Annotated in this window: 45 protein-coding genes (1 of these 45 running past the window's edge); 23 read left to right on the forward strand and 22 right to left on the reverse strand. The window is 39.6% G+C overall.

Annotated elements, in window-relative coordinates; translation table 11 throughout:
• Positions 1 to 72: 72 nt before the first annotated feature.
• The gene (locus CXF76_RS09610) at positions 73 to 1,293 is read right to left on the reverse strand and encodes an alkaline phosphatase family protein (protein ID WP_024591549.1); all 1,221 of its coding nucleotides are present in this window, start codon (positions 1,291 to 1,293) and stop codon (positions 73 to 75) included.
• Between the two features lie 163 nt (positions 1,294 to 1,456).
• Between CXF76_RS09610 and dgt the strand changes: the two genes are divergently transcribed.
• Both dgt and CXF76_RS09620 read left to right on the forward strand, forming a co-directional pair.
• Positions 1,457 to 2,923 (forward strand): dGTPase, encoded by a 1,467-nt coding sequence (dgt, locus tag CXF76_RS09615; RefSeq protein ID WP_101163538.1) that lies wholly within the window; start codon positions 1,457 to 1,459, stop codon positions 2,921 to 2,923.
• A gap of 70 nt (positions 2,924 to 2,993) precedes the next feature.
• Positions 2,994 to 4,661, forward strand: a complete 1,668-nt coding sequence (locus CXF76_RS09620) for a hypothetical protein (RefSeq protein ID WP_024591550.1) — start codon at positions 2,994 to 2,996, stop codon at positions 4,659 to 4,661.
• 317 nt (positions 4,662 to 4,978) lie between these two features.
• On the opposite strand, the gene CXF76_RS09625 is transcribed toward CXF76_RS09620, so the two are convergent.
• The 3 genes from CXF76_RS09625 to CXF76_RS09635 form a co-directional block, all read right to left on the reverse strand.
• Complete coding sequence (locus CXF76_RS09625; RefSeq protein ID WP_024591551.1) at positions 4,979 to 5,857, reverse strand: bile acid:sodium symporter family protein; 879 nt, start codon at positions 5,855 to 5,857, stop codon at positions 4,979 to 4,981.
• Between the two features lie 257 nt (positions 5,858 to 6,114).
• Positions 6,115 to 6,696 carry a uracil-DNA glycosylase family protein gene (locus tag CXF76_RS09630; RefSeq protein WP_101163539.1) on the reverse strand — a complete coding sequence of 194 codons (582 nt, stop codon included), beginning with the start codon at positions 6,694 to 6,696 and terminating at the stop codon, positions 6,115 to 6,117.
• Between the two features lie 150 nt (positions 6,697 to 6,846).
• A complete protein-coding gene (locus tag CXF76_RS09635) occupies positions 6,847 to 7,203 on the reverse strand; it encodes a VOC family protein (RefSeq protein WP_024591553.1) in 357 nt (118 codons plus the stop codon).
• A 232-nt stretch (positions 7,204 to 7,435) separates the two neighbouring features.
• On the opposite strand from CXF76_RS09635, the gene CXF76_RS09640 reads away from it, so the two are divergent.
• From CXF76_RS09640 to CXF76_RS09650, 3 genes are read left to right on the forward strand one after another with little or no spacing between them, the layout of a single operon-like run.
• Positions 7,436 to 7,777, forward strand: a complete 342-nt coding sequence (locus CXF76_RS09640) for a hypothetical protein (RefSeq protein ID WP_024591554.1) — start codon at positions 7,436 to 7,438, stop codon at positions 7,775 to 7,777.
• Entirely contained in the window at positions 7,774 to 9,375 is a 1,602-nt protein-coding gene (locus tag CXF76_RS09645) for a PepSY-associated TM helix domain-containing protein (RefSeq protein WP_024591555.1), read from the forward strand. The genes CXF76_RS09640 and CXF76_RS09645 overlap by 4 nt, the downstream gene beginning before the upstream one ends.
• Positions 9,372 to 9,707: a DUF3325 domain-containing protein gene (locus CXF76_RS09650; protein ID WP_007583595.1), complete on the forward strand. Its 336-nt coding sequence runs from the start codon at positions 9,372 to 9,374 to the stop codon at positions 9,705 to 9,707. Before CXF76_RS09645 ends, CXF76_RS09650 begins: the two co-directional genes overlap by 4 nt.
• 212 nt (positions 9,708 to 9,919) lie before the next feature.
• Here the strand turns inward: CXF76_RS09650 and CXF76_RS09655 are convergent, their stop codons facing one another.
• On the reverse strand, positions 9,920 to 10,438 hold the full coding sequence (locus CXF76_RS09655) for a lipocalin family protein (RefSeq protein WP_101163540.1): 519 nt from the start codon (positions 10,436 to 10,438) through the stop codon (positions 9,920 to 9,922).
• A gap of 141 nt (positions 10,439 to 10,579) precedes the next feature.
• Here CXF76_RS09655 and CXF76_RS09660 point away from each other — a divergent pair, with 141 nt between their 5' ends.
• Genes CXF76_RS09660 through CXF76_RS09670 form a run of 3 tightly spaced genes read left to right on the forward strand, consistent with a single transcriptional unit; the run spans position 10,580 to position 12,012 of the window.
• Positions 10,580 to 11,035: a YaiI/YqxD family protein gene (locus tag CXF76_RS09660; RefSeq protein ID WP_007376692.1), complete on the forward strand. Its 456-nt coding sequence runs from the start codon at positions 10,580 to 10,582 to the stop codon at positions 11,033 to 11,035.
• Position 11,036: 1 nt separating this feature from the next.
• The gene (locus CXF76_RS09665) at positions 11,037 to 11,600 is read left to right on the forward strand and encodes a DUF6942 family protein (protein WP_101163541.1); all 564 of its coding nucleotides are present in this window, start codon (positions 11,037 to 11,039) and stop codon (positions 11,598 to 11,600) included.
• A 19-nt stretch (positions 11,601 to 11,619) separates the two neighbouring features.
• On the forward strand, positions 11,620 to 12,012 hold the full coding sequence (locus CXF76_RS09670) for an ACT domain-containing protein (protein ID WP_024592701.1): 393 nt from the start codon (positions 11,620 to 11,622) through the stop codon (positions 12,010 to 12,012).
• A 182-nt stretch (positions 12,013 to 12,194) separates the two neighbouring features.
• On the opposite strand, the gene CXF76_RS09675 is transcribed toward CXF76_RS09670, so the two are convergent.
• From CXF76_RS09675 to CXF76_RS09690, 4 genes are all read right to left on the reverse strand, one after another.
• Entirely contained in the window at positions 12,195 to 12,851 is a 657-nt protein-coding gene (locus CXF76_RS09675) for a class I SAM-dependent methyltransferase (RefSeq protein ID WP_010552879.1), read from the reverse strand.
• A gap of 28 nt (positions 12,852 to 12,879) precedes the next feature.
• Positions 12,880 to 16,530 carry an AAA family ATPase gene (locus CXF76_RS09680; protein ID WP_101163542.1) on the reverse strand — a complete coding sequence of 1,217 codons (3,651 nt, stop codon included), beginning with the start codon at positions 16,528 to 16,530 and terminating at the stop codon, positions 12,880 to 12,882.
• The gene (locus tag CXF76_RS09685) at positions 16,527 to 17,774 is read right to left on the reverse strand and encodes an exonuclease SbcCD subunit D C-terminal domain-containing protein (RefSeq protein ID WP_024591559.1); all 1,248 of its coding nucleotides are present in this window, start codon (positions 17,772 to 17,774) and stop codon (positions 16,527 to 16,529) included. Before CXF76_RS09685 ends, CXF76_RS09680 begins: the two co-directional genes overlap by 4 nt.
• A 78-nt stretch (positions 17,775 to 17,852) precedes the next feature.
• Positions 17,853 to 18,089, reverse strand: a complete 237-nt coding sequence (locus CXF76_RS09690) for a hypothetical protein (protein ID WP_002959190.1) — start codon at positions 18,087 to 18,089, stop codon at positions 17,853 to 17,855.
• 580 nt (positions 18,090 to 18,669) lie between these two features.
• On the opposite strand from CXF76_RS09690, the gene CXF76_RS09695 reads away from it, so the two are divergent.
• The 4 genes from CXF76_RS09695 (at position 18,670) to CXF76_RS09710 (ending at position 23,407) form a co-directional block, all read left to right on the forward strand.
• Positions 18,670 to 21,117, forward strand: coding sequence for a M1 family metallopeptidase (locus CXF76_RS09695; RefSeq protein ID WP_024592705.1), 2,448 nt, complete (start codon positions 18,670 to 18,672; stop codon positions 21,115 to 21,117).
• Positions 21,117 to 21,611, forward strand: a complete 495-nt coding sequence (locus CXF76_RS09700; protein ID WP_101163543.1) for a DUF6702 family protein — start codon at positions 21,117 to 21,119, stop codon at positions 21,609 to 21,611. Before CXF76_RS09695 ends, CXF76_RS09700 begins: the two co-directional genes overlap by 1 nt.
• A gap of 319 nt (positions 21,612 to 21,930) precedes the next feature.
• A complete protein-coding gene (locus tag CXF76_RS09705; protein ID WP_007583617.1) occupies positions 21,931 to 22,548 on the forward strand; it encodes an HAD family hydrolase in 618 nt (205 codons plus the stop codon).
• 133 nt (positions 22,549 to 22,681) lie between these two features.
• Positions 22,682 to 23,407, forward strand: a complete 726-nt coding sequence (locus CXF76_RS09710) for a YebC/PmpR family DNA-binding transcriptional regulator (protein WP_024591562.1) — start codon at positions 22,682 to 22,684, stop codon at positions 23,405 to 23,407.
• A 199-nt stretch (positions 23,408 to 23,606) separates the two neighbouring features.
• On the opposite strand, the gene CXF76_RS09715 is transcribed toward CXF76_RS09710, so the two are convergent.
• Positions 23,607 to 25,796: a malate synthase G gene (locus tag CXF76_RS09715; RefSeq protein ID WP_101163544.1), complete on the reverse strand. Its 2,190-nt coding sequence runs from the start codon at positions 25,794 to 25,796 to the stop codon at positions 23,607 to 23,609.
• Between the two features lie 402 nt (positions 25,797 to 26,198).
• Here CXF76_RS09715 and CXF76_RS09720 point away from each other — a divergent pair, with 402 nt between their 5' ends.
• The gene (locus tag CXF76_RS09720; RefSeq protein ID WP_024591564.1) at positions 26,199 to 27,800 is read left to right on the forward strand and encodes an isocitrate lyase; all 1,602 of its coding nucleotides are present in this window, start codon (positions 26,199 to 26,201) and stop codon (positions 27,798 to 27,800) included.
• An 816-nt stretch (positions 27,801 to 28,616) separates the two neighbouring features.
• On the opposite strand, the gene CXF76_RS09725 is transcribed toward CXF76_RS09720, so the two are convergent.
• The 4 genes from CXF76_RS09725 to CXF76_RS09745 all read right to left on the reverse strand — a co-directional run bounded on the left by CXF76_RS09725 (position 28,617) and on the right by CXF76_RS09745 (position 34,669).
• Entirely contained in the window at positions 28,617 to 30,635 is a 2,019-nt protein-coding gene (locus tag CXF76_RS09725; protein WP_101163545.1) for a S9 family peptidase, read from the reverse strand.
• Between the two features lie 152 nt (positions 30,636 to 30,787).
• Entirely contained in the window at positions 30,788 to 31,522 is a 735-nt protein-coding gene (locus tag CXF76_RS09730; RefSeq protein ID WP_101163546.1) for a 5-oxoprolinase subunit PxpA, read from the reverse strand.
• A 1-nt stretch (position 31,523) separates the two neighbouring features.
• Complete coding sequence (locus CXF76_RS09735; RefSeq protein ID WP_101163547.1) at positions 31,524 to 33,335, reverse strand: glycoside hydrolase family 3 protein; 1,812 nt, start codon at positions 33,333 to 33,335, stop codon at positions 31,524 to 31,526.
• Positions 33,336 to 34,144: 809 nt separating this feature from the next.
• The gene (locus tag CXF76_RS09745; RefSeq protein ID WP_024591569.1) at positions 34,145 to 34,669 is read right to left on the reverse strand and encodes a hypothetical protein; all 525 of its coding nucleotides are present in this window, start codon (positions 34,667 to 34,669) and stop codon (positions 34,145 to 34,147) included.
• A gap of 149 nt (positions 34,670 to 34,818) precedes the next feature.
• On the opposite strand from CXF76_RS09745, the gene CXF76_RS09750 reads away from it, so the two are divergent.
• The gene (locus tag CXF76_RS09750; protein ID WP_101163549.1) at positions 34,819 to 38,841 is read left to right on the forward strand and encodes a rhombosortase-dependent M36 family metallopeptidase; all 4,023 of its coding nucleotides are present in this window, start codon (positions 34,819 to 34,821) and stop codon (positions 38,839 to 38,841) included.
• 459 nt (positions 38,842 to 39,300) lie between these two features.
• Complete coding sequence (locus tag CXF76_RS09755; protein WP_024591571.1) at positions 39,301 to 40,824, forward strand: sensor domain-containing diguanylate cyclase; 1,524 nt, start codon at positions 39,301 to 39,303, stop codon at positions 40,822 to 40,824.
• Positions 40,825 to 41,500: 676 nt separating this feature from the next.
• On the opposite strand, the gene CXF76_RS09765 is transcribed toward CXF76_RS09755, so the two are convergent.
• Positions 41,501 to 43,582 carry a TonB-dependent hemoglobin/transferrin/lactoferrin family receptor gene (locus tag CXF76_RS09765; RefSeq protein ID WP_024591572.1) on the reverse strand — a complete coding sequence of 694 codons (2,082 nt, stop codon included), beginning with the start codon at positions 43,580 to 43,582 and terminating at the stop codon, positions 41,501 to 41,503.
• Positions 43,583 to 43,722: 140 nt separating this feature from the next.
• Between CXF76_RS09765 and CXF76_RS09770 the strand changes: the two genes are divergently transcribed.
• From CXF76_RS09770 to CXF76_RS09785, 4 genes are read left to right on the forward strand one after another with little or no spacing between them, the layout of a single operon-like run.
• Positions 43,723 to 44,532, forward strand: a complete 810-nt coding sequence (locus CXF76_RS09770; RefSeq protein ID WP_024591573.1) for a heme/hemin ABC transporter substrate-binding protein — start codon at positions 43,723 to 43,725, stop codon at positions 44,530 to 44,532.
• A complete protein-coding gene (locus CXF76_RS09775; protein WP_101163550.1) occupies positions 44,529 to 45,581 on the forward strand; it encodes a FecCD family ABC transporter permease in 1,053 nt (350 codons plus the stop codon). The genes CXF76_RS09770 and CXF76_RS09775 overlap by 4 nt, the downstream gene beginning before the upstream one ends.
• On the forward strand, positions 45,578 to 46,366 hold the full coding sequence (locus CXF76_RS09780; RefSeq protein WP_029769942.1) for a heme ABC transporter ATP-binding protein: 789 nt from the start codon (positions 45,578 to 45,580) through the stop codon (positions 46,364 to 46,366). The genes CXF76_RS09775 and CXF76_RS09780 overlap by 4 nt, the downstream gene beginning before the upstream one ends.
• Positions 46,363 to 47,082: a HugZ family pyridoxamine 5'-phosphate oxidase gene (locus CXF76_RS09785; protein WP_101163551.1), complete on the forward strand. Its 720-nt coding sequence runs from the start codon at positions 46,363 to 46,365 to the stop codon at positions 47,080 to 47,082. The genes CXF76_RS09780 and CXF76_RS09785 overlap by 4 nt, the downstream gene beginning before the upstream one ends.
• Positions 47,083 to 47,148: 66 nt before the next feature.
• Here CXF76_RS09785 and CXF76_RS09790 read toward each other — a convergent pair whose 3' ends face one another.
• Positions 47,149 to 48,081 (reverse strand): ChaN family lipoprotein, encoded by a 933-nt coding sequence (locus tag CXF76_RS09790; RefSeq protein WP_024591577.1) that lies wholly within the window; start codon positions 48,079 to 48,081, stop codon positions 47,149 to 47,151.
• 725 nt (positions 48,082 to 48,806) lie between these two features.
• Between CXF76_RS09790 and CXF76_RS09800 the strand changes: the two genes are divergently transcribed.
• Positions 48,807 to 49,187 carry a hypothetical protein gene (locus tag CXF76_RS09800; protein ID WP_101163553.1) on the forward strand — a complete coding sequence of 127 codons (381 nt, stop codon included), beginning with the start codon at positions 48,807 to 48,809 and terminating at the stop codon, positions 49,185 to 49,187.
• 226 nt (positions 49,188 to 49,413) lie between these two features.
• Here the strand turns inward: CXF76_RS09800 and CXF76_RS09805 are convergent, their stop codons facing one another.
• Positions 49,414 to 49,914, reverse strand: coding sequence for a lactoylglutathione lyase family protein (locus CXF76_RS09805; protein WP_007583656.1), 501 nt, complete (start codon positions 49,912 to 49,914; stop codon positions 49,414 to 49,416).
• Between the two features lie 114 nt (positions 49,915 to 50,028).
• Between CXF76_RS09805 and CXF76_RS09810 the strand changes: the two genes are divergently transcribed.
• The gene (locus CXF76_RS09810) at positions 50,029 to 50,904 is read left to right on the forward strand and encodes a LysR family transcriptional regulator (RefSeq protein ID WP_101163554.1); all 876 of its coding nucleotides are present in this window, start codon (positions 50,029 to 50,031) and stop codon (positions 50,902 to 50,904) included.
• Between the two features lie 61 nt (positions 50,905 to 50,965).
• Here CXF76_RS09810 and CXF76_RS09815 read toward each other — a convergent pair whose 3' ends face one another.
• Both CXF76_RS09815 and CXF76_RS09820 read right to left on the reverse strand, forming a co-directional pair.
• Entirely contained in the window at positions 50,966 to 51,643 is a 678-nt protein-coding gene (locus CXF76_RS09815; RefSeq protein ID WP_002959247.1) for a haloacid dehalogenase type II, read from the reverse strand.
• Positions 51,644 to 51,723: 80 nt separating this feature from the next.
• Positions 51,724 to 52,500: a DODA-type extradiol aromatic ring-opening family dioxygenase gene (locus tag CXF76_RS09820; protein WP_101163555.1), complete on the reverse strand. Its 777-nt coding sequence runs from the start codon at positions 52,498 to 52,500 to the stop codon at positions 51,724 to 51,726.
• A gap of 106 nt (positions 52,501 to 52,606) precedes the next feature.
• On the opposite strand from CXF76_RS09820, the gene CXF76_RS09825 reads away from it, so the two are divergent.
• Positions 52,607 to 53,509, forward strand: coding sequence for a LysR family transcriptional regulator (locus CXF76_RS09825; protein ID WP_024592724.1), 903 nt, complete (start codon positions 52,607 to 52,609; stop codon positions 53,507 to 53,509).
• Between the two features lie 36 nt (positions 53,510 to 53,545).
• On the opposite strand, the gene CXF76_RS09830 is transcribed toward CXF76_RS09825, so the two are convergent.
• The gene (locus CXF76_RS09830) at positions 53,546 to 54,427 is read right to left on the reverse strand and encodes a LysR family transcriptional regulator (RefSeq protein ID WP_007583664.1); all 882 of its coding nucleotides are present in this window, start codon (positions 54,425 to 54,427) and stop codon (positions 53,546 to 53,548) included.
• A 90-nt stretch (positions 54,428 to 54,517) separates the two neighbouring features.
• On the opposite strand from CXF76_RS09830, the gene CXF76_RS09835 reads away from it, so the two are divergent.
• A complete protein-coding gene (locus CXF76_RS09835; protein WP_101163556.1) occupies positions 54,518 to 54,946 on the forward strand; it encodes a PACE efflux transporter in 429 nt (142 codons plus the stop codon).
• 469 nt (positions 54,947 to 55,415) lie between these two features.
• On the opposite strand, the gene CXF76_RS09845 is transcribed toward CXF76_RS09835, so the two are convergent.
• Positions 55,416 to 56,582: an aldo/keto reductase gene (locus tag CXF76_RS09845; protein WP_101163557.1), complete on the reverse strand. Its 1,167-nt coding sequence runs from the start codon at positions 56,580 to 56,582 to the stop codon at positions 55,416 to 55,418.
• A 351-nt stretch (positions 56,583 to 56,933) separates the two neighbouring features.
• Positions 56,934 to 57,671: the 3' portion of an NADH:flavin oxidoreductase/NADH oxidase family protein gene (locus CXF76_RS09850; RefSeq protein WP_101163558.1), read on the reverse strand. It continues 501 nt past the right edge of the window; only the last 738 of its 1,239 coding nucleotides appear in the window; the start codon falls outside the window, past its right edge — the gene reads right to left on this strand; its stop codon occupies positions 56,934 to 56,936.

The following is a 57,671-nucleotide window of genomic DNA, read 5'->3' on the forward strand; positions in this document are numbered from 1 at the left end:
GGCTAAATAGCCCACTTTAAAGTTTTAACATGTTCTTCCCTGCAGAGCGCTTACGCGCTCTTTTAGATTAAGCTAATGCACAACGATTTTTTGCTTAATTGCTGGCATTAATGTTTTACCATTGCCATCTACTTTGTTTAACAATTTAAGTCCCATCACTTTTGCCAGTACTGGGTAAATATCAAGATTATTTACTTCTTTAAGGCTTACACCTTGTTTAAATGCAGGGCCTACAGCAATAAATGATGCTGCCATATCCTCGGTATATGCATAACCGTGAGTCCCTAAATAGGTTGGTTTTTTACCATTGGTAAATACCGCTGGCGCTGTAGTTTGCACCACAATATCGCCTACGCGAGTGCCTTTATTGTAATGATACGCTGCTAATTGCTCGTCAGTTAATACTGTATAACGACCGTTTGACGCATCTCGTAAACGTGCTTTGTAACCTTCAATATCAGCGTTTTTAGCATCAGGCTGAGTATAAATAAGTAAACGTGGACCAGTATTTTTAACTAAAAAGTTTTCATCTTGAGGCAGTGTGGTTACATCAATGCTTTTATCTGGATCTATACTCGTCATACCATGATCCGACACAATAACTAAGTTTACCTCTTGCTCTAATTTACTTAAGCGAGTTTGTAATTGCCCCATTAATTCATCAAGCTGTTTAACTGCATCACGCGTTTGTGGTGCGTCTGGCCCAAATTCATGGCCCATGCTATCAACTAGCGAAAAGTAACTCGCAATAAAACGTGGGCGCTGTGCTTTTGGTAAACTTAACCACTGAATAATTTGATCAACACGGCTTTGGTAATCGCTGTATTTAGAATAGTGATAAAAGTAATCTGGTGTCATGCCGTTAAATAATGCATCTGACTCAGGCCAAAAATAAGTAGCCGATTTAAGCCCCTGCATTTTTGCTAAATTCCAAAGCGGAATACCCTTTACCCATGTGCTATCGCCTAATGCTTTGCCCATGCTGTAACAGTCGTTCTTACGCGCTTTATCACAAAAGCTATTATCAACAATGCCATGGTTTACCGGCAGTAAGCCCGTAATAATAGAAATATGATTAGGAAACGTTTTAGTTGGATAAACAGGTATTAGCTTTTGTGCGCGAACACCGCGCTCGGCCATTGCTTTTAAATTTGGCGCGCCGTGTTTTTCAATATAATCCCAACGCAGGCCATCAATTGATACAAGCACCACAGTTTGCTCTTTTGCAGCAAATGCGCTGTTCATTCCTAACATTAGGCAAATTGATACTGCCTTTAAAATCCACTGTTTCATTATAAACACCTATAAATGCACAACAATTACTCAAAAAATTATTTTAAAGCAAGTTGTTACTTTATGATACAAACTGATAGATTAAACCCTGTATATTAAAGACAAATGACTATGTGCTAAAAACTATGCCAGTCATCAATTGTAAAAAAGGACAAGTATAAAGATGACCATAGATTTTAGTAAAAAAATAACGCCAGCACGAATGTACCGCACAACCTCTAACTTACAGATGGCGCTAGAAAGCGACCGTGGACGTATTATTAACAGTGCCGCTATTCGCAGGCTGCAGCAAAAAACACAAGTGTTTCCGCTTGAGCGCAACGCAGCTGTGCGCTCTCGCCTTACCCATTCGCTTGAAGTACAACAGGTTGGTCGTTTTATAGTGCAACGTATTTTTGCTAATTTAAGCTATGAGCAACAAAAAGATTACGGCTTAACCGACCTAGAGCGCCCACTAGAAAGCTTAGTAGAAATGGCCTGCCTAATGCACGACATAGGCAACCCACCGTTTGGACATTTTGGCGAAGCGGCTATTAACCACTGGTTTAATAACAACCTAGCAAGCGTAACACCCGAACGCTGTAAAGAACCAAACACCGGTATAGGTGTTGTTTTTAAACACCTTGCGCTCGATATTTGTAACTTTGAGGGCAACGCTCAAGGCATACGTATAATTCATTCTTTGCAAACGCTTAATTTAACCTACAGCCAGAGTGCTGGTATTTTAAAATACACTCGCCCTGCTGGGCTTGATGTAAAAGACACTCCGCAAAATAAAAACTATTTAATGAAAAAAGTAGGTTACTACTACAGCGAAAAAAACTTTGTTGAAGCGCTACAAAAAGAGCTCACTATTGAGCCTTACTGCCGCCATCCTGCAAGTTACATAATGGAAGCCGCCGACGACATTTCGTATTGCCTAGCCGACATAGAAGACGCCGTAGAAAAAGACATAATAAGCACTGAGTTGCTGTGCGAAAAACTTAAAAGTAGTTACAAAAAAGTATTAATAAATCTATTAATCGACGACGCTCAACATCAAAATTTTGTAGACAAAGCCGTAGACTACGCACTAGAGCGTGCACAAGCACAACCCTATAATTTTAATAGTGAATTTTTTATATACCTGCGGGTTGCATTGCTACATCCGCTAGTAAATCACGCCGCAAAACGCTTTATCGAAAATATAGAACCTATTTACCATGGCGATTTTAACCAAGCGCTTTTAGAAGATAGAAGCCATCTACATGCAGTAACTAAAACACTAAAGCAGGTAGCGCTTGAGCATGTATTTTCAAACAAAGAAGTCGAAAAATTAGAGCTACAAGGGTATCGCATAATTAATGGTTTGCTCGATTGCTATAAACCATTACTGCTACTAAACAAGGATGACTTTAAGCGTGCACTAAATGGCGATTCACGTTTATTAATAGAGTCGCGACTTATTAAAAAGCTCTCTAAAAAGCACTTAAATAGTTACCAACACGCAATAGATGCGATGCAAGAAGAGCCCGATCACTTTGCGGCATACGAGTTTTATTATCGTTGTAGATTAATCCAAGATTATATAAGCGGTATGACCGACCAATTTGCTTACGATGAATATCGCAGCCTTATGGTTATTGATTAGTTGTATTACTCTGGATAATTTTTAATTTTGCGCTTAAAATCAAACTATTAATATTTAAGCGCATAACTTCATGATATCAAAACTAATTAGATTTACCCTTTGCTTTGCCTTATTTTATAGTGCGCAAAGTGCTGCATACAACGAAGCTATGTGCATTTTAATTAAACAAGAAATGCAGCAAAATAGTAATAATAAAGCGAGTCAAAAATATCGTAAAGCTGCGCGTGATTACAAAAACAACTGTAATAAGCCAAAAGAAATTCAAGCACAACCTAAGCCTCAAATAATAGAGCCTGAGCCGACTATTATTACTCAGCCACAACCTAAAATTGTTGAACCTGCCCCTGTAATTAAACCTACTGAAGAAGCTGTTAAAGAAAGCATCAACGAGCAAACCCTTAATTTAACTAATGATCAAAAACAACAAATAAACGATCAGCTAAATACCAACAGTAACGAAATAGTAATTGATGCAGAGCCAACAAAAGCAGCACCCGAGCAAGTAGTTACAGAGCAAAAAAACGAAGCTGTGATAGAGCAAGTAAAACCGGCGACGCCAGAGCAAAGCGTTCAACCTGCGTCTGAAAAGCCTGTACTTGTAAAACCAGCACCGGTGTTAACTAAACCAGCGCCTGTAATTGCGCCGCAACCTGTAGCACAAAGCCCAAGCTCGTTACTTTTACCCACTTTAATACTTGTTATAGTGGTACTTATTGGCGCTATGGTAGTCGTGCGCCTGCGCCGTGCAAAACAAAGTAAAACGATGGCAGAACCGACTATAGCGGCTCCACCTGAAGTTAAATCAGAAAAAATTGCTACGCCAGCTAAACCTGAAATTAAAGCAACAAAGCCAGTACAAACAACAAAAGAGCCAAAGATTGAGCCTGTCGTCATTAACGAAGCAACTCAAAATAATAAAGCAGTTGAGAGCAGCGTAGCGACAAATGAAGAGTCAGTGGAACCTACTAACACAGCGCAAAATACTGATATTGAACATACAACAACGCAGATCTCAGATGAGCAAAACAACGTAGTTACTCCATCGCAAACAAGTGAAATTGAGTCTGCACAAATGGAGCCAGCAGATACTTTAGAGCAAACAAGTACCGCTACGTTTAACGAAGTAAAACAAAAACCAGAGCCTAATACCGCCGAGTTTGAAGCCGCCGCTAAAACAACCTTAGAGCGCATTAAAAATGCCAGCAGCTTTAATGAGCCAGAGGTACGCGACTTTGACCCAGATGCAAAGCCAGTAAAAAAACAACGTAAGCACTATACAGCGCAAGTAACGGAATCTTCGCCAATAGAAGCCGAACATAACACTGTAGAGCCGGTTATTACTACTCCTGAGTCAGTAACAGCGAGTGAGCCGGTTATAGATTTACACGCTCCAGAGCAAATATCTGACGCTCAATCGACTACGTATACAACCGAGCAAGACTTTAAAGAACCAGAGGTGCGTACATTTAACCCAGATGCCCCGTTACCTGGTGAAAAGCCGATGCCTAAAAAAGAAGACGCGATACCTGAGCAAGCACAAACAACACCGCTAGTTAATGAGCCAGTAATTGAGCCTAAAAAAGCGGACAGTAACAATCCATTTGCTAACTTATCGTTGGACTCAAGCTGGGATCCTGACTCGGCTGAAAAGCCCAAAATAGAAGAGAAAAAACGCGCCCCTAAATCACAAGCATTAATAGATGCAGAAGAACGCGCTAAAAACATGCAAACCAAATAGTAAGTTTTAAAGTAGCGCATCATATTTGAGGCGCTGTTTTAGTAACCAAATAATTAACTGTTTTTCACCGTATTACTTACACTCTTATCCCATCCTAAAATGCGCCTTAGTAATTAGAAGCTTCACTCCTCGCGCAAACAAGCTCAGCCCCTAGTGCAATATTCAAGCTTGAGAGTCTTTTGTGAGCCTACAATTTGTTGACGCGATGGGTGCTGAGCATACATTTAACAGGTGGTATTTTTAGACTGGAGTTTACGGCTACGTTATCCGCAGCCATAAATTAAAGTAACTTGGTCAACATGCCCTAATTAAAAGTCCTAGTTAACAGCCCTAGCGGTACGTTTATTTTTAAGCTTTAACCCGCCAATTAATAGCAGTGGCCCTATAAACATAGCAAGGCCATACACGCCACCGGTAACCGCGTATTCTGGTTTATTCAAAAAGCTAATAGCAATTAAAATAGCTAACGATGCATTTTGAATTCCAACCTCAATTGAAAGCGTCAGCGAATCAGTTAAATTTAATTTTGAACACTTAGCAATTAACCAACCAACAACCATTGAACCAATATTAAGTGCTATGCACGCCCAAAATACATCGTTAAATGAGCTAACTAATAAATCGCGCTCTTTTATTACTAGTGCGGCAATCATCATAAGCATAAAAAACAACGAGAAGCGTCTAAAAAACGGCTCTGCTTTAATGGCAAAATCACTTTTAAAGTGACGTAACCAAATGCCTATAGCAACTGGCACTAAGGTAATAAAAAATAGCCCTAATGAAGTAGTTAAAATAGAAAAAGTAGCATCGTCTGCTGGGGCAAACTGACTCATAGCAAAGCCAATAATAAACGGTGTGGTTATTATACTAATTGCGGTAGAGGCAGCGGTTAAACTTACCGAAAGCGCTAAATTAGCTTTAGCAAGCTGGCTTACTACATTTGACATAGTACCGCCTGGGCAGGCAGCTAATATCATTAAACCAATAGCGATAGGCGTTGGTAGGTTAAGTAAATAACACAGCCCTAATGCTAATAAAGGCATTGCTACAAGTTGGCCTATTAAACCCATAACAATGGCAAGCGGGCTTTTAAATAGACGAGTAAAATCGTTTGTTGTGAGCCCAAGACCCATACCAAACATAATAAGTGCAAGAGCGAGCGGAAGTATTACTTCAGTTAATATAGATGCATTCAAATTAAACAGCCTCGTTTGTTATTGTTTTTAATTGGAGTGTTAATTTTTAAGTTAACTGTATACCAATTCGCTTAATTAAGTGATCTATTTTGAGGATGGAAAAACGTGTTGATAGCTAGGCAAAAAATTCGCTATTTAGTTGTTCTAAATGAGAATTTTTTAACACAGGTAGCGACACGTTTAGCCCCGCAAAATGATTAAGTATTATTGCGGATTGGTATAACGCCCCTTTACAATAAATCCTAATGCTAGAAGCATTACTTATTTAAAATAGTAGCAATGCGTTTACCCAGTTCTGGAAGTACATCTTGCTCAAACCATGGATTCTTTTTAAGCCATATATTATTACGCGGACTGTGGTGTGGAAGCACTAAATAATTTGGCCAATACTCACGCCACGATTTTACTAACTCCGTAAGTGGCATTTTTTTAGTCTCCGGTAAGTGATACGCCTGCGCGTATTTACCTAATACTATTGTCAGCTCAATATTTGGTAGTGCAGCCAATAATTGCTCGCGCCATGCTGGGGCACATTCTTTTCTCGGTGGTAAATCACCCGACTTCCCCCTACCCGGGTAGCAAAAGCCCATAGGTAAAATTGCTATATTATTAGCGTCGTAAAATTCATCACGTGTTAGCCCAAGCCATTCTCGTAGGCGGTTTCCGCTTGCATCGTTAAACGGCACGCCTGTTTCGTGAACTTTTATACCCGGTGCTTGGCCTGCGATTAAAATACGTGCGTTTGGGTTAAATTGTATTACAGGTCGAGCCCCTAAAGGTAAATGAGGATCACAGATCACGCATTTACTAACTTGGTCTATTAATTGGTGACTATTCATGTTTATTTGGCCTTAAATGCTTAATTTTTATCCTAAATGGCCATTTAGGATAAATGAGTTGGTAAAAAATCGGTTTATTTTATCTAAAATGGCGATTAGTTAGTAAAATCCTGATCTTTAAGCCTAAATGCCCTACAGCCCTTATAGTACCTAGTGTTCTTTCGCCCATACCGCAAATTCGTTACCACTTGGTTCTGTAAAGTGAAACCGACAACCGCCAGGAAACTCAAAAATAGGTTTTAATATTACTCCGCCAAATGTCTCTACTTTTTTAAAGGTTGCGTGTATGTCGTCGCTATAAAAAATAAGTAATGCTGCCCCATGCTGAGTTAGTGATTTTAATGGAGCCTGAAAAATCCCACCATCTAACCCCTGCTCACTAAACGCCGTGTATTCTGGGCCGTAGTCAGTAAACTGCCAATTAAATACATGACTAAAAAAGGCCTTAGTTGCGGGTAAGTCGCATGCAGGAAACTCTACGTAATTTAGTTTTTCGTGATCGCTCATCGTTATTTCACTCTTTATTTTTACTCAGTTTATTAACCTTAAGCTTTACATACAGCCTGTGCAATATCATTAAACAATAACAGATCAGTATTTTACTAAGTAATTAAGTAAGTAAGCATAATTTACTTAAAAGTCAATGACTACAAATGAGAATAGCTATCTTTTGTATTTGTAACATATATAATAGCGCCTTTGTTTTATCCTCAGCTTTAAATAAAGGGATTAATTAACTATGCAGGCACCTTTGCACAGTGCGCCATTCGATAAGGTTAACGTAATTGCGCTTATAGTAAAAAGCGTAAGCAGTTATCGAGTTTTGGTATTTTTACGTTTTTTTATTGCCATAATTGGTGGCTATGCCTTTACCTCTGCAAGTATTGCGTTATTAAGTTTTGTATTGCCAATAGCTAAGCAAGACGCTGTACTGTTTAGTGTTTCAATCAGCATTTTAATTTATGCCGTAGTATTTATTTATGCCTTTAGCGTTAAATCATTAAGAAAAGTGTGGATCAGTATTTTACTAAGTACAGGTGCGTTTATCGGATTGCTTGTATTACTAAAGGGTTGGGTATGAAAGACAGCTTTTTTAGATCGATGACTTGGTTACACACTTGGGTAGGGTTACTCGTTTGTTGGTTATTATATTTAATATTTTTTGCGGGAACACTTAGCTTTTTTAGAGATGAAATAACGCTGTGGAATCAACCTGCCATACATAATGTACAAGCCCAAACACAGCGTATAGAAGCGCAAAAGCAGCAAATAATTACAGGGTTCGATTACCTAGCTAGCCATGGTGCTAGCTCACCAAACTGGCGTATTACTCTGCCTGAGCCGCGTATTCCTTATTTAATTTATGGTTATGCAAAGCCAAAAGAGCCAGGCCAGCGCCGCAGCCAGTTTAAAAACACACAGTTAAACCCTAATACCATGAAAGAGCTTGAGCCCTTTGTAGATACTAAAGGTGGTAACTTTTTTTATCGGCTGCACTATGATTTACATTACATGGATGCAATAACCGCACGCTGGATTGTGTGCTTTGCTAGCTTTTTTATGCTAATTGCCATTATATCGGGTGTGGTTATTCATAAGCGTATTTTTAAAGATATGTTTAGTTTTAGACGTAATAAAGGTAGCCGTACATGGTTAGATGCCCACAATTTAAGCTCTGTGCTTGCCCTGCCTTTTCATTTAATGATTACTTACACGGGCATGATTACGCTCATATTTATGTTGTTTCCCTACCCTGCGCAAACGTCTTACGATAACGGCATGCGTGGCTTTTTTAACGATGTAACCCCTCGCAACACCATGACCGATAAAGCCGAAGGCGAATCATCAATGGTGCCGATTCAAAGCATTTTGGATCAGGTTTATACTAAGTGGCCTCATGCAGATATTACTCGCGTACAAGTTAACCAACCAAATATGGCAGCTTCAACAATTACCGTATTGGTAAGCGCAGGTAAAACACTGCGTGACCAAGCACCACGCTTAATATTTAGTGGTGCTACAGGGCAAATGGTTGCTAAAACTGATGACGAGCTAACTAGCAGCAAAGCGCTTTACGAGTCGCTTAATTCAATGCATACGGGGCGTTTAGCTACGTGGTTGTTGCGCTGGTTATACGTATTAGGCGGTATTGCAGGCTGTGTAATGATTGGCTCTGGCTGTATTATGTGGGCTAAGCGAATTCGCGAGCGAACTAAAAATAACGTTAAACCTTCGTTTGGTTTAAAACTAGTTGAAGGGTTAAACCTAGCCACTATTATGGGACTTCCACTGGCAACGTGTGCATTTTTTATTGCTAACAGACTACTTAGTCCAACTACCGCAGAGCGCGCCGATAAAGAAATACTCGCGTTCTTTTTAACATGGCTAGCGGTTGCTCTTTTAGCACTTATAAAGCGCGACACACTGCAATGGCGAGTTATGGCAGCTATAAATGCTGTTGCATGTTTAAGCGTACCGGTTATTAATGCACTTACAACTAACGGTAATATAGTTAGCTATTTGATGCACAAACAGTGGGCTTTATTTACTTTTGATGCACTGTTTTTGTTATTTAGTATATTGTTTTTTATACAAACCGAAAAATTACGTACTGCTAAAAACAACTCAAAAATAATCAGCCCTAGTCAATCTAATAACCTTAAAAGGCAAAAACCATGATTGATTTACTTGGGTTTAGCCTATGCCTGCTCAGTTTTAACTGTTTTGCGCTGGCTAAGTATAATCATTTTAAAGATGTATTTAAAAAACGCCCTACAGAATCCCAACGTAAAAAGCTGCTATTAGCTGCTTGGATCAGTATTTTACTAAGCTTGGTGCTTTGTATAGTTACTCAAGGTGGTTATGGAACATTACTATTTTGCGGGTTTATGAGCCTAAGTGTCTTAATTATAATGGTTTTTTATAATTTTTTAGTAGGCTACGTAAAGTGGTTTAGTGTTTTAAATAGCGTGTTAGTTGTACTAAGTGGGTTGTTTTTAGCATTAAACTAGCCTTAGTTAGTAAAAACGTGATCCGTTACTTTCCCATAGATTAGGCAAAAAAAATGGCAAGCTATATAGCTTGCCAACAATAGGGGATATTCAGTGTTTCCAATACTTACTGTCTCACGGCAAGTACACACAATATAACCATAATATATTTAAGTTACTTTACAGTTAGGTGACTCTTTTATTACTACTGTAAAGGGGCTTTACATTGTTTATTACTCAACCCAAATTATTTCATCGGTAGCAAAGCCCAACTCTTTAGCTTTAGTTAAAAAGTGTTCTTTAAGCTCTTTGCTAACCGTTGGTGTACGCGATAAAAACCACAAGTAATCTTTGTTGTAACTGGTTATAAATGCATATTGATAATCGGGTTGGTCAAGTTCAAAAATCACGTAAGCGCCATAAAATGGACCAAAAAACGAGACTTTAAAATGCCCTGTGTCGGTGCCCTCAACAAACTTGGCCAAGCCTTCGGCGTCATCCCATTTTTTATCATCCGTTAAATACCCTTTGTTAAGGACCTTTACTGTGCCGTCGTCGTTAATTGAATAAGTAGCGGTAACTTGCTCCATACCTTCTTCGAATGAGTGATTGAGCCGCGCTATTTCAAACCATTTGCCTTTATATTTTTGTATATCAAAGTTTTTAACGGGTGTTATTCCCTCAGGAGGGCTGGTGCAAGCACTAAGAAAAAATAGCCCTGTAATAAGTAAACCGTATTTAATAGCCTTCATGTAAGCTCCTTTTTAAATTACATAAATAGTACGTAAATAGTACGTATTATCTAAATATAGATGAGTATAAAGTTTGCTAGCCGATTAAAAAAAATTGCTATAGGATCATATTAATTCTAAAGCAATAAAAATGACCATAGCATGAAAATTTGGGTAGATGCAGACGCGTGTCCTGTTGTTATAAAAGAAATACTTTTTAGAGCTGCTGAGCGTATGAAAATCGAGACTATTTTAGTGGCTAATCACGCAATGCGTATCCCGCCGTCAAAATACATAAGCCGCGTACAAGTATCGTCAGGGTTTGATGTAGCCGACGACGAAATAGTAAAACGTATTGAAAAAGGCGATTTAGTTATTACGGGCGATATTCCGCTAGCAAGTGAAGTAATTGATAACGGCGGGCAAGCACTCAACCCGCGTGGCGAGCTTTATACCACCGAGAATATCCGCTCAATACTTAACGTGCGAGACTTTATGGATACCATGCGCTCAAGTGGCGTAGAAATGAGTGGTGGGCCGCCGCCACTTAGCCAAACCGATCGCCAAAACTTTGCAAATAACCTCGACCGTATTTTAGCGCAAAACAAGGCTAACTAACTTGAATACCCAATTAGTTGGCTTAGGTGATACGCAATTTAGCGTGGCGGTATACGTAGCAAAAGCGCCGCCAATGCCGTTTTTTGAAACACTCGAATGCCTTGAGCCGGTTATAAATGAGCAAATAAATACCATAAACCAGCACTGTGGTAATGGTTGGCGCAAAGTGTTTAACGTGTACGCAAAAGTGCTATTTGCCCTGCCAAGTGAGCATTATTCATTTGCTAAACAAGCCTCTACTTGGCAACAATATCGCGATGAGTATTTACTGCAAGAAAACAGTAAAACTGCCCTGCTATTTAGCGCGCCTAACACTACTATTACGTGTGCAAATAAAGCTACTAGCAATAAAAACCAGTTGCACATAATTGCCGGTCGTACGCACGCTAAAAACTTATTACAACAAGGTAAGTTACATGCACAATTTGATTGGCTCGACGACGAGTTTGCAATAGACACCAGTAACAACATTATTGTGTGCCCATATTTTGATTATAGACAGTTAAGTAATATAAAAATTGCGAGATTAAGCGAACTAGTCGCGCAGCTAAAAATGACTAAATAACAAATTGTAGGGAACGACCATGGCCGGAATTTTAGAGTTAAACGAATTATTAAAATCAATGCAGCCAGCGCTTAAGCAAGGCGAGTATATTTTTTGTTGCTTAGCAGGCTCACTTGCCGATTATGTTCATTTAGAGCCACTTGCCACTTATGTTGAAGAGGAAGGGCTAACCCTTATTTTAAAAGCTGAAACCGCCGATAAAGCAGGTATTACTTACGAGGGTAAATATAATTTAATTACTCTTAATGTACATTCAAGCTTAGAGGCCGTTGGGCTAACTGCTGCGGTATCTGCAAAGCTGACTGAGCATGGCATTAGCGCTAATGTAGTAGCTGCGTTTTATCACGACCATATTTTTGTACAAACAGATAAAGCACAAGCTGCAATGAAAGCGCTTGGAGAGATTGGTTAGGATTGCTGGCACAGCAATGATCTGAGTGATGTGGATATTAGAGCGTCGGGTGGCGCTTCGCTTAACCGACCTACGTATAAAATAAAAGCGTGGTGTAGAGAGGTTTACATAAAAACACCGAGTTTGTTCACTCGGTGTTTTTATTGGTGCTGAATCGCGGGTGCTTGTTCAGCTTGTAAAACTTAAACTACATACCCACTAAAACCTAGCGCTTTAAAATACAGCTTCGGAATGCCAAATTTGCACTCATTTAGCAGTTCGCTAAAGCGCATTCTATCTAGCGGGTAAAACTCATTTTCTAAGTCGTGCCCTGTTTGTGTTTTACCTGTTTCGGTTAAACCCAATTGCGCGCACGTTGTAAGCTGAGCTTCGCGCTCAAATGAAGTTTCAGGGCGCATTAAATCTGCAATATAAAGGTTGGCGTCTTTTTTAAGGCTTCCTTTAATCGCTTTTAATAACTCTTTTTTATCGCCATTATCTTGTACAAAATGCATTACCAATAAACATAAAACGGCATCGGCTTTAACCGATAATTTATTAACAGGTCCGTTGTGAATATTGACGCGGCTTGCTATGCCTTGCTCATCAAATTGCTGCTTCGCGATAGCAAGCATATCGGCTGATGTATCTTGCGCGGTAAATTGCCATGTAGGGTTTAATGCAGCCAGTGCAAGTACTTCTTTGCCTGTGCCTGCCCCTACTACTAAAATATGCGCATTATCGCTTAGCGTTGCTTTTAGCTGTGCGTTAGTGAGCTGATGTAATAATTCATAACCAGGAACTAAACGGGTTATACGGCTATCGTATTGTGTTGCTTGCTCGCCTGTAAACGTTGGCATTGTATCTCCTTGTTTTCAGTAATGTTGCTTATAAAACTTCAACTGTGGAATATCCACCTGGCTTTTTGGCTACATGCACTTGAGTGGCTACACGCTCGCTCATTTGTGTTACGTGCGATATAACGCCTACTTTTCTGCCTTGTGCTTGCAAAGAATCCAAAGCGTCCATTGCAATGCTTAGGGTTTCGCTGTCTAACGTACCAAACCCTTCGTCAATAAACAAAGAATTGATTTGTACTTTGTTTGACGAAAGCGATGCTAAACCAAGTGCAAGTGCGAGCGATACTAAAAATGACTCCCCGCCTGAGAGTGTATTAACAGAGCGTTGCTCGTCGGCCATGTCGCGGTCAATAATTGCAATGTCGAGTGTTTGCGCTATGGCGGTTAATTCGTAGCGTTTATTGAGCGTTTTTAAATGGCTGTTGGCATAATGCAGTAATATTTTTAACGTTTGTGTTTGCGCTAAGTTACGCATGGTTTTACCCGTTGCATCACCCAAGACTTTATTAAGCAAATGCCACTGTTCAACCAGCGTTTTAAGTTTAGTTAACTCAGCCTGCTTACCTTCAAGCGCTTTTGCGTTTTGGTTGTGTTGCTCAATAGCGGTATTAGTTGCTAGTAATGAATTTTGCAGCTGCGTTTGTTGCTCGTTTAAGCTACTTAGTTGAGTATTTGAAACCTCTGCACTTTGCGTTGGTTTATCGCTACTGTTGTGTTTTTCAAGAGTAAGTTGCTGCTGTTTTAATGCGGCGTTTGCATCTGTTAGCGCTTGAGTTAACTGCTCGTGCTGAGTTAAATGCGCTTTAATAGTCTCGCTACTAAGCGTTAGTAAAATTTTGACCTGTTCGTGCGTTGTATTGCTGTATTGCGCTTTAAAGTCAGTAAACCACTGGTTATAACGTGCTTCAAGTGTTGCTAATTCTTGGCTGCTTTCAAGTAAGCGTTGCTCTACATTTTTAAGCGTTATAGCGTGCCCATCTCGTTGTTTTATCGCGTCGTCGTAGGCTTTTTGACTCGCTTGAACCTGCGATTGTTTTTGCTCTTGCTCACTTGTGAGTTTTGCTTGGTAGTCGTCTGCACTTATTTGCTCATTATTAAATAAAGCTGAGCGCTCAATTTGTACAGCGTCTAATAGCTCTTTAGCTTTTACAAACTCTTCATTAAGTACTTTTAACGATTGCTCGTTGTTACTTATAAGCGGTGTGAGCTGCTTTATTTGCTCATTAGCTGTGTCTTGACGCTTTTGGCTTTGCTCAAGTTGCGTTTGAGTTTGCTGATACTGCGTAACCTGCTCGTGCAGCTGGTTAAGTTCAAGCGCATTGGTTTGTAGTTGCTGCCAAAAATCACTGTTTTCAAATTGGCTATTGAGCGTTGTACCGAGCTCGTTAATTTGCGCACTTAGTTCGCTATGTTTACTCGTTATTTGGTTTTGCTGATGTGTAAGCTCAAGGTGTTTATTACTAAGCTGCTGCTGTGCTTGCTGCTCAGCTTTAAGTGCTGCTAGTAGCTCATTTACTTTAGTTTGCAGTGTACGTTGGCGTTTTTGCTGCTCAAAGTATTGCGCTTTCTGATCGTTTAATTGCTTATAAGTTACTTCAAGCTGATCAGGCGTTAAGTCGTTAAGCTCGGTGCGTGCGCCTTGCATGGTATTTTTAATGTCGAGCTGTTTAGCTTTTGCTGTTTGTATTATTTGCTCAAGTTGTCCGTGTTCAGCAGTTAATACGGCATGTTGAGTTTGATGCTTATGCAGCTCGCTTTGTGCATGGTCAAATTGCTTTTTAGCGGCATTAAAAGCATTTTCAAAATCAATAATTAAGTTATTTAATTGCTGATTTTGATTTACCGCATACGGGTGCTCAGTTGCACCGCACACTAAACAAGGCTCATTAGGGCGAAGCTCTGTGCGTAAATGTTCTACGTTTTCGCTGGCTCTTAAGCGCGCTTGGTTAAGTGCGTACTCGCTACCTTTAAGCGCTTGCTCGCTGGTTATTAAATGCTGATTAAGTAAAGCATGGGCTTGCTGGCTTTCATTTAACTGCTGATTAAGTACTTGTTGGCGTTGAGTGCTTTGTTTTAGTTCTGCGTTAAATTGCCCGTAGCGCTCTCGCTGCTCTTTTAAGTAATCAATACTTTTTAGCTGCGCGTCGCAGTGCTCTGCATTAAATTCATTAAGCTGAGTATTTAATGCCTGTAAAGTTGATTGCTCACCACTAAGTGCCTCCTCGCACTGCTGCACTTTATTATTTTGCGTATTTAAAAGATCGCTCTGATTTGCAAGCTCGCTATTAAGAGTTTGGCTTTGCGTAAGGTTTGCGGTTAATTGCTGCTGTGCATTTAAGTAGGTATTAAAACTTTGCTGATAGTAGCTCCAGTCTTTTGCTAAAACATGCAGCTGTGCATGCTCATTAAGCCATTGCTGGCTTTTAGCTGAGTCGGTATTAGCGAGATCAAGCTCATTATTGCTTTGTTTAAGCTGTTGTTTGAGCTCATCAAACTGAGATTGCTCTTTGGTTATTTGCGACTCAGTACCTTTTACAGCTTGAGTTTGCAAGGCAATGTTGCTGTCGAGCTCTCGCGCTTTAGCTATAACGGGCGCTGCATTTTGTTTTTGCTCATTGGCGTTATTAAGCAGCTCGGTATGCTTAGTAAGCGCGGTATTACGCTCGTTAATTACCGCTAAATGATCAACACTTTTAAGCGATATTATTTGCTGATCCAACGCCGTATTTTGATCGGTTAACAAATTAAAACGGCTGCGGTTATCTTTTATTTCAAGCGCTTGTTTAGCTTGTTTTGCCTGCTCGCTTTGCTCAACGATACTTTCAAGCGCTGAGCTTGCTTGTTGCTGGGTTTGCTGTGCTTGCAGTAAGTTTTGCTCAAGTACTGTAGCTTGCTGATACCAGTTAAGTGCTTTTTCGGTTTTGGATAGCTCTTTTTTAGTGTGTTCGGTTTGCGCTTTTAAATCGGTTAACTTGGTTTGTTGTAGCTCAAGTTCTTCTGGGGTTAACAAAGTATAGCTTTCAAGACCAGCTTTAAGCGCTTCAAGCTTTGCTACTTGCTCTTTATGACGTTCAAAAATACGCACGCCAATACGGCTAAATTTATCGGTACCTGTTAAGCACTCTAAAAGTTGCGCTCGCTCATCGCCAGTGGCTTTTAAAAATGCAGCAAACTCATGTTGCGCTAAAAGTACGGCACGGGAGAACTGCTCAAAGTTAAGCCCTATTTTGCTCTCGACTTCTTTTATTGTGTGGCTTTTGTCAGCTATAAGGGTTTCGTCTGGCAGGGTTACTAAAGTGTGCTCTGCTACTTTAAGTTTGCCTGTTACTTTTTTATGGGTTCGTGCAATTGTATAGCGCGCACGATAAAGCTGTTTATCTTGTCCTAAAAAGTCGACCTCGGCGTAGCCTTCCCATGTACCTCTGCGTAGCAAGTTTCGCGCATCATTAAGCTTAATGCTGTCGCCGTTAAACTCAATTAAGTTACCTTTATCACCGCGCAGCCTCGCTGTTTTTGTATAAAGGGCTAAACAAATGGCATCTAAAAAGGTACTTTTACCAGCGCCAGTATCGCCTGTTATCGCAAATAATCCTGCATCTTTTAATGGGGCTTTAGTAAAGTCTATTTCAGCGTCAACTATTGAGGCTAAATTATGAATACGAACTGCGGTTATTTTCATAGTTGTTCTTGCTCCGTAAGCTCGTTTATCACGTCACTTAAAAGTGCTTTTAGCTCATCGGGTACGCTTTGCCCTGCCATGTCTTTATCGTTTGCGAACGCTTGTTCTAATAGGTTTAGTGGATTGAGCATTTCAACTTCGCTTAAATCTTCAAATACGGTGTTGTCGTCATTTTGCGCTGATTGCTCACGTACACGTTCAATACCACAAAATTTAATATGCTTACCTTCAAGTGCTTGTTCTATTTGTTCTCTGAATGTTGTGTCGGTATCGCTTGATTTAAGCTTTACACGTAAATAAGGCGCTATTGTATTTTGTGCAGTGTCGAGCGCTTTAATTTGCTCGCATAGTTCGCTTAATGGTACACACTCCCCTTTTGGTAAAATAATTACATCGGCAGAGCGCGGAATGTAAAGGGGGTTTACAGTTGTACTAATATGTTGTTTTTCATCAATAATAAACTCAACAACATTTACTTGGTGCGTGTAGTTACGTTCTGAAAACGACATAGGGATAGGTGTGCCGCTGTAGCGAATAACATCACTTTTAGCGACTTGTTGCGCTTTGTGTAAGTGCCCAAGGGCAACGTAGTTGGCTTGTTTACCAAATACATTGGCTGAAATAGACTCTTCACCACCTATTACTAAGTTACGCTCAGAATCACTTGAGATGTCCCCGCCCTTTGCGTGTAAATGCCCCATAACTATTAATGGTGAGTTTTGCTCGTTTATATTAGTAGCTTGCTCTAGTGCAAGTTCGTAAGCTTTTGAAACGCCTTGAGCATAACTAGGACCGTTTTCGGTTTGGCTAAGTAAACTTACATCACTTGCGCGTAAAAATGGCATAGCGACGATTACAGCGCGTTTACCATTGGTATTTATGGTAATAACAGTTTCATCGGGTGTTGCGACATCAAAGCGCCCTACTACGTGAGTATCAAACTGTGCAAGTAATGGCTGAGCTGCCAAAATACGATTTGCAGAGTCGTGGTTACCCGCAATAATCACTACGTGTAATAGTGGGCATGCTTTTTTGGCGTCTTTAATAAATTGATAAAGCTGATTTTCAGCGCTAGCACTTGGAGTCGCTGTATGATAAATGTCGCCAGCAACTAAAAGTAAGTCTATTTGTTGTTCAACAAGAGTGGCTAATAACCATGTAAAAAAAGCTTGATGTTCAACACGGCGATCGTGTTCGTAAAATTGTTGGCCAAGGTGCCAATCTGAGGTGTGGAGGACTTTCATGTCGCGCTCTTAATAAAACCGTAAGAGCGCCAATATACCCAAGGCTGTTAAAGATGCAAGCCTAAGGCATGCATTACGTTAGGTTAAACTGTACCAAGCTGAAAAAACAACCGGTAATGCTAAAAGTGCCATTAATAATGGAATTTTTAACGTTTTAGTTTGTTTTGCGTGTAGCGCCTTTAGTGCATTAGTTTCGTTGCACGCTGCTACTTTATCGATATAAAAATAACCCGAATCGAGATACTGCTTACAGTTATTCTCACTTGCTGGAATCGCAATTAGTTCTTGTTGTTTTTTTAGGATGTAAAAATCCATAAGCCCACCGCATTTCTTGCTAGTAATCGATATTAATTTGAGGATAAATGTGACGAATTTATTTGCCTCAAATAAAAAGGTTGGCGATTTTAAATATAAACAGCACTAAAGATCAACCTAAAATTACACTATTTGTCATTTATCGTACAAATAGCGAATATTAATGGAGTTCGGCAATATTTGAGCCAATTATTTACTCGTTTTCACTGTGTTTTTGTTCAGTAGAGTGGGCTTTTAGGCCATTTTACTTGTTTCGAATTAGTAATACTTATACGTAGGATTAATGGTTTACCTGGTAATACCAAAGCAATACTTTTTTAGCAATATATATAAAGTGAATGATATTTTTTTAAGTTCTGGGACTTTGTATTTAACTGATCAAAACCATTATTAAAACCCAATTTTGTAAACCCCCTTTACAGTTTTTATCTGTTCGTATTTTGTTACAAAATAATTGTATTTTTCAATCTAAAAAACTAAGTGAACATCACCCTAAAAATACGGTACTTGGTCGCTAATTTATTGAAGCTAACTGGTATATTTGTCAAAGTACGCTCACAAAATTATATTAGGACTAACAATGAAAAAAATAGGTCTTACGCTAAGTGCTTTTGTATTGCCGTTCGCAATATCGAGTGCAGCTATGGCGTCTTCGGTTGAGCAAACAAAAGGTTCTTTTGTTGATAAATTTCGTCAATTAGACGAAGCACTTCCTACACCCAATGTTTATCGTAGTGCCGCTGGCGAACCAGGTGAAAAATACTGGCAGCAACGTGTAAATTACGATATTGATGTGAAGTTAGATGAAAAAAAGCACCGCATTACCGGTAGCCAAAGCATTGAATATAAAAATAACTCACCACATACGCTTAAATATTTATGGTTACAGTTAGATCAAAATATTTTTAAAAGTGATTCTATTGCCGAAACAACTAAAACGTTTAAAAGCACTTTAGAAAGCCTACCAGCTCAAAAGCCCGCTAAATTAAGTTTAGGTGAATTACGTCGTCAGCAATTTATGAGCGACAACGAACTGGGTTATACAATCAGTGGCGTAAAAGATGACGATGGTAAAGAGCTACGCGTAACCGTAGTTGATACCTTAATGCGCATCGATTTAAACGAGCCATTAAAACCAGGTAAAGAAGTAGAATTTAGCATGAACTTTGCCTTCAACATTGTTGAAGAAGATGCAGTGGGTGCACGTTCTGGTTACGAGCACTTTGAAGAGGACGGCAACGACATATTCTTAATTGCTCAGTGGTTTCCTCGTTTAGCGGCTTATACCGATTACGAAGCATGGACAAACAAGCCGTTTTTAGGCTCAGGTGAGTTTACGCTTGAGTTTGGTGATTACGATGTTGAGATTACTGTTCCGGCAGATCACATTGTATCGGCAACAGGTAAACTTGATAACGCGAGCAAAGTACTTACAAGTACTCAGCGTAAACGTTTAAAGCAAGCCGAAACATCTAAGCGTCCTGTGTTTATTGTTAACGCAGAAGAAGCGCTAGAAAACGAAAAAGAAGGCACCGACAAAACTAAAACGTGGCACTTTAAAGCGCAAAACGTACGTGACTTTGCTTGGGCGTCGTCTCGTAAGTTTATGTGGGATGCAAAGGGTTATCAGCAAGGTGGTGACGTTCAACCTTTAGTTATGGCAATGTCGTTCTTCCCTAAAGAAGGTGGTGACTTATGGGAGAAGTACTCAACTGAAGCGGTAGTACACACAATGGAAGTGTACTCTAAGTATTCTTTTGACTACCCATACCCAACTGCGCAATCGGTAAATGGCCCTGTTGGCGGTATGGAATACCCAATGATTACCTTTAACGGCCCGCGTACTAAGTTACAAGATGATGGTACACGTACTTATTCTCAAGCTGAAAAGCGCTTTTTACTTGGCGTAGTTATTCATGAAGTGGGTCATATTTACTTTCCAATGATTGTTAACTCAGATGAGCGCCAATGGACGTGGATGGATGAAGGCTTAAATAGCTTTTTAGATGGCGTTGCTGGTCGTGAATGGGATCCTACTATTCCTTGGGGTGTTGAGCCTCGCGATATAGTGAGCTACATGAAGTCTGAAAACCAAGTACCTGTTATGACTCAGTCAGACAGTGTATTACGCTTAGGTCCTAATGCTTATACTAAACCTGCAGCAGCCCTTAATATTTTACGTGAAGTAATTTTAGGTCGTGACTTATTCGACTTTGCATTTAAAGAGTATGCTCAGCGCTGGAAATACAAGCGCCCTACTCCAGCTGATTTTTTCCGTACAATGGAAGAAGCCTCTGGTGTTGATTTAGATTGGTTTTGGCGTGGCTGGTTTTACACCACAGACCATGTAGATATCTCTTTAGATAAAGTATATCAACTACGTTTAGACACTAAAAACCCTGATATTGATTACAGCCGTTTACGTGATATTGAAGCAGACAAACCTACTTCATTATTTGTTGAGCGTAACCGCGCACAAGGTAAAAAAACATGGGTTGAGAAAAACTCTGATGTTACCGATTTTTATGACGAAAACGACCGTTTTACTGTAACCAATAAAGAACGTAACTCGTACAATAAGTTTTTAAAAGGCTTAGAGCCGTGGGAGCGTAAAACGCTTGAGCGTGCTTTAGAAGAAGATAAAAACTATTACGTTATGGAATTTTCAAACCTTGGTGGTTTGGTAATGCCTATTTTATTAGAGCTAACATATGAAGATGGCACTAAAGAAGAGCGCTATATTCCTGCTGAAATTTGGCGTCGTAATTATAAAAACGTTCAAAAGCTGATTGTTACCGATAAAAACAAACCGCTTGTATCAGTTACTGTTGACCCAGGCTGGGAAACAGCTGACGTAGATGTTGAAAACAATAACTACCCTCGTCGTATTATTCCTTCACGTATTGAAGTGTTTAAAAAGGAAAAGAGTAAAGCTAAAGTAAGTCGCGATATCATGCAAGATATTAAAACTGAGCTTAAAACTGATGAGAAGAAAGACGAAAAGGATGACGGTGAGGAGCAGCAATAATGCGCTTTTTGCTTATTATTGTTTGCCTTTTAGTTGCTGCGCCAAGTATGGCGCATCAACTAAAATCGTCAGTTACAACCGTGCTTTTTAATAAACGAACGCATAATGTTGAATTAATGCATCGCTTTTATTTACATGATACCGAACACGCCGTAGGAACATTGTTTAAAGGCAAAATTGATATTATTAGTAATAAAGCCGACCAACAACGTTTTGCTAAGTATGTTGAATCGCATGTTGCTCTACAAACGTTAAGTGGTGAACCTTTACCACTTAACTTTGTGGGAGCACAAGTTGATGGTAAGTTTTTTTGGGTTTACCAAGAAGCACCAATTCCTGAAAACATTGAAGGAATTAAAATGAGTAATGGCGCACTTCGTGATTTATGGCCATCTCAGGTAAATATGGTAAACGTTGAGGGCAAAGGTAAGATTAAAACTTTAAACTTTGCTCAAGATAATACTTGGCTCGAAGCCCGCTTTGAGCAAAATTAATATTTAAAACTTCCCCAACCGACGCGCACAGCAGTTTATGTGCGCGTTTTCTTCATACGTTTAAACTGCGTTCATGTTTGATCTGTTATTTGTAAATTTACGTAAAATTTGTGAGTTCAATTTGTATATTTACCTTTTTTTGCGCATGATATATCAAGCACTTAAATTACTTTGTTATCAATAGATTGATAATGGTGCGTATTAATATTTAAATATAGTTAGTTTCATTTATCCCTTTGTATTTACCGGCCTAGGGCATAAGCAGTAGAGAATTTTATGTTTAAATTTCATTTAGTAATAACTAAATTCAGGGAATGATATGACTACTCAGGTTGAGGCTATTTTTGGAGTGATTTTTGATTTAGATGGAACATTGGTTTCATCAGAATTAGATTTTGCATTAATAAAGGCCCAAATAGGTTGCCCTTGCGAGCAAGACTTACTTGATTACATCGCTCAGTTGCCCTCACCGTATATGCGTGAAGAGGCAATGAATATAGTTCACCAACACGAATTAATAGATGCACAACATGCCAGTATATTACCTGGTGTGAGTGAAGCTATTCATGCTTTAAAGTCTAAAAATATTCCGATGGCGATTGTTACTCGCAATTTTGATAAAGCAGCGGCAATTAAATTACAAAATAATCCACTCCCTATCAGCACAGTTTTAACGCGAAGCGATGCCCCAGCAAAGCCAGATCCCAGCGCTTTAAATGCCATTGCTACACTTTGGAACATTAACGCCAGAAATTTACTTTATGTAGGCGATTACCTTTACGACATTCAAGCTGCGCACAATGCAAATATGCGCGCGTGTTTATACGCTCCAGAGTCAACGCCTGCTTATGCCGATCAGGCAGATTACGTTTTACATGACTTTGTTGAATTAGTGACATTAGTTGAGAGTTATTCTGAAAAAATAGAGTTATGTTAAATAGCGTACTATTAAATTTATTTAAGAATAAGTGCTACGTTATTTAAATTACAAAATAACGTTTGTTCCTAGCCCAATACGTTTTGAATTGGTAAAATACCGCAAAACGTAACGTATTCATTAGGGGCACAAAATGGGCAGAGCATTTGTAGTTCGTCAAAGTTCTATGATCAAAACAGCCAATGCAAAAACAAAAGTAAACTCAAAGTATGGTAAAGAGATTTACGTTGCAGCAAAAAGTGGCGATCCCGATCCCGAAGTAAATCAAACACTACGCCGTCTAATCGAAAAAGCTAAAAAAGACCAAGTACCCGCGCACGTTATCGATAAAGCAATTGAAAAAGCAGCCGGTGGCGCAGGGGAAGATTACTCTGTTGCCCGTTACGAAGGCTATGGTCCTGGTAATTGCATGGTTATAGTTGACTGTTTAACTGACAATCCGAACCGTACTATCAAAGATGTACGTTTGCCATTTACTAAAACAGACTCAAAAATTGGTACTCCTGGCTGCGTAGCACATATGTTTGATCATTATGCGGTACTTGGCTTTGCGGGTGATGACGACGAAATAGTATTAGAAGCATTAATGATGGCTGATGTTGATGTTAGCGATGTTGAAGCCGAGGACGGTAAAATATCGGTATTTGCACCGCCAACAGAATACTTTAAAGCTAAAACTGCCCTTGAAGACGCATTTGAAGGCATTAACTTTGAAGTAGACGAAATTACGTTTATTCCTCAAGTTAATATTGAAATTGAAGACGAAGAAGTTATTGCTAACTTTGATAAGTTTATAAATATGCTTGAAGATTGTGACGATGTACAAAATATTTATCACAATGCCATTGTAAAAAATTAGATTTAATTAGCTAAAGCTTTAAAAAGCGTGTTTTGTGTATGCAAAACACGCTTTTTTACGTTTGAATAAATGTTAGATATTCATGTGTATTATCTATATACCTTTAAAATGCCTTAAAAGTGATGTTATTCTAATTTTAGGCGATAAAAAACCAGCTTAAAAGCTGGTTTAGCACTTAATCTGAACTTTGCTTAAGCGGTTAAAGCGTATTCGTTTTTTGTGCCTTATATTTTATACGGTAGCTATGTAGTAGTGGTTCAGTGTAACCACTAGGTTGTGTTACACCCTCCAAAACCAGTGCAAGTGCAGCTTGAAACGCAATGCTGTTATTAAGGGTTTCTTCGTTTATTGCCATGGGTGTATACGCAGTGTCGTGCTCGTTTTGACCATCAACTACTTTGGCCATTTTAGCCATTGTTGATTTTATTTGCGCCTGTGAACACACGCCATTTAGCAACCAATTAGCCATATGCTGGCTTGAAATACGCAGTGTTGCTCTGTCTTCCATTAGCCCGATATGGTTAATGTCGGGTACTTTTGAGCAGCCAACGCCTTGATCAATCCAACGTACAACGTAACCTAAAATGCCTTGTGCGTTGTTTTCAAGCTCGCTTTGAATATCTTCTTTTGAAAGCGTTTTAGGGTCTGTCATTAGCGGCGGTGTAAGCAGGTCATTAAGGCTCGCAATAGTACGTTTAGCTATACTTTGCTGCTCAGTAAATACGTTTATATCGTGATAATGCATTGCATGTAGGGTAGCGGCTGTAGGGGAGGGCACCCATGCTGTATTAGCGCCTGATTTAGGATGCGCTTGTTTTTGCTCCATCATTAATACCATTTTATCTGGCATTGGCCACATGCCTTTACCTATTTGTGCTTTATGACTTAAGCCACAAGCAAGGCCAATATCGACGTTGCGATCCTCATAAGCTTGTATCCATGATTGCTGCTTAATCTGTGCTTTTGGAAGCACAACGCCCGCTTGCATAGAGGTATGAATTTCATCGCCTGTTCGGTCTAAAAATCCAGTATTTATAAATACAACACGCTCTTTGGCTGCATAAATACAGGCTTTTAGGTTTACAGAAGTACGGCGTTCTTCATCCATAATACCCATTTTAAGCGTGTTTTTAGGTAAGCTTAGCGCTTCCTCTACTAAGCTAAATAAAGTGTTAGTAAACGCTACCTCTTCAGGGCCATGCATTTTTGGTTTTACTATATTAATACTTTGCGCGCTGGTATTTTTAATACCTGTTTTTTTATTTAGGTCGTGCAGGGCAGCGGTGGCAGTAAACATCGCATCCATAATGCCTTCAAATACCGGTTGATTGTACACATCGGTAATCGCAGGATTCGTCATTAAATGGCCAACGTTTCTAACAAACATCATGCTACGGCCTTTTAAAGTAACGGTGCCACCATCAAGTGCGGTGTATGTTTTATCACTTTGCAGAGTGCGCTCTACAGTTTTATCGCCTTTTTTAAACGATTCAACTAGTTTACCTTGCATCAAACCAAGCCAATTTTTATAAACTTGTACTTTATCTTCTGCATCTACCGCAGCTACAGAATCTTCACAATCCATAATAGTTGTAAGCGCGGCCTCTAACACTACATCTTTTAAGCCTGCTTTATCTGCTTGGCCAATAATGTGGTGGTGATCGATATGTAGCTCTATGTGTAAATCATTGTTTTTTAATAACACTACGATTGGGTTTTGTGCTTCACCTTGATAGCCAATAAGCTGAGATGGGTCAGCTAATGTGGTTTGAGAGCTATCACGTAACGTAATTAAAAGTGCGCCATCTACTACTGAATAATTAGTGCTTTCTATATGCGAGCCATTAGTTAACTGCAATGCTTTATCTAAAAACTGGCGAGCGTAGGCCATTACCTTAAAACCACGAACAGGATTGTAGGTATTGCCTTTTTCGGCTCCATCGTCTTCGCTTAACACATCTGTACCGTATAAAGCGTCGTATAACGAACCCCAACGTGCGTTAGCGGCATTAAGTGCAAAGCGTGCGTTACTTACAGGCACAACCAACTGAGGGCCAGCTGTAAGGGCTACTTCGGGTTCTACATTTTGGGTTTCAATTTCAAAGTTGGCAGGCTCTTTAACTAAATAGCCAATATCTTGCAAAAAGGCATGGTACTTAACGCTATCCCACGTTTTATTAGCAAGATGGTAGTCATCTATTTGCTGTTGAAGCAATTCTCGTTTTTCAAGCAGTGCCTTATTTGTAGGGGTAAGTGTTTGAACTATATGTGCAAAGCTTTGCCAAAATTGATGCTCACTTAAGTGAGTGCCTGGTAGTAATTGATTTTTAACAAAATCAGCGAGTTGTGTGTCTACGCTGAGTCCTGAATGTGTGAGAGTGTGGGACATAATTGCCTTCCTTAAACGGTCGCGATGTTGTTGTGTGCTTGTGCGTTAAGGCAACAATAACTCAAAAAGGCAATGTTGAGTGCTTTTTAGCCATTCACAAAATGTATAGCCACAATAACAACTATAAATTTACTAAATCTAGAAAAGGAGCCTAATGTTGAATCAAGCGAAACGGAGCACACACTCCTAGCCACTCTCACAACATTAAAATAATTTATACCAATCTGCTTATGTATGGGGTCTATTTAACGTTAAGAAAATTACGCTAGAACTAGGCAAAAATTTTTGTATCTAGTTATTCTAAATAAAAAATTTTTAACGACGTTATAGTGCAATTTAATTCGTTAAATTGATCAAAGATTTATGCGGTTGGTATTACACACTCGTTCGAAGGATTTTATTATGACAACATATCAACGCGAAACAGACACACTCTCTACTCTTTGCCAATCACAAGGCAGCGCATGGAAAGCTATTAACCCTGAATACGCAAGCCGTATGCGTTTACAAAACCGTTTTCGTACAGGGATTGAAATTGCGCAATACACAGCAGACGTTATGCGTGAAGATATGGCTGCATATGACGCCGACACAAGCCTGTACACCCAATCTTTAGGGTGTTGGCATGGCTTTACTGCCCAACAAATGATGATGGCTATTAAGCGCCATCAAAAAACAACTAAACGCAGCTATGTATACTTAAGTGGCTGGATGGTTGCAGCACTTCGCTCTGCATTTGGTCCGCTGCCAGATCAAAGCATGCACGAAAAAACATCAGTACCTGCATTAATTGAAGAAATTTACACATTTTTAAAGCAAGCTGATGCACGTGAACTAGACCACTTGTTTAACGACCTAGATGCAGCAAAAGCGAATGGCGGCGATGTTCAAGCTGTTATTGATAAAATAGACAACTTTGAAACTCATGTTGTGCCAATTATTGCTGATATTGACGCAGGTTTTGGTAACGAAGAAGCAACTTACTTACTGGCTAAAAAAATGATTGAAGCCGGTGCGTGTGCCATTCAAATAGAAAACCAAGTATCTGACGCCAAACAATGTGGTCACCAAGCGGGTAAAGTTACCGTTCCACACGAAGACTTTTTAGCAAAGATTAACGCAGTACGTTACGCCTTTTTAGAACTTGGTATTGATAACGGTATTATTGTGGCACGTACAGATTCATTAGGTGCAAGCCTTACTCAAAAAGTACCTGTGTCGCAAACACCAGGTGACTTAGCAAGCCAATACAATGCATTTTTAGAAACGACGCCAATTAACGGTGTTGATGACTTAAATGAAGGCGACACAGCAATGAAAATTAATGGCCAGTTATGTAAACCAACTCGCCTAGATAACGGTTTATTTCAATTCCGCGAAGGCACTGAAAAAGACCGCGTAGTACTAGATTGTATTACGAGCTTGCAGTCGGGCGCTGATTTACTGTGGATTGAAACAGAAAAACCTCATGTTAAGCAAATTGCAGAACTGGTAAATCGTGTTAAAGAACACGTGCCAAATGCAAAACTGGTATACAACAACTCGCCTTCGTTTAACTGGACGCTTAAGTTTCGTGAGCAAGTATATCAAGAGTGGGAAGAAGCAGGCCGTGACCTTAGTGCTTACCCAAGCTTTGGCGACAATAAAGGCCTTATGGCACCAGAAATGGATGCAACAGAACTTGCGCAAGCAGCCGATTTACTAGTGCAAAACTTCCAGCGCGATGGCGCACGTGAAGCAGGTATTTTCCATCACTTAATTACTCTGCCTACGTACCATACAGCTGCGCTGAGCACTGATATTTTATCAGAAGGTTATTTTGGCGATATGGGTATGCTGGCTTATGTACGTGATGTACAACGCCAAGAAATTCGCCGTGAGCAAGCTTCTGTTAAGCACCAAGACCTAGCAGGGTCTAACATGGGCGATACACACAAAGAATACTTCTCTGGTGATAACGCGCTAAAAGCCGGTGGTGAAGATAACACCATGAACCAGTTTTAATTCCTAACTAGATAGTGTTACTCAAGGGCCAATAGGCCCTTTTTTATTGCTTTAAGTAAAGTTAGAACATTGAAGCATAATTACAGATCAGACTTTAACTAGGGCGTGTTGATCTTTGTGGATTGAAATTTGTTCAATCTAGGGGCGATTAAATCGCGGCGCGAGGTTTGTAACCTAGTGGGCTAAGTAAAAACCGAGCAACAAAGAGTTTATCGCCCCTAGAAAGAACCCAAAGGGCAGCGCATGTTTGGTATTTATGCTACGTTATCGCCTATTCATGGGGAATAACCACACTACATAAGCTCCGCCTTGCCTAAAAACCAAACATACTGCTGCAAATTAACCCACCAAAGTTCAACACGCCCTTGCCAAATCATGTTGGATCACTATTTAACTACCTGAGTGAATTTACAGATCAGAGTTTAACTAACCTTTCATAAAACAGCATATTTGGGGTGATTTTGCTGTAAAAAGCGTTTACAACAACTTTAAAAGGCAGGTAAGTGACTGATTTTTGCTTTAATAGGCAAACTTAGCGAATTTATAAACCGATTTTTTACTAACTTCTCTGTGCTATAAAACAAAATTTTACTAACTGATAGGCTATAAACAGTGACTCAAACCGATTTTTTACCAACTCAAGTTACAAAAAATGCTATAAACCGAAATTTTACTAACTGAAGTTTTAGCTAAGTCCGATATTTAACTGTCACAGAAGTGTAAAGGGGGTTTACAGTTTGAATGTTAAGGCGGTAAATACAAAAGCCACTTATTTGAAGTGGCTTTTATTTGAGCTATAAATTTATTACCCAGAGTTTATTTAGTGTGTTTATCAAACCACCATTGAATATAAGCTACTTTAGTCATTAAGTTTGATGGGCGAGCTGTAATACCATGCGATGCATTAGGAATGCGCACCATTGCAGTATCAACGCCTTGTAGTTTTAATGCCTGATAAAACTGCTCAGTTTCTGATATTGGTGTACGGTAGTCAGATTCGCCAGTGAGCAACATAGTAGGAGTTTTAACGTTTCCAACATAACTAATAGGCGAGCGCTTCATGTAATGCTCGATGTGATCCCACGGTTTACCCGGAAACCAGTAATCAGCAAAAAACGGGTAAAAATCGGCAGTTAGTACAAAGCTGATCCAATTAATAACAGGCTTAGCAACTACAGCCGCAGCAAAGCGATCGGTATGACCTACAATCCAAGCTGTTAGTACGCCACCGCCAGAGCCACCGGTTACAAACAATTTAGACTCGTCAATAAAGCCTTTCGCTATTAGCGCATCAACGCCAGTCATTAAGTCATCAAAATCGTTACTTGGATAATTATGATGAATAGTTTGTGCAAACTCTTTACCGTATGAATCACTGCCACGTGGGTTCATGTATAAAACGACATTTCCTTTGGCTGCAAACAGCTGAATTTCAGCGCTAAAGTGTGGACCGTAATTAGCTACTGGACCGCCATGTATTTCTAGTATTAGCGGATATTTTTTGCTGCGGTCAAATTCTGGTGGGTAAGCAATCCATCCTTGAATAGGTAACTCATCGTGACTTGATTTAATCCAAATTTCTTCCACTTTAGCCAAAGCTTTGTCGCCCAATGCATCTGCATTAAGGGTAGTTAAACGCTGCGCGTTACCGCGTTTAATTGTTGCTATATCAGCAGGGCGCTGAGTATCGGCAAGGGTAAAGGCTACTTCGCCATCTTCGCTTACATCAAAGTCGCCACCAGAATAAGGGCGACCAAAGGCAACACTGCCAATTTGGGTTGTTATTATTTTACGCTTGCCGCTGCGTGGTTGATAGGCGAGGGCAGTTTGACCTTTATCTGCATAGCTAAAGTATATGCCTTTGGAGTTTGCACTCCATTTTATTTGACCTACGCTACGATCAAAATCTGGCGTTAAGCTAGTTGTGTTACCTGTTTTTAAATCACGAATATAAAGCTGAGCGTTTTCGTAGTTAGTGCGTTTATCATCGTAACCTGTGTACGCTAAGTAACGACCATCGGGCGATACTTTAGGCTGCTCGTCAGGTCCGTTTCGGTCAGTAACTTTAGTTATATTTTGTGTGGCTAACTCGATTTGATAGATTTCATTGTTTGTGGGTTTTAGCTGGTTGTTTGTGTGCCTGTTCGCAGAAAAATAAAGCGACTTACCATCGTTACTAAAACTTACATCGCCTGCGTTATCAAACTCATCATGAGTGAGTTGTTTGGCATTACCACCGTTAGCGTCTATGGAAAATAATTGGCTAAAACCTTTTTGCGTATAACCGCCACCATCTGAACGATAATAAACATTATCGATGAATTTAGCGGGTTCTGCCCAGGTTGCGCCTTTTGGTTTGCCTGGTAAGCTCACTGGCGGTGAATTAGCGCTTGGAACAAACATGCTAAATATTAGCTGGTTAGAATCAGGGTTCCATGTAATCGAACGTGGACTACTCGTTAAGTTACTAATTTTTGCCATAGCACCTGTTTTAAGCCATTTTATATATATTTGGCTGCTGCCATCGCGAGTTGATATAAACGCAAGGCGTTGACCATCAGGAGAGAGGACTGGCGAATAATCCATATGCACGCCAGAGGTTAGCGGTTGCATTTGTTTGGTTTTGTAATCAACAGACCAAATATTACCAACTTTGCGATCTGTTTTTATATCCATGCGGTTACGCACAAAATAAACAGTTTTACCGTCTTCGGTTATATCTATTTGATTGGCATATTCTAAATTAAACACGTCTTGCAGTTGTAGTGTATTTGTTTCAGCGTAGGCTAAATTGCTACAGCCTAAAATGAGGCTAAGTGTTAAAAGCTTTTTCATTTTAATCCCTGTTGTTACTTTTTTAATTTGCTAAGTAGTTATATGTTAGGGATTATTAAATTAACAGTAGGATGCGATGAAGCTCTTATTTAACTCTATGAGTTAAAGCTGTAAAGGGGGTTTACAGCTTCTATTTGAGGTTGTGTAAAAGTTTAGTTAGCTGAGTTACACAGGGCTTTTATATCTTTTATAAGCGCTATGCCATCAGCGTTGTCGCCATGTACGCATAAGCTATGGGCGTTGAGCGTTAGTTTTTTTCCAGTTCGTGTTGTCACGCTGCCATCGGATAAAAGCTGAGTTACTTGTTTTAGTAATGCAGCTTTATTGTGAACACTATCCTCAAGTGTTCGTGACACTAAATGCCCGTCGTCGGTGTACTGTCTGTCGGCAAATGCCTCGAGTACTAAATCAACTCCTGAGCTTTTAGCTATTTGAATGTGCTTATTGGCATTTTTAGTCGCTAAAACCATTAGTTTCAAATCTATTGGGTACCTGGCAATTGCATTTATAACGGTTTGTAATATTTGCTCATCAGCCATCATGTCGTTATAAAGTGCGCCATGCGGTTTAACATAGCTAAGTGTTAAACCTTGTACTTTTGCCATGCCCTCAATAGCAGCTATTTGATAATGCAGGCAATTTGTAAGCTCTTTTTCGCTAAGTACCATTGAGCGCCGACCAAAGCCTTGCTTATCTGGGTAGCTTGGGTGAGCACCAATTTGTACGTTATGTTGCTTGGCAAGTACAAGAGTGTTTGTCATTACGTCGGCATCACCTGCATGGAACCCACACGCAATATTAGCCATATCAATATGTGGCATAACGTCATCGTCTAGCCCCATTTTCCACGCGCCAAAGCTTTCGCCTAAATCACAATTGAGTTTCATATTAGTGCGCCTTTTGCGGTTTTATTGTGACAGGTAATACGCCGTTAGCCGGTGCTTCTCCTAGTAACACTTTTGCAAGTGCGGTAAAAGCGGGACCAGACACAATATCGTTTTTATCTACATCAATATTATATGCGTAAGATGCAAGTACAGCATTTGCATAATTGCCAAATTTAGCAATGTCGTAAGGCGCTCTTAGGCTTATAAAAACAGTGCTTTTATTACTCTGCTTTGCCATCTTTAATAATGACTCAAGTGCTTTTGGTTGCTCTGCATTATTAAGTGCAAAATTAGGATCGTCTTTTAAATCATCCATACCGCCAATTTCTACCGCACTTTGATTAGGCGTTGCATTGCCGGCTATAACTACATCAGCAGCGTGTATTTGTGTTTTAGCTTGTGCAGGGTTAAACCCTTGTAGGCTGCTACAGCTATAGTTTAGTTTTTGCTGGCTGGTAGCTTCAATCGCTTGCTGCATTGCCATACATTTACGCGTGTCTGGCATAATAATATGAACATTACTTCCTGCTTTTAAATTAAGTGGCAAAGTACTGTTATTATTTTTAACCTGCGTTATTGCCTCTACAGCAAGCTGCGCTTCTATTTCGCGATGTGCTGCACTGCCGATTGTTTGCTTTGCATTTATGAGCGCGGTAATAGGGTCAAAATTAGTGCTTAATCTAAATTTATTTTTAAGCGTAATTATACGCATCGCTGATTGTGCTACTTCTTGCTCGTCAAGTTGGTTTGATTTAACCGCTGCAACAAGCTCTTTAATAAGGTCATCGAGCTTGTTTAAATCATCCGGCGTTCTAATTTCAACGGGCATTAGGGCAATGTCAGCCCCAGCCGCAAACGTATTTATTACCGCTTGAGTTGGTGTGAAAAAGTTACTAATGCCAGCCATATCAAGCGCATCAGTTACTACAACACCTTGGTAATTAAGCTCACCACGTAAAATATCAGTAATGATTGCACGCGACATTGTTGCCGGTTTTATCATAGTTTTGCCATTAACACTTATGAACGTTGTGCTATCGAGGGCAGGGTATTGAATATGCGCCGTCATTATCATGCCTGGGTTTTGCTTGGCGATAATGTGCTTAAACGGTGCTAAGTCTTGCTCGTAAATAACTTCTTTTGCATGGTTTACTTTAGGCAAACCTGTATGGCTATCTACATTTGTATCGCCGTGGCCTGGAAAGTGCTTTAACGAGGTAATAACACCGTTGTTCTCAAATCCTGCAACCTGTGCGGCGCCCAATTTACTCACTAATGCTGGGTTTTCACCAAACGAGCGTACATTAATAACAGGGTTATCGGGGTTCATGTTTACATCAACCGTGGGCGCGTAGTTTACATTGATACCCAGCGAGTTTAGTTCTTTAGCTATAACAGTTGCTGTTTTTGTCGCAAAGCTCGTACCGTGTTTTTTGTAGGTTGCGCCAATCGACATATTACCGGTAAATGAGGTGGCAACATCGCGTGGTAAACGCGCTACACGTCCGCCTTCTTGATCTATTGATATAAATAGAGGCAGCTTACTACTGGATTTACTTGCAGCTGTTTGCAATTGGCTATTAAGCGTAATGGTTTGTTCTATTGATTGGGTATTTTCAGAAAATAAAATAATTCCACCAATATCGTATTTAGCAATAGCGGTAGCAAGCTCATTAGGTAACTCGGTCATTGGAGTTCGGCATTTATTACTTGCTCCTTGCTGGCAAAAGTAGCGAAAGTCGAGTATTAACTTTTGCCCAAGTTGTTGTTCAAGAGAAAGCACGGGTTTAGCAAGCGAGGATTGTAATGGCATTAAACACCCAGATAAAAAAACGATAGACGGTACAATACACTTATTTAGCAAAACACACTCCAAGGCTAAAAAGTAGATAAATGTATGCAGCTTAACTACTTTTTAAAGTAACTGCAAAAGAAGGTTTTCTTTACAAAAACCATTAACGTATTGTAAAAATTGAAGAAAAATTATAGTTTTGAACTTAGTGAAAAGTTATATTTTTTCTGGCTTTATTGATATTAGGTAATAAATTTTTAATAGGGTGTAATTGCAGGCTTTATGCTCAATTATAGGTGCAAGTATTGAATGCCTCATACTTAGGATGGCATTCATTTTCGAAAGAATTATTAATAGCCTTAATCTTCGATTTCTTATTTTTCATTTAACGATTACAGCCTTTATTAGTACTTTAGTAAGTCGCTTTTATTCTACCTACCAAGCACAAAAGGAGCAGTTAAAAACGTACACTAAAAATAACTATGCCTACGCTAATAAACTAGCATCAACAACTTATACTCTTTAGAATCAGCAATGCAATAACCTGCCTATTCAACTAAAAATCATCTTGAAAAGACAATATTGTGGCGCGTTTAGGTAGAGAAGAATTTGTATTTTTTTACCTAAGAACAGCAAAGTGCGCAAAATAGCAGAGCGATTACGTCAAGCCGTTGAGTCTATAAATACGTAAACTATTGGATTTATAATAATTCCTATTGGCATTGCAACTTGGTCTGAGCATAGTAACGAAATAGACCAAGTTTACAAATGTGCTGACAAAGTACTTTACCATGTTAATAATATGGTAGTTGTAAGTGCATTGTTGCTGATTAAAAGTGTGTTTCGATAGGTGAGTAATCAATTGCAACTTCTACATTGCTCACTGAGCTATAATTGTTTAGATCTTTAGATAATCCTGCAATATCAACATCCTTTTCAACAAGTAATGTGTAATTGTGAGCTGTCGACTTAACTAACTCATAATTATTTTTTAACTCATCAGGCAAAGTATCGGTATTTAATGTAATGGTAAGAGTACCTGTTACTACACCTTTTTGCTTTAAGTTCTGATTATAAATAACGTCGCCTTTAAATAACTGCTCAGAGTTAAAAATAAGCTTATCACCCGATGAATTTATGCTTTTAGATGCTTTTTTCATAATACCTTGACTGCTTTCTTTTTTAGGGAAAATAGTGTCAGTTTTCTGGTTCTTAGATGGTTCTTTTATAATGATTTCTGCTGTTTTAGGTAGCGCCTGAGAGTTGTTAACCTCTGTTTTTTCACTGTTATTACATGCAGATAGTAATAAAGCTGCAATTATTGGCACTGAACTTGTAAAAATTATTTTTTGCATTCGTTTACCTTTGTTTACTTTTCTCTAAATTTAAAGCTATTCAGCTTCATTCAAGTATGTATATTAACAACTTAACTATGCGTTTACATAAAATAATCAATTAAAAAACATTAAGTGCTTTAATATAATAAATACAAACAGGTGGATACATGTCTCAATTTAAATTAACAACTATTGCCATAGTTGTAGCATCAACATTAGCAGCAGGTGAGCTAACGGCCGCTGAACAAACCCGATTTTATGATGTAAGTGCTACAAATGCAGTTACTCAGGGTACTTCTTTAGCTGCTGTTCAGCAGAGAACCTTAGCCGAACGCGCCACTGTATCGGGTCAAAAATCTATCTACGATGCACAAATGGGTAAAGCAACATTTTTATGGCAAGCAATAGGTCAGCGTAAGCCTGACATGGCTTTAATCGCAGCTGATAACCGTAATCAATATGCTGCTGACTTTTATATTGAAACTTTAACAGGTATTAGTAATCGTAAAACAACAGCATCTTCTGCTGTTATGGTTGATTTATCAGAGCAAAAACGCGGTTCTATTAGTGCAAAATACAAGCAACAAGTAAACGGTGTTGAAGTTTTTAACCGCGAATACAACTTGTTAATGGATAAAGAGTACAACCTAGTAGCAAGCTCGGGTTATTTTGCTGATACGTCGTCATCTAAAAATAAACTTGCTGCATTAACGGGTTTTGTAAGCTCTGAGCAAAGTATAAAAAAAGCATTTAGTGAATTAGCAAATATTGATGTCTCACTTCGTAAAATTGGTAATGAAGGTGGATATGCAAAATATGAGGCTAAATCATTAGATGGCTCTAAGATTGTTTTAGGTACACCACGTGCAAAAGAAGTGTTTTTTGAAGTTGCAGGCGAGCTTAAATCTGCTTACTACATTGAAGTAGAAGTAGCAGAAGTTGGCTCTTTAGAAAGTGACTACTTTAGTTATGTAGTAGATTCGAATAACAGCAAAGTATATTTTGCGAAAGATTTGAAATCTCATGCAGCTGACTTTAATTACCGTGTTTACGCTAACCAAGATGGCTACCCAATGGAAAGCCCGCACGGTGACGTAATTCCTGCAGATGGCCCAGGGCAAGTAGACGAGACTGAGATTTTAGACGCGCCAATGGTATCTCTATCTTACTACAGTAAACTAAGCACAATGGACCCATGGTTAGCTGATGATGCAACGACAACATCAGGTAATAACGTATTTGCTTACGCAGATGTGGTTGCACCTCAAGATTTTAGTGAAGGTGACTTTACCGCTGAAACAACAGCAGACTTCACATTTGACTACCCTTATCAAGTAGATGAAGTTGCAAATAGCTACGCAAACCGTAAAGCGGCTATTGTTAACTTGTTTTATATGAATAACTTTTTACATGATTTTTTCTATGATCATGGTTTTGATGAGACGTCAAATGTAGCTCAAGTATCTAACTTTGGTCGTGGCGGCGTAGAAGGTGACCCGATTGAAGCACAAGCTCAAGATAACTCAGGTCGTAATAACGCAAATATGTCTACGCCAGCTGATGGTGCTAGTCCACGTATGCAAATGTACTTGTACAACAGTAAAGATGCCGTTGTTGGTGTAGATTTTGGTATTACAGTAACTTCACATGACTCTTTAGGCCTTTTAGCTTCAACAAAAGAATCTGGCTTTGGTAAATACCAATTCAGTGATGTGGCTGCAGAAGTTGTTCGTTTAGATGATGGAAATACAGTAGATTCAACAAGCGTGAATGATGGTTGTGAGCCTGCTATAAATGCAGCTGAACTAGCGGGTAAAATTGCAATTGTAGACCGTGGCTCATGCTCATTTACAATTAAAGTAAAAAATGCACAAGATGCAGGTGCAATAGCAACTATCGTTGTTAATAATGACCCAGATACAGCAGAACCGGCACCAATGGGCGGTGAAGACGATACTGTAACTATTCCAAATATGGGTTTAAATTACGCTGATGGTCATGCAATGTATGACCTAATTGATGCTCGTGAAGTTGTTACTGTAAACATGTTTACCAAAGCAACATTAAAAGATGGTACGTTTGATAATGGTATTATTGCTCATGAATGGGGTCACTACATTAGTAACCGCTTAGTCGGTAATTCATCAGGCCTTATTAACTTCCAAGGCCGCGCAATGGGCGAAGGCTGGGGCGATTTCCACTCATTAATGTTTATCGCTAAAGAAAGCGATATAAATATCACAGGTAACGATAAGTTCCAAAAAGCATATGGTAGCGGCACATTTGTAGAAGACTTCTACTTCGGTATTCGTCGTCTTCCTTATTCAACTGATACAGATGTAAATGCATTATCGTTCCGACATATTACTGAAAATGCTGGTGCTGATATTGGTATTTCACCAACAAGCGTGGCTTCTCCTCATGCTGCCGGCGAAATTTGGGCAACTGTATTATGGGAAAACTACGTAACGCTTATTAACGAGCATGGCTTTAATGAAGCACAAACTCGAATGGCAGATTACTTAGTTGCAGGTTACAAATTAACACCTATAGCACCAACCTACACTGAAGCACGTGATGCTATTTTAGCTGCTGCCTATGCAGTAGACCCTGCTGATTACAAATTAATGGTAGGCGCATTTGCTAAACGTGGTATGGGTCTTGGCGCAGTATCGCCAGATCGTTTCAGTGAAGACCTTACTGGTGTAGTTGAATCAGATAAAACACAGCTTTCTAGCTATGCATTTGCAAGTGCTGACTTAAACAATATGTACAATGGTACAGAGCTTGGTTTTTGTACTAACGACAATATTTTAGATAAAGGCGAAACGAGTACGGTTAGCGTAACAATTACTAACCGTGGTAGTGAAGTACTTAGTGGTACAACAGCACAGCTGACAGTTATAAGCGATCATGATGTAACATTTGAAAATGATGGCCTACTTACTTTTGGTGAAGTTCAACCGTACGAAGCAATAACTAGTAACGATATTAAAGTTACTTTGAACGAAGCGGGTACAGCTGAAACACTAGAAATTGAAGTCACATTCCCTGAAATTGAAACGGATGATGATATCGTTGAAGCGCTTGATCAAACACTTACGTTTGAAGTAAATATGGGCTTTAAATCAGAAACGCCTGTTGGAGCTGTAGTTTCAGATGATATGGAAGTAGCAAGTTCATCACTATTAGATTTAAAAGAAAACGTAATGTTTGGTGGTGATTTAGCTGCTGGCACTCAAGTAATGGATAATAGTAGTAATATTGCATTCTTTGAACAAGGTGGCTTTGGGCTAGGCACACAAGCAATGCGCCTTGTAAATAATGGCTTCCAATCGGATGTAGCAGTAGAGAGTAAGTCATTCGAAGTCGGTTACTCTGGCGACTTTGAAATTTCATTCTGGCATTTCTATAGTATCGAGGAAAACTGGGATGGTGGTGTTGTAGAAGTTAGTGTTAATGGTGGTGACTGGGTTGATGCTACTGAAATTGGCGGCACATTTGATGTTGGCTATGACGCTGTTCTAATCGAAAACGATTCTCAAGAGCTTCAAGAACGTGAAACATACACAGGTAATAACGTACAAGATAGTGGCGCGTATGGTAATTATGAAACTATCAACTTTGGTGATGCTCTAAACGGCAACTTAGTAAAGGTACGCTTTAGAATTTCATCAGATGGCGCAGTAAGTGATTTAGGTTGGTGGATTGATAACCTAACTATGTCTAACGTTTTATCTCCTGTATTTTCAGAACTTGTAGCGGGTGATTCACTAGCATGTGATAACGCAGCTCCACTTGTTTTAGTCGAAAGCGCTTCAGCGGAAATCACTGAATCTGCTACAGGAACAATTACAGCAACAGCGTCAGATCGCAATGGTCAAACACTAACTTATGCTTGGACTCAGGTTAGCGGTAGTGATGCTACGCTCACTGGTACTGATACAGCAACTTTGAGCTTCACACCTGCAGCTATTACTGCAGATGAAGAGCTTGTTTTTGAAGTTGCCGTAAGTGATGGTGTAACAACTGTGACTCAACAAAGTACTGTAATGGTAAAAAATGAAGCGGTAGCAACAGTGCCTGTAACAGAAGCAAAATCTAGCGGTGGTGGTAGTTTTGGCTTTATAGCTTTATTACTTACTCCATTAGTATGGTTTAATAGACGTCGTAAAAACGTTAGTAAATAAGTTTAAATAACATCCCGTCGTCTCTAAACACATGACGGCTTTAATGAAAGGCCAGTAGCTTTTGCTTCTGGCCTTTTTTATAAACTTAGTGTGATGTTTTTAGTCCTGACCTCATATTAACTTTTTCATGGCCATACACTTTGACTTATCTATTAGTCATATTGCCTTTTTATACGACATCAACAACTTATATCTTAAAGCTTAATAAACAACCTCGGTGCGTTCACTTAGTTGGCTAGAGTTTTACTGATTAAAGGATAAAAAATGGCAATGCTGGAATATATTATTTATCACGCCATACCCTAACGCATAGTCGCTAAATTGAACAAACCAACTTAATTAAAAACACTTAAACGGGTATAATACCTAACTTCGTATAATACGCGCTGAATTTGAGTGCTTTGGAATGCAGCTTTGCTATATAAATTACTACCCGCTTTAAATTTAAGATTTCTTATATTGCTACTCGCATTCTCTGCAGCACTGAGCACATTGGTAGGGAGTTTTTATTCTACCTATCAGGTTCAAAAAGAGCAGTTAACATCATATACGCTAAAAAGTAATTTAGCCTATGCACAAAAATTAGCCTCCGCAACTGATAACTTTTTAAAGTCTGCGCTTCAGCAGCTTGAATACTCAGCTAAAATTATTGAGCAATCACCAAATAACTCCAAATTATTAAACGATGAAGCCATTCGTTTAAATCATCAAACGGATAGCTTTAACTCTGTTGTGATTAATTTACATGGCGTAGTTGCAGCGACGTCGCCTCACTTTGAAAGTTTAATAGGCCAAAAAATACAGTCTCCAGGAGCAATAGAAGCACTAAAAGAAAAACGCCCATTAATTAGTGAGCCTTATTTATCGGCAGCTGATAATTTAATTGTTTTTATATCGCACCCGCTATTTGATTCTGAAGATAAGTATTTAGGTTATATTGGGGGCTCTCTTTATTTAAAAGAGAAAAATATTTTAAATGAGCTTTTAGAACAACATTACTACAAAGGTGGTTCGTACCTTTATGTTGTTAGCTCAAATAAGCGCATTTTATATCACCCAGAACCTGCCAGAATCGGCAACGTTATTGCTAACAATGCTGTGATTGACGCTGTTATAGGTGGCGAAATAGGCACTTCAACGGTTATTAATAGCTTAAATAAGCCGATGCTCGCAGGCTACGCACCCATTACTTTATCTAAATGGGGAATAGTGGCGCAAAGACCATTAGAATCAACGCTCTCTTCGCTAGATACATTAACTATTGAAGTCATTGAACAAACAATACCTATGGCATTAGTCACATTTATTTTTATTGGTTTATTCGCACACTTTATAGCAAGGCCGCTAAAGCGATTAGCCGATAACGCAAATACACTCGATGATCCAAAAAGCTTAGAAAAACTTAAAAGCGTGAAGTCGTGGTATTTTGAAAGTCAAAAACTGAAGTTAGCGATGTTAAGAGAGGTTACTTTATTACAAGCACAAATAGGTGTGCTACGCCATGACTCACAAACAGATCCCTTAACAGATACGCATAACAGAAGAAGCTTAAACGGCCTACTTAACCAGCTTATGCTAAAGCAAACCCCATTCGCTATATTAGAAATTGATATCGACTTTTTTAAACGTGTTAACGATACTTTTGGACATGGTAAAGGCGACGAAACTTTAGTTTCGCTAACAAATATAATTAAAAAACTATCAAGAAGAGACGACATAGTATCAAGAATCGGCGGTGAAGAATTTGTTCTTGTGCTACCAAATGAAAACAGCCAAAGTGCCTATAAAATAGCAGAGCGTTTACGTAAAACAGTAGAATCGACAGAAATAAACACCATTGGAACAATCACTATTTCTATAGGTATTGCAACCTGGCCTGAGCATAGTACTGATATTGCACAAGTATATAAATGTGCCGATAAGGCGCTATACCATGCTAAAGAGGATGGTCGTAACCGATGCGTAGTGGCCGATATTAGCTAACCACAGCTTTGTTAAGTAATACTCTGTATTACCTTAAATTGATAAATACTTTACACAGAGTGCATGAGTTTATTAAGCCAGCCATCTGCTTTTGATGGCTTGTAAATCATTGCTATGCCTTTGCTATAGTGACTGTTAACCCCCTTTACAGTTATTTTGTAAGCCCTAAATCGTCAATAACAAAATTTGGTAAATACGCTAATCCCAAAGCAGTTTTACTACCAAACTAACCTTTTAAAATCCGTTATATGTTGAAAAGCAAACGACAAATAAAACACAAAAAATGCATTTTCATTAGTAAAACTAACGCAGCAACAAGGCTTGGTAATTCATAAAATACAAAGTAATCGTTAAGCTTAGTGCCGCTTACTAGGGGGAAGTATAACGGGTAATTAGAGTGCGACAGCGCAATAAATACAACGCTTGCAAGTAAGCTAACGGCATATTTTAAAAACGCCCCCAGCTATTTAGAAACCCAAGACTTTGCGATTAATTAATTTATAAATAACGGCGATTTTGGCTTTAAAAGTGCTGTTTATATTAAGTGTTAATGGGCATTAAGTATGTAGAGGTGTACCTGAATATACTCACCATTAAGTAATTTGACTTGGGTAAATATGTGGCAGGCAAACGCTGCATACCCATGCAGCGTTTATTGCCATTTGTTTAGCCCTAATTAAAACTGATAGCTTACCCTTGCTGAAAAGTTACGCCCAGGTTGGGTGTATTGGCTAAAATCAGCACTTTGCGATTGACCTGCAATCAACTCAAAAGGTACATATTCTTTATCGAGCAAGTTAAGTACACCTACATTTAGCTGCCACGCTTGCCATTCGTAGTTTGCGTATAAATCAACAACGCCGTAGCCATACCCTTGCGTAGTTTTATCATCGTTTGCATCAAGTACTACATCCGATTGCGATTTAGCTAAACGCAACGCAGCGGTCCAGTTAATATTACCCAGCTCTGTACTTAACAATATTGAGCCATTTAACGGGCTAATGCTGGTAAGTGGCTGATCGGTTTCTTTATTTTCACCATCAACGTAGGCCACATTTGCCTCAAGCAGAATATTTTCAGCAACATACACGGCAATCCCTGCTTCTACACCGCTTATTTGTGTTTCGCTAATATTTTGATACTGATACAGAGTTTTGTTTACATTAGGAATGTACGTTGGCTCAACACCTACTACGGCGGTTTCAATAAAGTCATCGAATGCTGCATAAAAAGCACTTAAATTTACGCTAATATCGCTGCTTGCGTACCTAAGCCCAAGCTCAAATGAGTCGCTGCTTTCTGGGTCTAAATCGGCATTTGGTAGTATTTGATAAAACGGTTCAACGCCGTGGCTTTGATAGGCTTGGTCGTGTGGTGGTATTTTAAAGCCTCGTACGTATTGCCCATACCACGATAAGTTATCATCCACTTGATATATAACACCTAGCTTAGGCGAAAAAGCAGATTCGGTAATATCATCAAGCTGCGCATCGGCATATAGCTCATCACTTTTAGCTTCTAGGGTGTAGTAATCATATCGCACGCCTGCAATAACCGACCATGCGCTGTTTTTAAACGAAATACTGTCTTGCACATAAGCGCCAATTAAAGAGGTATCAGCACCCGGAAACGCTTTTTGTTTTTGGTCTGTAAAATCAACGGTGCCATCAGCTAAAGCACGCGTTTTTAAACGTGGCCGAGTGGTGTCGTATAAATCGATATCAATCCCGTATACCACTTCGTGATCGGCACTCTCTGCGTTAAATCCTTTATTAAATACCGCTTTTAAACCTAAAATATTTTGCTCAAAGCGATAGTCGTTATAATCGGTGTAGGTGCTTGCTGCACTTATTGCATCACTTTGTTGCTCGTAACTACTATAAGACACTTGCCCGTACCATTTATCAAACGCAGCTGTAGCTACCTCTGAATGGTAATCTAGCGCCAGTGACCAACTAGTGTCGTCTTCCTCGGTTTCTTGAACCGCGGGGGTTATTACTTGCTCAGTCGTTTGATTAAAATAATCAAGGGTGTATTTAAGTGTGCGTTTTTCATCAAGCTGTTGTTCAAATTTAACTAATAAAGCGTCCGACTTTGCATCATAACCGGGTAAGTTTTCGTCGTAGTTTTGTACTTCTTCGCTGTCGCGATGGCTATAAACTGCGCTTACTGCAAAGTCGCCTAAGTCTTTTGCACCGGTAATATCAGCAGCAATTTGGTTACTTTGACCTTGATACCCCAGTGCCATTTTTACATAGCTGCTGTTATCTTTTAGATAATCGCTTGGATCTTTCGTGGTTATAACCACAATGCCACCGAGTGCGTCAGAGCCATATAAAGACGATGCAGCACCTTTGGCTACTTCTACTTGTTTTACGCCTGCTACATCAAAGTAATTGCGGCCAACTAAATAGCCCCCTCCGCCTGCATAACCATCGTTGGTGCGTCGGCCATCTTTTATAAATACAACACGGTTACCACCAACACCACGTACAGTAAGTGTTTGCGCGCCTGCACCACTGCCTGTGGTTGCAATGCTTGAATCGTATTTAAACATGGTTTGTAAATCTACAGCTAGCTGGCGCTCTATATCTTGCTCGGTAATAACCGTTACTGAGCCTGTTACATCTTTAAGCTTTTGTTCAAAGCGCGAGCCACTCACAACAATATGATCGTCAATTATGTTTTCGGCAAATGCAGTGTCCGATCCGAGTAATAAGGTTGCTATAGCAGTAAATTTAAATGTAGAGGGGTTCACTTTAACTCCAAATGATAATAGTTATTATTTATGGCGAGGATGTTACAACTAAGTCAAATTAAGATCAATTAATTATGATAATCATTTTCATTTAGATTTAACTGGTTATAATAGCCGAAAAATAAAAGCCGGAGTTTGTAATGAAATACCTATTTATATTGTTTGCTTTAGTCACTCAACCTGTACTTGCACAGGAGCGCGTTATTAGTGCTGGCGGTACCCTTACAGAAATAATTTATGCGCTGGGCAAACAAAGTACCCTTGTAGCGGTTGATCAATCTAGTATGTACCCGCAGCAAGCTACGCAATTACCACAAGTGGGTTATTACCGCGATTTAGCGGCAGAAGGCGTACTTTCAATGCGCCCAACCACCTTGTTAGCGCTTGAAGGCGCAGGGCGAAGCCAAGCACTTAAACAAATTGAGGCAACTGGGATTAAACTAATTCATTATAAAAAACCCACCTCAGTTAATGAGCTACTTGAGCTAATTAAACGCCTTGGTACCGATTTAAACGCCAAGCAAAAAGCGCAATCGCTTATTACGCACATTACAGACTCATTACCTGAAAAAGCAAAACAACAAACGCACAGTGCACTATTTTTACTCTCAGCTAATGAGCGCGGGCTTGTTGCCGCAGGGCAAGAAACCGTCCCTAATTTATTATTTAGCTATGCGGGCATTACTAATATAGGCGCTACACATTCAGGCTTTAAAGTAATTAATACCGAAGTACTTGCTGTAAATCAGCCTGACTTTTTAGTTGCGCCAAAGCATGTTGTACAAAGCATTGGCGGCAAGCAGGCTTTTTGTAAGCAACCGAACCTACGCTTATTAAAAGCTGCGCAAAGCTGTAACTTACTTGTAATGGATAGCCTGCTTTCGCTTGGCATGTCGCCACGTATTGCCACAGCAATTAATGAGCTTAACGAGTATAAAACCCGCTTATGAACACCCTAACATTGAGCCGCTTTGTGCCTATAACACTTAGCCAAACTCATAAATGGATGCTATTAGCCTCTGTTTGTATTTTTGCTTTGGCGCTACTAAGCATTGGGTATGGCCCTGCAGGATGGGATTGGCGTTTAGCTATTGCCTGGCTTGCACCCAAGTACTTTAATCAGTTTGATGCGCTGCAAATTAATGTAGTAATGCAAATACGTTTGCCGCGTTTTGTGCTTGCTGTATTAGTAGGGTTGGTACTTGCCCAAACAGGGGCGGCAACCCAAGCGCTTTGCCGTAACCCGCTGGCAGACCCATCTATTATTGGCATTAGTGCAGGTGCGGCAATGGTTGCAGTGGCGTTTATTGCACTTAGCGCGCAGTTTAATTTTAACGCTCAGTTGTATTTACCTTATGCGTCGTTTTTAGGGGCGCTTGGCGTTACCTCGCTGGTATATTTTATTGCCAAGCAGCAGGGGCAAATTAATATCACCACACTTATATTGGTAGGAGTCGCTATTAACGCGTTAGCATTCGCTGTTATTGGGCTACTGAGTTTTTTTGCCGACGATAGCGCGCTACGATTAATAAATTATTGGACCATGGGCTCATTAGGCGGAGCAAGCTGGAGCACGATTATTCAAGCTGCGCCGTTACTGTTTATCAGCCTAATTGGCCTGTGGCGGTTAAAAAATCCCATGAACTTACTCCTTATTGGCGAGTCACAAGCTCAGTACCTAGGAGTAGACACCAATAAGCTTAAATTATATGTCATTATACTCGTTGCATTAGGGGTAGGTGCGGTTGTAGCGCTTACCGGTTTAATAGGGTTTGTTGGCTTGGTAGTCCCGCATATTGCCCGCTTAATGGTGGGGCCGCATTTACGTAATATGCTGCCGCTTTGTATGCTAATTGGCGAAGTGGTATTGCTACTTTCTGACTGGCTAGCACGCATTGTGATCATGCCATCAGAGCTACCCATTGGCATTATTACCGCGCTATTGGGTGCGCCATTGTTTATTTATTTAATAGTGAAAAATAAGCGAGGTTGGTCATGATCACGTTTAACAACCTAAGCGTTGGCTTTGATAATCACAGCGTTTTAAACGCTATTAATGGCAGCGTTAAACAAGGGCAACTTGTAGCACTACTTGGTGAAAATGGCGCAGGTAAATCTACCTTGCTGCATACCTTAGCAGGTATGCACTCCTTTACAGGCAGTGTACTTTTTAATGCTAAGCCGCTGGCCTCTCACGCTAAAAAACGCCTTGCAACACAGCGCGCAGTCATGATGCAAGCTAACCACGTAGGGTTTGATTTTAATGTATTTGAGCTTATTGCAATGGGTCGCTATCCGTATGTAGAGTCATTAAAAATGCAAAGCGAAAAAGTACATAAATATGCCGCTATTATGGATTTAAACCAGTATTTAACTCGCCGCGTAAGTGCCCTTTCGGGCGGAGAGCAACAACGTGTTCATATGGCGCGTACTTTAGCCCAGCTCGATGCCTTTACACAATCGGCTGAGCCAAAACTAATGCTGCTCGACGAGCCTACATCAGCACTTGATATGCGCCACCAACATGCTTTGCTCAGCTGCGTTAAAACCTTTGTAGAGCAGGGCAACAGCGCCATTATTGCAATACACGATCTAAATTTAGCCAGCCTTTATGCAACCGACGCTATTTTACTGCACAACAAAAAAGTGTTGCAAAGTGGGCCTATAAACACCGTATTAACAGAACCAAACTTACAACAAATGTACGCCATGAAACTGCACGTAAATCCTCATCCTTATAACGATGCACCCATGGTTTTTTCTCAACGTCAGGAGTTTTTATGAGAGAGCAAGCATTAAACGATGCACGCACCTTGGTTTACAAAACCAATGCCGGTGTCATGTCGACTATTTCTAATAATTTACGCGGCTACCCGTTTGGCTCAGTAACCCCCTATATGTGCGACGAACAAGGCCGTGTTTACTTTTTTATTAGCGATATAGCCCAGCACACTAAAAATCTAAAGCACGACTCACGTATGAGCCTTACCGTATTTGACGCCGCCGACTACGGCGATCAAAACGAGCACGGGCGAGTAACGCTTGTAGGCGATGGCTCTGTTGTGCCAAGTGAGCAAGCACACACTTTACTTAATAACTATATTGCCCTATACCCCGAAGCCGCTAGCTATCGCAATGCGCACGACTTTCAATTATGGCAATTAGACGTAATTCGTGTGCGTTACATTGGTGGCTTTGGCAAAATATTTTGGCTTGAGCAAAACGAATGGCAGGATGAGGCAAAAAACTGGGACGAAAGCCAACAGCAAAGCATGATAAGTCATATGAACGACGACCATAAAGATGCTATGTCGCTCATATTAATGCAGCACTACAGCGTAGCTGATAACACCCCAATAATGAGCGGCTTATTACCCACTGGTTTTTATATACAAAGCCAAAAGCGTAATTACTTTATTAACTTTAAAACCCAGTGCAACAGCCCGTTAGAGGTTCGTAAAGCGCTGGTTGAGCTAACCAACCAAGCCCGAAATAACTAAACTAAATACATGACGACATAGTTAACCTGAGCCCTGGTTAAGAGATTCACTAACTATGTCGTTATTTTATAAGCAAGCTGTTTGCTCGCCTCGTTTGGCTAACGCTTTAAAAGCGGCTTGCTGATGTTCTTTTTGTACATAACGGGGTGGCAAAGGGTTAACTTGCAACTGATATCCTGTTTGGTTAGCTTGCACACTTGTAACCGGCGATATCCACACAACATTTAGCTCTGGCGCTAAACGCTTAATAACGCGCGCTATACCTTCGCCATTTTTCACATGAAAATCGCCCGCTATATGCATTACCTGCGCATCTTTATGATTATTTAAATAGTTAACGATAGACTCCCCCATGGTTTCATCCCAGGTAACTTGCGCAGCATAATAGTTTTCGTTTTGAGTTGGTGTGCCATGGTGCATTGATTGCACAAAACGTTGTTTATAATCACTGGGGGACGTATCAATAGCGGCTGCAATATAGCTCTGATGTGTTTCATCAAGTTTATTTACATAACTTATGCCTTGCCTGCCAATACAGGTGACTATATTTTTAGGGGCATTTGCAGCTATTACATCGCTATTGTTCGTTTTTGCCAGCTCTACCAGCGCACGGTAATCACTTTTGTAATTTGGCCACGCTTGGGTGTTATCAATTAAGTATTGCTCACCAATTTCACCTTTAACATACTGGTTTAAAATAGGCTGAACCGCGCGGCTAAATTGTTCAAGCGAAAGGGCAGTGCGTTTATTACTTTTGCTTAATTGCTCAAATAACTCAGCCTGAAATAAATGCACACCCGGGTGCGTATGCCATTCACCTACTAAAACCACATCGGCATTTAATAGCTTGGGCTCTAATAATACAGAGCTAACAGGCTTTGCTTGTGCATTATAAAGCGCAGTGTAATAAAGCGATGAGCTTTTATCAGGCGGCACAGTTGTTGTGCTACAACCACTCAAACCCGTAACTAACGCCAGAGTTAACATAGACTTTTTCATACACACCTTCAAAATCCTTTAATGCAAATAATTATCAATATCATATACTTGTAATACCTATTAAGCCAGCCAAACTGCTGCTTACTAACATAATCAAGGAAATGAGCGAAACGCGCATTTATATGCCTTAACTTTGCTTGTAAATATTAAATAGCTTTTGATAGCAATGCCTTAGGTAATTTGTTAAAACTGTATAAAGTAGAAACATGAGGGTGACATCGGCAGAAGTATGCTCGATTCGCGGCCTATAAAATTGTTAGATGTTAAATGGAGTTCTATGAAGCATCCACTTTTTAGTGAAAACATGGAAGATGGTTTTAGCCTATTCTTACTAAAATGTTCAGAATCAAGAAGCTGTCTCTTATTTGGTACCTCAGCTCTTTTGTTATTTATATTTGCAAGTCAAAACACCAGTTTTATGAGTTTCCTTAATGAACACTGGTTTGGTAACATTCTTAAGATTTCATGTGTAATTGGAGCTTTATTAAGTTGGTTTTCAGCACAAGCACATTCATATAAAAATGGACACTTTAAACTAGTAGCTTCCATATTCTTACTTTGGCCCATTAGCTATATATACTTGTTTTATATACAGTTAACTAAAAAACCTAACGTAAATATCAAATGAAAAAATTATAGCTGGCTGTTTTTTGTTCCTAAAACCATTTTGGTCAACTATATTTTTCCGCTTATGTAAGCGCTAGGCACTGGAGAAGGTTTAATAGATGGAACCAAATTATTCAGAATATTCTGTTACCGAATTGCAAGAAGCTATTACGTCTATTGATAGGGCTTTGTACCCTGAACGCTTTGAGCTATTAAAAGCCGAACTATTAAATAGAGACGAGGAAGAGCATAATGCTTCTCAATTAGTAAGTCTTTCATCAAAGGACTTACTTATTAAGCTCAGCAATGCATTTTTTGTAATTCCGTTGATGATCTATGTAGGAGTAGATGCACTTAATAGCGGTGAAATACTCCTTAAAGGAGCAGCTATATCAAAAAATGAAAACTTTATATTATTTACATTAAGCGTAATGTTTTGTTTTTTAATCTCAGCGGTACTGACATGTAGCCTGTTTGTGGATAAGAGCAAAAGTTCCTGACAAATACATTATGTCGTTCATAAATTCACTAGGACACAGTTCGATTGGTAGTGTTTTTCTGGAGGTTGATAATATTTTCAACTCAGGGCAAAACATGCTGCACAAGCTAAGCAAAAACAAGTTATAGAGAATAAGAAGACGGTGAAGTGTATTTAAAAACTCTATAACTGAAACAAAAAGGCCGCAGTAATAAATACTGCGGTCTTTGTTTTTAGCTAAGTGCTATTTAGTAAGCGCCTGCGCTGTAAATAAGCTCGTAGCTGTGGCTGTAAATCTCAAGGATGTTACCAAACGGGTCTTCCATGTAGATCATGCGGTACGGCTTTTCACCCGGGTAGTAATAACGAGGGGCTTGCATACGTTTTTTACCGCCAGCTTCTACAATACGCTCAGCTAAACCTTCTACATCAGGGTCTTGAACACAAAAATGGAAGATGCCTGTTTTCCAATATTCAAAATTGTCTTTTGGGTTTTCTTGGTTTTTAAATTCGAAAATTTCGACACCAATACGATCCCCTGTAGATAGGTGCGCAATTTTAAATTTTTCCCACTTTTCGCCAAATACTTCTGTGCACATTTCGCCAATTGGACTTTTGTCTTCGGTAATTAAAGTGGGTTCCATTATGGTGTACCAACCCATAACCTTAGTGTAAAACTCAACTGCTTTTTCAACGTCGGGAACCGAAATACCAATGTGCGAAAAACTACGTGGATATGTATGACTCATAATGCTTCCTCTTTAACTTGTGACTTATCTTGTGACTAGTTGATGGAGTTAGTTTACGAATCGACCACCATTAAGTAAAATTATCATTAATCATCATTTTGAGTACGTTTTGTAATGATAAATCCAACATGGTTAAATACGTTTTGTACTTTGGTTGAGGTAAATCATTTTACCCAAACAGCTGAGCGCCTTTATATGACCCAATCTGGTGTAAGTCAGCACATTAAAAAGCTAGAGCAACAAGTTAACTGCGCTTTGCTTGAGCGCCATGGTAAGCAGTTTTCTCTTACTCCTCAGGGCCAAAACTTATATCAGCAGGGCAGCCTGCTTCTTAAAGATTGGCAGTTTTTAGAACAACAATTAAAAGATGATTCGCCGTACAGCGGAGCGGTAAAGATTCAATCTCCGGGCAGTTGTGGTTTAAAGTTTTATAATCAATTATTAGCACTGCAATCTGAGCATAAAGAGCTGATTATTGATTACCGCTTTGCGCCCAATGTAAGTGTTGAACAAGCTGTAGCAAACCACAGTGCCGACATCGGGTTTTTAACTCAAGCTCCAACATTTAGCGAACTAACCAGCCATAAAATAAGCCAAGAGCCACTACTACTTGTAACGCCTGCAGGTATAAACATGCCTGATTGGCAAACCCTGTGTGAGCTAGGGTTTATTGCTCATCCCGATGCAAGCCATCATGCGCAGCTACTACTAAGCGAAAACTACAGTGAGTTTGAGCATATTGACCAAATAAGACGTACGGGATTTTCTAACCAAATTAGTTTAATACTAGAACCAGTAAGCTTAGGACTGGGTTTTACGGTATTACCTGCTCATGCTGTTGGCGCATTCAATAAGCCCGCGCTTATTAAAACGCATCATTTAGAATGTCCGGTTAGTGAATCTATTTATGTGTGCCATCATCGAAATAGGCCGTTGGCAAAACGTATGAATACAGTGATTGAGCTAATAAAGGCGGGAGTAAATAGTTAAAACGTAAACCCCCTTTACACCCACGGCACTTAATACCATAGGCAAAAGGGGGGACAGAAAATTAGTTAACGCTTTCTAATTTTGCTTTTAAATCGAGTAAATCGGTTGCAATAGTATTTGGCTGTATTTCCCACGGATCGAAAATAGATTCTTTAGATCGTTGAATCCACGCCGCGCGCATGCCGTGCGATATGGCACCGGTTACATCAAACGGGTTACTTGATACAAGCCACGTGTTTGCGCCTGTTGAATTGGTTTCGCGTAAAAAGTGGCTATAAACCCCTGGGTTTGGTTTAAAGGTTTTAACGTCGTCGGCACTTACTACCCCTTCAAAAAGTTCACTAATGCCAGCGGTTTCTAATAAGGTATGAACTGCGTCGGCAGCTCCGTTTGAAAATGCAAACAAACGGTAATCCTTCGCTTTTAATTGCTCAAGGCCTGCTTTTACATCATCGAACGCAGGAAGCGTTTTATAAAGCTCTAGCAGTTGCCCCTTTTGATCTTCACTTAGCTCGGTTTTGTGCGCTAAGCAGGCGTAATCGAGTGCGTGTTTTGTACATAGCGAAAAGGGAATATAATTTTGCATTAATCCACGTCTAAATGAATACTCTAATTGCTTTTCGCGCCATGTATTTGAAAATGCTTGGGCGTTATCGCCAATCATGTCGTCGAGTAAGGACAGTACGCCGTGAGTGTTTATTAGCGTACCGTATACGTCAAATGCAAGTGTAGTTGCCATGTTTGCTCCGCAATAAAATAAATTAAGTTGGTTTTAGAGTACTTGCTTACAGCTTAACTTAATTTGAACGAACGCTCAAATTAATAAAACTTATAAGCATCGAGTGCTAAAATATCCATTTCTATACCTTCATGTATTTTTTTGGCTTTACCGTCACTATTTCCAAGCGCTGCAAAAAGAGGTAAAAAGTGCTCCTGGGTAGGGTGATTAAATAAAGCATAGGGTGCTTCATTTAAATAGTTAAGTAACGCTTGGGTGTTTTGCGCTATTAATTTTTGCTCAACCCAATGAGTAAACTCATTAACCATTTGAACACGATTAGGTGTAGCAGGGCTTTTAAATATTTCACGTAGATTGTGACTAATACCGCCGGAGCCAATAATTAATACGTTATCGCTGCGCAGTGGTGCAAGTAACTGTCCGTATTTATACATCGCCTGAGCGCCTAAACGCGTGTTAATAGACACCTGAACAATGGGAATATTAGCTGTTGGGTACATTAAGCGCAGCGGGATCCACACACCATGATCCCACCCTTGATCTGCACTTTGCACCGTTTTAATACCCGCTTTGTAAAAGTACTCACTAATAGTATTAGCAAGCTTAGGGTCTCCTGGTGCTGGGTATTGAATTTCATACAGGGGCTTGGGGAAGTTATAAAAGTCGTGAATAGTATGCGGCGCATCTCCGGATGTAATAACTATATCGTGCGCTTCATCAAAGTGGGCAGAAAACACCACAATAGCACGAGGCTTACTAAGCGTTTGACCTAATGATGCAAGAAAATCTGACGTAGCCGATTGCTGAACAGCCATCATTGGCGAGCCGTGAGATATAAATAAAGCAGGCTGAGTCATACTAAAACCTTAAACAAGTAGATGCGTTATAAACACTATATAAGTTTCTATTTTGACGATAAATATGATACTTATTTATACATTATCAACAAAGCATTGTTAAAAAATGGATAAGCTCACCACCATGAAGACCTTTTTAGCCGTTGTGCAAGAAGGATCGTTTTCAAAAGCGGCCGATAAACTCGATATTTCGCCGCAGTTAGTCAGCAAATATATTTCTGCATTGGAAGATAATCTACGCACGCGTTTATTACATCGTACAACGCGAAAAGTAAGTGTTACAGAGGCTGGAAATCAGTATTATCAGCGTTGTCAGCAGGTGGTTATTGATATTGAAGACATGGAAAACTCACTAAACAACTTAAGCGAAAATGTATCGGGTGTGCTTAGTATTAGTGCGCCTATGTCGTTTGGTACTAAGCATTTAGCAGGTTTGTTGGTTGATTTTCAAAAGCAGTATCCAAATTTAAAGTTAGATTTACGGCTCACAGACCAATATGTAGATATAGTAGAGCAGGGTATTGATATTGCTCTGCGCATTGGCGTATTAAAAAACTCAACGCTCATAGCTAAAAAAATTGCCCCTATACGTTTAGCTGTATTTGCGTCACCCGACTATTTAAAACGCCATGGCACGCCACAAACACTGCTAGATTTACAATCACATAATTATTTACGCTATTCCCACAGTGAGCCCACAAAGCGATTATTTGGGGTTAATGAGTTAAAAAGCGAGCTAAAGCTTGAAAGTAACTTTGTGGCTAACAATGGTGACTTACTACTAAATACAGCCATTGCTGGAGGTGGTATTGCTATGCAGCCCACATTTATTGCTGGCGAAGCGCTGGCTCAAGGTAAAGTAGTGCGCATTTTAAATGACTACGAACCCGACCCAATGGGACTGTATATGGTGTACGCTAACAGACAGTTTTTACCCAGTAAAGTACGTGCATTTGTTGATTTTACTAGTGGATATTATGGCGATACACCTTACTGGGATTTAGCGTAATAAAAAGTAAACCGCCTAACAGGCATTATATAAAAGCTAAATTTTTAAAAAATTCCGTAGTAAATTTCTTAGTACTTTAAACACCTCTTGATTACTGTGTTGCTGATGCTGTAATACATCAACATTAGCCAACCAACCCATTTCTTCAAACTCAAGAGGAAGTTTAACCAGCTCACCACTTTGTACTGCATCTACAGCTACATGGTTTGGTAATAAGCACCACCCGTTACCTTGTATTGCTAGCTCGAGTAATACAAAGTAATTATCGGCATACCAAATCTCTGGGCTAATTTTTAGCTGAAAGCTACTTGTTTGCGTATTGCGAGAACGAAGAAGAAGTTGTCGATGTAGCCGAAGGCCATCCATATTTTCACATCTGATCCCCGCTAAAGGGTGCGATTTAGCAACATATAAATCAAATTTTACCGATCCAATACATTCATAGTCTAAGTAGCTCGGTATATTTAATTCACTAAAAATAATACCCGTTATAGGCTTTTCGCTGTTTAGCATGTCAATTATGTCATGGCTGGATGCACTTAAAAACTCAAGCGATACGTAAGGATACTTACTTTGCAGCTTGCTAATAATACTCGCGATAGTTTTAAACGGGATCCCTTCGTCAAGTGCGATAGTGATTTCGGTTGGTGTTTTTTCATTTAGTGCTAATGCAGAGTTTGTTAATCGCTGGTGTTGATTAAGCACGGCTTTAGCCTGGGGGAGTAACTGTTTACCGGCTTCGGTTAATTGTGGATAGCGCCCTGTGCGCTCAAATAATGTCGCATTACAGTCTATTTCTAAATTAATAATATGCTGGCTTATTACCGACTGCGCTTTACTTAAACCGCGCGCAGCAGCTGAAAACGATCCAGCTTCAACGGTAGCCACAAATGCTTGAAGCTGTTCAATACTAAACATATCGCTTTTCCCGATACTAAGTAACTAACACATATCTTTATAATGAATGAAAATACAGCCATCGTCATCAACTTAAGAAGTTATTTATATATGAACACAGCAGAACGTATTTTTCAGGCGCTAATATTTGAGATGATAGCATTATCTTTTGTTATACCTGCATCAGTTTATTTTGGTGGGTTTGCAACAGGAAAAATGGCAATAGTAGGTGTTGGTTTATCAATCTTCGCCATGCTTTGGAATTACATTTACAACATAGTGTTTGATACAATAGCTGGGCATAACCGAATCGAGCGAGGTTTAGTAACCCGCATTACGCATGCATGTGGCTTTGAGCTGGGTATGTTAGTAATAACGCTGCCAATACTTGCTTGGTATTTAAATATTACATGGCTAGCCGCTACAGCATTAGAAGCTGGATTTTTAGTGTTTATACTTATATACACGTATATTTTTAATGTGTTGTACGATAAGTACCAACCTTACAAAAAATGGGTTAATAAATCGCAATGTGCTTGATATTTTTAAGTTTATAAAAGCAAAGTTGTGGGGTATTGAGATCGTTTTGGCAAAAGCGCAATGGCAATAAATAACGGTAAATGTGGTTTTTAATTAAACCAATTAGCACTGCTCAATTGACTAAGTAGTGCTAATTTACTATTTGCCGGCTAACTGTAATGGGGGTTTACAGTAGCTTTTTGCTTTATATATTTAGCTCTTTTAATATGTTCCACACGCTCTCACCACTAGGATGAAGTGCAGCATGATACCGATATGCGTAATATGTAATAGGCACGTAATATGTAATAGGCACGTAATAATGCTTTTGACTACCTAATAACTAAGTTTAAAAACTTCGTTTTTAAACGCCAGCAAGCTGCGCTTATACAAATGCCCAACAATCAATGTACTTACTACTAAGCGTTGCTTGAAAATCAACCTCATTAGCTATAACGAGGTGTGCCAAGCAAATGGCACACCTATTTTGTTATGCAGGTATGGGGGCGTTTTCTGCAATAAGCTGTTTAGATTTCAATTCACTCCAAAATTCGCTTGGTATGGTAACTTTCATCGAGGCTACATTAGCTTTAATTTGATCTGCCGTGCGTGCGCCAGGAATAATTGAGGATACCGTTGAAGGCGCCTCTGCGAATTGCAGTGCAGCTGTTTTAATATCAATCCCATGTTTAGATGCAATGTCGTTTATTGCATTAAACTTTTGCTGCATAGGCCCAGGAATTTTAGGTGAATAATTAAAGCGGTTACGACCGGCTAAAAAACCACCATTAAGCGGAGCACCAATGACTGCTGAAACACCTCGTTTATCAAGCATAGGAAAGGTTTTATCAAGTGCCTGCTTATGATCTAAAATTGAATATTGCAGCGCTAGTAAGCAAATATCAGGATCTGACATATCAAGCGCTTTATAAATAGCATGAGGTGTATTTACTCCAAAACCCCAGCCTTTAATTATTCCTTCATCACGCATTTTAGTTAACTCAGGAATAGCCCCTTTTGCTGCCTGATCAAAATACTTAAGCCAGTCATCTCCCATATCACTATTTTGCGGTGATAAATCGTGAATATAAACAATATCAAGCGAGGCGACACCAATACGATGCAACGTGTCTTCTATTGAACGGCGCGTACCTGATGCAGAGTAATCATATTTATAATGAAAAGGTGAGTGATCAGCCCAATGCCAGCTATTTTCTAGAGGCTCTGCTGAAGGGGTAAGAAGGCGACCTACTTTTGAGGATAAAACATAATCTTCACGCTTTTTGTTTCGAAGTAAATCACCGAAGCGCCTTTCACTTAAGCTTAAGCCGTAAAAAGGTGACGTATCAAAATGACGAATACCAGAATCCCATGCTGCATTTAGCATTGTTAAAATTTCTGCATCGCTTGATATAGTATTAAAGCCATTCCCAGCGGCAAGACCGCCTAAGCCCATTCTTGATTCAGGCCGGTAATGCTTAGCGTTAGTAACATCGTTTGTGGGCAGAGCAGCGCTTTTATCTATTGATCCTTTAGTTTGCATAACACTGCCGTTAGACATTTTTACTTTTAATTGTTCAGCCAAAGCTGAAGCACTAAAAATAGAGCCTAAACTTAAAGCAGCGCCTGCTTTAATAAAATTTCTGCGAGATACCATGTAACTATTCTCCTTGAGTAAGGTTAAATATCTACGCTATAAACTAGTATAAATACCAACCAAACTCAAGCGGGAGAAAAACAATAAATATCAATACTTTCAATAAGATGACTAAATTAACAAACGCTGAACGCGCACTTTAATTAACATTTTAGAATGATTATTTTCTTTACTCGTACAGTACTTTAACATGCACAAAATAGTGCACTATAATAGCTTGATAAAAAAGCAAACTTCCAAATTGGTGCACGCCTTAATACTCATTTACACAACATAAAAATGGTTACATTTATTCAAGTGTAAAAATTAGTAAACAAAACCGAAATACATAAAAAGAGTGAATACCAAAGCTTAGTTAATCTCTCTAGCAAAGCGATTGCGGTAACGCTTAGTTAATTTAACCGAACGTAGCTGGTCGCTAATTAAAGTAAATATTGGTGAAGCGTTCGTTTTTACAGGTTTGCCTTGGCCTAAACGGCGTATTTGCCTTTTTACCAGTGCCATAGTGGCAAGCCCTGCAAGGGTTTTATCTTGCCAAGTAACACTGGGTAATACGGCTAGTTGCAGTGGCTCATTTTGCCATTTGTTTGGTAAATTTGGTTGGTATGCAAGCGCAGTGGCAATACCCACGAGGGCCACTCCACTTTCAATCACGTTGTTGGCAATAGATAAGCGACTAATGCCGCCGGTGGTCATTATTGGGATTGATGAGCGGTGGCTAATCGCTTTTGCAAACTCTAAAAAGTATGCTTCGCGGGCAAGTGTGCGTTCGTCACCTGTTTTACCTTGCATGGCAGGGGCTTCGTAACTACCACCCGAAAGCTCTACAAAATCAACATTGAGTTCATTCAATAAATCCACTACAACTTGCGCGTCACTGGGTTCGAACCCACCACGTTGAAAATCTGCAGAGTTTAACTTTACTGAAACCGAAAGGGTGGGGGAGCAAGCTGCTTTAATACTGCGGGTTATTTCGAGAAGTAAACGGGCTCTATTTTGTAAACTTCCCCCCCATTTATCGTCGCGCTTATTGGTAAGTGGCGATAAAAACTGGGCAAGTAAATAGCCATGCGCTGCATGTATTTGTAC

Source organism: Pseudoalteromonas sp. 78C3, from assembly GCF_002836695.1.
GTDB classification, from domain to species: Bacteria; Pseudomonadota; Gammaproteobacteria; order Enterobacterales; family Alteromonadaceae; genus Pseudoalteromonas; species Pseudoalteromonas arctica.

Bases quoted from the DNA above. Each gene is read 5' to 3' on its own strand.
- CXF76_RS09715 (WP_101163544.1), bottom strand. From the start codon at position 25,796: ATGTCCCACACTCTCACACATTCAGGACTCAGCGTAGACACACAACTC.
- CXF76_RS09710 (WP_024591562.1), top strand. From the start codon at position 22,682: ATGGGCAGAGCATTTGTAGTTCGTCAAAGTTCTATGATCAAAACAGCC.
- CXF76_RS09770 (WP_024591573.1), top strand. From the start codon at position 43,723: ATGAAATACCTATTTATATTGTTTGCTTTAGTCACTCAACCTGTACTT.
- CXF76_RS09685 (WP_024591559.1), bottom strand. From the start codon at position 17,774: ATGAAAGTCCTCCACACCTCAGATTGGCACCTTGGCCAACAATTTTAC.
- CXF76_RS09725 (WP_101163545.1), bottom strand. From the start codon at position 30,635: ATGAAAAAGCTTTTAACACTTAGCCTCATTTTAGGCTGTAGCAATTTA.
- CXF76_RS09690 (WP_002959190.1), bottom strand. From the start codon at position 18,089: ATGGATTTTTACATCCTAAAAAAACAACAAGAACTAATTGCGATTCCA.
- CXF76_RS09810 (WP_101163554.1), top strand. From the start codon at position 50,029: ATGATAAATCCAACATGGTTAAATACGTTTTGTACTTTGGTTGAGGTA.
- CXF76_RS09660 (WP_007376692.1), top strand. From the start codon at position 10,580: ATGAAAATTTGGGTAGATGCAGACGCGTGTCCTGTTGTTATAAAAGAA.
- CXF76_RS09845 (WP_101163557.1), bottom strand. From the start codon at position 56,582: ATGGTATCTCGCAGAAATTTTATTAAAGCAGGCGCTGCTTTAAGTTTA.
- CXF76_RS09735 (WP_101163547.1), bottom strand. From the start codon at position 33,335: ATGCCATTACAATCCTCGCTTGCTAAACCCGTGCTTTCTCTTGAACAA.
- CXF76_RS09820 (WP_101163555.1), bottom strand. From the start codon at position 52,500: ATGACTCAGCCTGCTTTATTTATATCTCACGGCTCGCCAATGATGGCT.
- CXF76_RS09640 (WP_024591554.1), top strand. From the start codon at position 7,436: ATGCAGGCACCTTTGCACAGTGCGCCATTCGATAAGGTTAACGTAATT.
- CXF76_RS09680 (WP_101163542.1), bottom strand. From the start codon at position 16,530: ATGAAAATAACCGCAGTTCGTATTCATAATTTAGCCTCAATAGTTGAC.
- CXF76_RS09805 (WP_007583656.1), bottom strand. From the start codon at position 49,914: ATGAGTCATACATATCCACGTAGTTTTTCGCACATTGGTATTTCGGTT.
- CXF76_RS09830 (WP_007583664.1), bottom strand. From the start codon at position 54,427: ATGTTTAGTATTGAACAGCTTCAAGCATTTGTGGCTACCGTTGAAGCT.
- CXF76_RS09720 (WP_024591564.1), top strand. From the start codon at position 26,199: ATGACAACATATCAACGCGAAACAGACACACTCTCTACTCTTTGCCAA.
- CXF76_RS09835 (WP_101163556.1), top strand. From the start codon at position 54,518: ATGAACACAGCAGAACGTATTTTTCAGGCGCTAATATTTGAGATGATA.
- CXF76_RS09800 (WP_101163553.1), top strand. From the start codon at position 48,807: ATGGAACCAAATTATTCAGAATATTCTGTTACCGAATTGCAAGAAGCT.
- CXF76_RS09700 (WP_101163543.1), top strand. From the start codon at position 21,117: ATGCGCTTTTTGCTTATTATTGTTTGCCTTTTAGTTGCTGCGCCAAGT.
- CXF76_RS09645 (WP_024591555.1), top strand. From the start codon at position 7,774: ATGAAAGACAGCTTTTTTAGATCGATGACTTGGTTACACACTTGGGTA.
- dgt (WP_101163538.1), top strand. From the start codon at position 1,457: ATGACCATAGATTTTAGTAAAAAAATAACGCCAGCACGAATGTACCGC.
- CXF76_RS09695 (WP_024592705.1), top strand. From the start codon at position 18,670: ATGAAAAAAATAGGTCTTACGCTAAGTGCTTTTGTATTGCCGTTCGCA.
- CXF76_RS09675 (WP_010552879.1), bottom strand. From the start codon at position 12,851: ATGCCAACGTTTACAGGCGAGCAAGCAACACAATACGATAGCCGTATA.
- CXF76_RS09630 (WP_101163539.1), bottom strand. From the start codon at position 6,696: ATGAATAGTCACCAATTAATAGACCAAGTTAGTAAATGCGTGATCTGT.
- CXF76_RS09750 (WP_101163549.1), top strand. From the start codon at position 34,819: ATGTCTCAATTTAAATTAACAACTATTGCCATAGTTGTAGCATCAACA.
- CXF76_RS09780 (WP_029769942.1), top strand. From the start codon at position 45,578: ATGATCACGTTTAACAACCTAAGCGTTGGCTTTGATAATCACAGCGTT.
- CXF76_RS09775 (WP_101163550.1), top strand. From the start codon at position 44,529: ATGAACACCCTAACATTGAGCCGCTTTGTGCCTATAACACTTAGCCAA.
- CXF76_RS09730 (WP_101163546.1), bottom strand. From the start codon at position 31,522: ATGAAACTCAATTGTGATTTAGGCGAAAGCTTTGGCGCGTGGAAAATG.
- CXF76_RS09610 (WP_024591549.1), bottom strand. From the start codon at position 1,293: ATGAAACAGTGGATTTTAAAGGCAGTATCAATTTGCCTAATGTTAGGA.
- CXF76_RS09655 (WP_101163540.1), bottom strand. From the start codon at position 10,438: ATGAAGGCTATTAAATACGGTTTACTTATTACAGGGCTATTTTTTCTT.
- CXF76_RS09670 (WP_024592701.1), top strand. From the start codon at position 11,620: ATGGCCGGAATTTTAGAGTTAAACGAATTATTAAAATCAATGCAGCCA.
- CXF76_RS09635 (WP_024591553.1), bottom strand. From the start codon at position 7,203: ATGAGCGATCACGAAAAACTAAATTACGTAGAGTTTCCTGCATGCGAC.
- CXF76_RS09650 (WP_007583595.1), top strand. From the start codon at position 9,372: ATGATTGATTTACTTGGGTTTAGCCTATGCCTGCTCAGTTTTAACTGT.
- CXF76_RS09620 (WP_024591550.1), top strand. From the start codon at position 2,994: ATGATATCAAAACTAATTAGATTTACCCTTTGCTTTGCCTTATTTTAT.
- CXF76_RS09825 (WP_024592724.1), top strand. From the start codon at position 52,607: ATGGATAAGCTCACCACCATGAAGACCTTTTTAGCCGTTGTGCAAGAA.
- CXF76_RS09790 (WP_024591577.1), bottom strand. From the start codon at position 48,081: ATGAAAAAGTCTATGTTAACTCTGGCGTTAGTTACGGGTTTGAGTGGT.
- CXF76_RS09815 (WP_002959247.1), bottom strand. From the start codon at position 51,643: ATGGCAACTACACTTGCATTTGACGTATACGGTACGCTAATAAACACT.
- CXF76_RS09705 (WP_007583617.1), top strand. From the start codon at position 21,931: ATGACTACTCAGGTTGAGGCTATTTTTGGAGTGATTTTTGATTTAGAT.
- CXF76_RS09745 (WP_024591569.1), bottom strand. From the start codon at position 34,669: ATGCAAAAAATAATTTTTACAAGTTCAGTGCCAATAATTGCAGCTTTA.
- CXF76_RS09785 (WP_101163551.1), top strand. From the start codon at position 46,363: ATGAGAGAGCAAGCATTAAACGATGCACGCACCTTGGTTTACAAAACC.